The 54883-nt window shown below is 65.7% G+C and carries 58 protein-coding genes, 2 tRNA genes and 2 pseudogenes (2 of these 62 running past the window's edge); 19 read left to right on the top strand and 43 right to left on the bottom strand.

Going from position 1 to position 54883, the window contains the following annotated elements; all coding sequences use genetic code 11:
* Positions 1–299 carry the 3' portion of a Grx4 family monothiol glutaredoxin gene (gene grxD, locus HND92_RS05245; protein ID WP_011804293.1) on the top strand. 31 nt of this gene lie to the left of the window's left edge, so only the last 299 of its 330 coding nucleotides appear in the window; its start codon lies off the left edge, out of view; it ends in the stop codon at positions 297–299.
* Between the two features lie 178 nt (positions 300–477).
* Positions 478–1794 (top strand): hemolysin family protein, encoded by a 1317-nt coding sequence (locus HND92_RS05240; RefSeq protein ID WP_047349970.1) that lies wholly within the window; start codon positions 478–480, stop codon positions 1792–1794.
* Positions 1795–1878: 84 nt separating this feature from the next.
* Here the strand turns inward: HND92_RS05240 and HND92_RS05235 are convergent, their stop codons facing one another.
* Positions 1879–2559 (bottom strand): lytic transglycosylase domain-containing protein, encoded by a 681-nt coding sequence (locus HND92_RS05235; protein WP_172206351.1) that lies wholly within the window; start codon positions 2557–2559, stop codon positions 1879–1881.
* Complete coding sequence (locus tag HND92_RS05230; protein WP_172206349.1) at positions 2556–4301, bottom strand: proline--tRNA ligase; 1746 nt, start codon at positions 4299–4301, stop codon at positions 2556–2558. Before HND92_RS05230 ends, HND92_RS05235 begins: the two co-directional genes overlap by 4 nt.
* A gap of 90 nt (positions 4302–4391) precedes the next feature.
* On the opposite strand from HND92_RS05230, the gene HND92_RS05225 reads away from it, so the two are divergent.
* Complete coding sequence (locus HND92_RS05225) at positions 4392–5081, top strand: RNA pyrophosphohydrolase (RefSeq protein WP_011804289.1); 690 nt, start codon at positions 4392–4394, stop codon at positions 5079–5081.
* A gap of 46 nt (positions 5082–5127) precedes the next feature.
* On the opposite strand, the gene proB is transcribed toward HND92_RS05225, so the two are convergent.
* The 4 genes from proB to rplU form a co-directional block, all read right to left on the bottom strand.
* Positions 5128–6270, bottom strand: coding sequence for a glutamate 5-kinase (gene proB / locus HND92_RS05220; RefSeq protein WP_047349967.1), 1143 nt, complete (start codon positions 6268–6270; stop codon positions 5128–5130).
* A 73-nt stretch (positions 6271–6343) separates the two neighbouring features.
* Entirely contained in the window at positions 6344–7417 is a 1074-nt protein-coding gene (cgtA, locus tag HND92_RS05215; protein WP_172206347.1) for an Obg family GTPase CgtA, read from the bottom strand.
* A gap of 146 nt (positions 7418–7563) precedes the next feature.
* On the bottom strand, positions 7564–7821 hold the full coding sequence (gene rpmA / locus HND92_RS05210; protein WP_011804286.1) for a 50S ribosomal protein L27: 258 nt from the start codon (positions 7819–7821) through the stop codon (positions 7564–7566).
* A gap of 17 nt (positions 7822–7838) precedes the next feature.
* Positions 7839–8150 carry a 50S ribosomal protein L21 gene (gene rplU, locus HND92_RS05205; RefSeq protein ID WP_011804285.1) on the bottom strand — a complete coding sequence of 104 codons (312 nt, stop codon included), beginning with the start codon at positions 8148–8150 and terminating at the stop codon, positions 7839–7841.
* A 224-nt stretch (positions 8151–8374) separates the two neighbouring features.
* Between rplU and HND92_RS05200 the strand changes: the two genes are divergently transcribed.
* From HND92_RS05200 to HND92_RS05165, 8 genes are all read left to right on the top strand, one after another.
* Positions 8375–9304, top strand: a complete 930-nt coding sequence (locus HND92_RS05200; protein ID WP_047350041.1) for a polyprenyl synthetase family protein — start codon at positions 8375–8377, stop codon at positions 9302–9304.
* A gap of 25 nt (positions 9305–9329) precedes the next feature.
* Positions 9330–9406, top strand: a tRNA-Pro gene (locus tag HND92_RS05195).
* Positions 9407–9644: 238 nt separating this feature from the next.
* Positions 9645–11378, top strand: a complete 1734-nt coding sequence (gene pilB, locus HND92_RS05190; protein WP_012655751.1) for a type IV-A pilus assembly ATPase PilB — start codon at positions 9645–9647, stop codon at positions 11376–11378.
* Between the two features lie 20 nt (positions 11379–11398).
* On the top strand, positions 11399–12616 hold the full coding sequence (locus HND92_RS05185; RefSeq protein WP_012655750.1) for a type II secretion system F family protein: 1218 nt from the start codon (positions 11399–11401) through the stop codon (positions 12614–12616).
* Positions 12616–13497 carry an A24 family peptidase gene (locus HND92_RS05180; protein ID WP_172206345.1) on the top strand — a complete coding sequence of 294 codons (882 nt, stop codon included), beginning with the start codon at positions 12616–12618 and terminating at the stop codon, positions 13495–13497. The genes HND92_RS05185 and HND92_RS05180 overlap by 1 nt, the downstream gene beginning before the upstream one ends.
* Before the next feature lie 31 nt (positions 13498–13528).
* The gene (coaE, locus tag HND92_RS05175; protein ID WP_253940107.1) at positions 13529–14122 is read left to right on the top strand and encodes a dephospho-CoA kinase; all 594 of its coding nucleotides are present in this window, start codon (positions 13529–13531) and stop codon (positions 14120–14122) included.
* A 90-nt stretch (positions 14123–14212) separates the two neighbouring features.
* Entirely contained in the window at positions 14213–14968 is a 756-nt protein-coding gene (gene zapD, locus HND92_RS05170) for a cell division protein ZapD (RefSeq protein ID WP_172206340.1), read from the top strand.
* 6 nt (positions 14969–14974) lie between these two features.
* The gene (locus tag HND92_RS05165) at positions 14975–15205 is read left to right on the top strand and encodes a DNA gyrase inhibitor YacG (RefSeq protein ID WP_011804249.1); all 231 of its coding nucleotides are present in this window, start codon (positions 14975–14977) and stop codon (positions 15203–15205) included.
* Between the two features lie 68 nt (positions 15206–15273).
* Here HND92_RS05165 and HND92_RS05160 read toward each other — a convergent pair whose 3' ends face one another.
* From HND92_RS05160 to HND92_RS05140, 5 genes are all read right to left on the bottom strand, one after another.
* Positions 15274–15720 (bottom strand): NUDIX domain-containing protein, encoded by a 447-nt coding sequence (locus HND92_RS05160; RefSeq protein WP_011804248.1) that lies wholly within the window; start codon positions 15718–15720, stop codon positions 15274–15276.
* Entirely contained in the window at positions 15717–16595 is an 879-nt protein-coding gene (locus HND92_RS05155; protein WP_011804247.1) for an ATP-binding protein, read from the bottom strand. Before HND92_RS05155 ends, HND92_RS05160 begins: the two co-directional genes overlap by 4 nt.
* Positions 16596–16649: 54 nt before the next feature.
* Positions 16650–17879, bottom strand: a complete 1230-nt coding sequence (gene argJ / locus HND92_RS05150) for a bifunctional glutamate N-acetyltransferase/amino-acid acetyltransferase ArgJ (RefSeq protein WP_012655744.1) — start codon at positions 17877–17879, stop codon at positions 16650–16652.
* A 100-nt stretch (positions 17880–17979) separates the two neighbouring features.
* Positions 17980–20733 (bottom strand): preprotein translocase subunit SecA, encoded by a 2754-nt coding sequence (secA, locus tag HND92_RS05145; RefSeq protein WP_172206338.1) that lies wholly within the window; start codon positions 20731–20733, stop codon positions 17980–17982.
* A gap of 135 nt (positions 20734–20868) precedes the next feature.
* Positions 20869–21696, bottom strand: coding sequence for a M23 family metallopeptidase (locus HND92_RS05140; RefSeq protein WP_253940106.1), 828 nt, complete (start codon positions 21694–21696; stop codon positions 20869–20871).
* A 173-nt stretch (positions 21697–21869) separates the two neighbouring features.
* Between HND92_RS05140 and HND92_RS05135 the strand changes: the two genes are divergently transcribed.
* The gene (locus HND92_RS05135) at positions 21870–22169 is read left to right on the top strand and encodes a hypothetical protein (RefSeq protein WP_135148434.1); all 300 of its coding nucleotides are present in this window, start codon (positions 21870–21872) and stop codon (positions 22167–22169) included.
* Between the two features lie 106 nt (positions 22170–22275).
* Here the strand turns inward: HND92_RS05135 and HND92_RS05130 are convergent.
* The 6 genes from HND92_RS05130 to petA all read right to left on the bottom strand — a co-directional run bounded on the left by HND92_RS05130 (position 22276) and on the right by petA (position 26487).
* Positions 22276–22351, bottom strand: a tRNA-Thr gene (locus tag HND92_RS05130).
* Between the two features lie 60 nt (positions 22352–22411).
* Positions 22412–22939: a ClpXP protease specificity-enhancing factor gene (locus HND92_RS05125; protein ID WP_172206327.1), complete on the bottom strand. Its 528-nt coding sequence runs from the start codon at positions 22937–22939 to the stop codon at positions 22412–22414.
* A 32-nt stretch (positions 22940–22971) separates the two neighbouring features.
* The gene (locus HND92_RS05120) at positions 22972–23583 is read right to left on the bottom strand and encodes a glutathione S-transferase N-terminal domain-containing protein (protein ID WP_011804241.1); all 612 of its coding nucleotides are present in this window, start codon (positions 23581–23583) and stop codon (positions 22972–22974) included.
* Positions 23584–23678: 95 nt separating this feature from the next.
* A complete protein-coding gene (locus tag HND92_RS05115) occupies positions 23679–24434 on the bottom strand; it encodes a cytochrome c1 (protein WP_135148436.1) in 756 nt (251 codons plus the stop codon).
* 16 nt (positions 24435–24450) lie between these two features.
* A complete protein-coding gene (locus HND92_RS05110) occupies positions 24451–25872 on the bottom strand; it encodes a cytochrome bc complex cytochrome b subunit (RefSeq protein WP_172206325.1) in 1422 nt (473 codons plus the stop codon).
* Positions 25873–25887: 15 nt separating this feature from the next.
* Entirely contained in the window at positions 25888–26487 is a 600-nt protein-coding gene (gene petA, locus HND92_RS05105) for a ubiquinol-cytochrome c reductase iron-sulfur subunit (RefSeq protein ID WP_172206323.1), read from the bottom strand.
* 134 nt (positions 26488–26621) lie between these two features.
* Between petA and mscL the strand changes: the two genes are divergently transcribed.
* Positions 26622–27050 (top strand): large conductance mechanosensitive channel protein MscL, encoded by a 429-nt coding sequence (gene mscL / locus HND92_RS05100; protein ID WP_011804237.1) that lies wholly within the window; start codon positions 26622–26624, stop codon positions 27048–27050.
* Positions 27051–27112: 62 nt separating this feature from the next.
* On the opposite strand, the gene pdxA is transcribed toward mscL, so the two are convergent.
* Together pdxA and HND92_RS05090 are read right to left on the bottom strand one after the other, a co-directional pair.
* On the bottom strand, positions 27113–28180 hold the full coding sequence (gene pdxA / locus HND92_RS05095; RefSeq protein ID WP_172206321.1) for a 4-hydroxythreonine-4-phosphate dehydrogenase PdxA: 1068 nt from the start codon (positions 28178–28180) through the stop codon (positions 27113–27115).
* 77 nt (positions 28181–28257) lie between these two features.
* A complete protein-coding gene (locus tag HND92_RS05090) occupies positions 28258–29022 on the bottom strand; it encodes a Nif3-like dinuclear metal center hexameric protein (protein WP_012655735.1) in 765 nt (254 codons plus the stop codon).
* Positions 29023–29162: 140 nt separating this feature from the next.
* On the opposite strand from HND92_RS05090, the gene HND92_RS05085 reads away from it, so the two are divergent.
* Both HND92_RS05085 and HND92_RS05080 read left to right on the top strand, forming a co-directional pair.
* On the top strand, positions 29163–30506 hold the full coding sequence (locus HND92_RS05085) for a ferric reductase-like transmembrane domain-containing protein (protein WP_172206319.1): 1344 nt from the start codon (positions 29163–29165) through the stop codon (positions 30504–30506).
* A 135-nt stretch (positions 30507–30641) separates the two neighbouring features.
* Positions 30642–31781, top strand: coding sequence for a S1C family serine protease (locus HND92_RS05080; RefSeq protein ID WP_172206309.1), 1140 nt, complete (start codon positions 30642–30644; stop codon positions 31779–31781).
* Between the two features lie 134 nt (positions 31782–31915).
* On the opposite strand, the gene tatC is transcribed toward HND92_RS05080, so the two are convergent.
* From tatC to galE, 10 genes are all read right to left on the bottom strand, one after another.
* Positions 31916–32704, bottom strand: a complete 789-nt coding sequence (gene tatC / locus HND92_RS05075) for a twin-arginine translocase subunit TatC (protein ID WP_047349954.1) — start codon at positions 32702–32704, stop codon at positions 31916–31918.
* Between the two features lie 62 nt (positions 32705–32766).
* A complete protein-coding gene (gene tatB, locus HND92_RS05070; protein WP_012655731.1) occupies positions 32767–33246 on the bottom strand; it encodes a Sec-independent protein translocase protein TatB in 480 nt (159 codons plus the stop codon).
* Positions 33247–33278: 32 nt separating this feature from the next.
* The gene (gene tatA, locus HND92_RS05065; protein WP_012655730.1) at positions 33279–33527 is read right to left on the bottom strand and encodes a Sec-independent protein translocase subunit TatA; all 249 of its coding nucleotides are present in this window, start codon (positions 33525–33527) and stop codon (positions 33279–33281) included.
* Between the two features lie 95 nt (positions 33528–33622).
* A complete protein-coding gene (locus tag HND92_RS05060; protein ID WP_012655729.1) occupies positions 33623–33982 on the bottom strand; it encodes a histidine triad nucleotide-binding protein in 360 nt (119 codons plus the stop codon).
* A 39-nt stretch (positions 33983–34021) separates the two neighbouring features.
* The gene (locus HND92_RS05055; protein WP_172206307.1) at positions 34022–35062 is read right to left on the bottom strand and encodes a patatin-like phospholipase family protein; all 1041 of its coding nucleotides are present in this window, start codon (positions 35060–35062) and stop codon (positions 34022–34024) included.
* Entirely contained in the window at positions 35055–35441 is a 387-nt protein-coding gene (locus HND92_RS05050) for a membrane protein (RefSeq protein ID WP_011804227.1), read from the bottom strand. The genes HND92_RS05055 and HND92_RS05050 overlap by 8 nt, the downstream gene beginning before the upstream one ends.
* Positions 35441–35839: a phosphoribosyl-ATP diphosphatase gene (locus HND92_RS05045; protein WP_011804226.1), complete on the bottom strand. Its 399-nt coding sequence runs from the start codon at positions 35837–35839 to the stop codon at positions 35441–35443. The genes HND92_RS05050 and HND92_RS05045 overlap by 1 nt, the downstream gene beginning before the upstream one ends.
* Positions 35840–35845: 6 nt before the next feature.
* On the bottom strand, positions 35846–36244 hold the full coding sequence (hisI, locus tag HND92_RS05040) for a phosphoribosyl-AMP cyclohydrolase (RefSeq protein ID WP_172206305.1): 399 nt from the start codon (positions 36242–36244) through the stop codon (positions 35846–35848).
* Between the two features lie 104 nt (positions 36245–36348).
* Positions 36349–37128, bottom strand: coding sequence for an imidazole glycerol phosphate synthase subunit HisF (hisF, locus tag HND92_RS05035; protein ID WP_011804224.1), 780 nt, complete (start codon positions 37126–37128; stop codon positions 36349–36351).
* 158 nt (positions 37129–37286) lie between these two features.
* Positions 37287–38306 carry a UDP-glucose 4-epimerase GalE gene (gene galE / locus HND92_RS05030; protein WP_019374059.1) on the bottom strand — a complete coding sequence of 340 codons (1020 nt, stop codon included), beginning with the start codon at positions 38304–38306 and terminating at the stop codon, positions 37287–37289.
* Between the two features lie 234 nt (positions 38307–38540).
* On the opposite strand from galE, the gene HND92_RS05025 reads away from it, so the two are divergent.
* From HND92_RS05025 to HND92_RS05010, 4 genes are read left to right on the top strand one after another with little or no spacing between them, the layout of a single operon-like run.
* Positions 38541–39935: a diguanylate cyclase domain-containing protein gene (locus tag HND92_RS05025; protein ID WP_172206303.1), complete on the top strand. Its 1395-nt coding sequence runs from the start codon at positions 38541–38543 to the stop codon at positions 39933–39935.
* Between the two features lie 6 nt (positions 39936–39941).
* On the top strand, positions 39942–41267 hold the full coding sequence (locus tag HND92_RS05020; protein WP_012655723.1) for a glycosyltransferase: 1326 nt from the start codon (positions 39942–39944) through the stop codon (positions 41265–41267).
* 1 nt (position 41268) lies between these two features.
* The gene (locus HND92_RS05015) at positions 41269–43383 is read left to right on the top strand and encodes a TolC family protein (protein ID WP_172206292.1); all 2115 of its coding nucleotides are present in this window, start codon (positions 41269–41271) and stop codon (positions 43381–43383) included.
* Positions 43380–44450, top strand: coding sequence for an HlyD family efflux transporter periplasmic adaptor subunit (locus HND92_RS05010; RefSeq protein WP_172206290.1), 1071 nt, complete (start codon positions 43380–43382; stop codon positions 44448–44450). The genes HND92_RS05015 and HND92_RS05010 overlap by 4 nt, the downstream gene beginning before the upstream one ends.
* 46 nt (positions 44451–44496) lie before the next feature.
* Here HND92_RS05010 and hisA read toward each other — a convergent pair whose 3' ends face one another.
* The 14 genes and pseudogenes from hisA to HND92_RS04945 all read right to left on the bottom strand — a co-directional run.
* Positions 44497–45240 carry a 1-(5-phosphoribosyl)-5-[(5-phosphoribosylamino)methylideneamino]imidazole-4-carboxamide isomerase gene (hisA, locus tag HND92_RS05005; protein ID WP_172206288.1) on the bottom strand — a complete coding sequence of 248 codons (744 nt, stop codon included), beginning with the start codon at positions 45238–45240 and terminating at the stop codon, positions 44497–44499.
* A 58-nt stretch (positions 45241–45298) separates the two neighbouring features.
* The gene (gene hisH / locus HND92_RS05000; protein ID WP_011804213.1) at positions 45299–45967 is read right to left on the bottom strand and encodes an imidazole glycerol phosphate synthase subunit HisH; all 669 of its coding nucleotides are present in this window, start codon (positions 45965–45967) and stop codon (positions 45299–45301) included.
* A gap of 50 nt (positions 45968–46017) precedes the next feature.
* Positions 46018–46650 carry an imidazoleglycerol-phosphate dehydratase HisB gene (gene hisB, locus HND92_RS04995; RefSeq protein ID WP_011804212.1) on the bottom strand — a complete coding sequence of 211 codons (633 nt, stop codon included), beginning with the start codon at positions 46648–46650 and terminating at the stop codon, positions 46018–46020.
* A complete protein-coding gene (gene hisC / locus HND92_RS04990; protein ID WP_172206286.1) occupies positions 46647–47753 on the bottom strand; it encodes a histidinol-phosphate transaminase in 1107 nt (368 codons plus the stop codon). Before hisC ends, hisB begins: the two co-directional genes overlap by 4 nt.
* 38 nt (positions 47754–47791) lie before the next feature.
* Positions 47792–48211 (bottom strand): PIN domain-containing protein, encoded by a 420-nt coding sequence (locus HND92_RS19310; RefSeq protein ID WP_256376608.1) that lies wholly within the window; start codon positions 48209–48211, stop codon positions 47792–47794.
* A gap of 96 nt (positions 48212–48307) precedes the next feature.
* A pseudogene (locus tag HND92_RS19550) lies at positions 48308–48493 on the bottom strand (hypothetical protein); the annotation flags it as partial.
* A 165-nt stretch (positions 48494–48658) separates the two neighbouring features.
* Complete coding sequence (gene hisD, locus HND92_RS04980; RefSeq protein WP_011804209.1) at positions 48659–49978, bottom strand: histidinol dehydrogenase; 1320 nt, start codon at positions 49976–49978, stop codon at positions 48659–48661.
* A gap of 164 nt (positions 49979–50142) precedes the next feature.
* Positions 50143–50793 (bottom strand): ATP phosphoribosyltransferase, encoded by a 651-nt coding sequence (gene hisG, locus HND92_RS04975; RefSeq protein WP_011804208.1) that lies wholly within the window; start codon positions 50791–50793, stop codon positions 50143–50145.
* The gene (gene murA / locus HND92_RS04970) at positions 50790–52112 is read right to left on the bottom strand and encodes a UDP-N-acetylglucosamine 1-carboxyvinyltransferase (RefSeq protein WP_172206274.1); all 1323 of its coding nucleotides are present in this window, start codon (positions 52110–52112) and stop codon (positions 50790–50792) included. Before murA ends, hisG begins: the two co-directional genes overlap by 4 nt.
* 221 nt (positions 52113–52333) lie before the next feature.
* Positions 52334–52582 carry a BolA family protein gene (locus HND92_RS04965; protein WP_011804206.1) on the bottom strand — a complete coding sequence of 83 codons (249 nt, stop codon included), beginning with the start codon at positions 52580–52582 and terminating at the stop codon, positions 52334–52336.
* A gap of 1 nt (position 52583) precedes the next feature.
* Positions 52584–53339, bottom strand: coding sequence for an ABC transporter permease (locus HND92_RS04960; RefSeq protein ID WP_172206272.1), 756 nt, complete (start codon positions 53337–53339; stop codon positions 52584–52586).
* A complete protein-coding gene (locus tag HND92_RS04955) occupies positions 53336–54253 on the bottom strand; it encodes an ABC transporter ATP-binding protein (RefSeq protein ID WP_103737812.1) in 918 nt (305 codons plus the stop codon). Before HND92_RS04955 ends, HND92_RS04960 begins: the two co-directional genes overlap by 4 nt.
* Positions 54254–54350: 97 nt before the next feature.
* Positions 54351–54632: pseudogene (locus tag HND92_RS04950) on the bottom strand (lipid asymmetry maintenance protein MlaB); the annotation flags it as partial.
* 18 nt (positions 54633–54650) lie between these two features.
* Positions 54651–54883 carry the 3' portion of a phospholipid-binding protein MlaC gene (locus HND92_RS04945; protein WP_047349918.1) on the bottom strand. It continues 415 nt past the right edge of the window, so 233 of the gene's 648 nt are visible here — the last part of the coding sequence; its start codon lies beyond the right edge, outside the window; it ends in the stop codon at positions 54651–54653.

The raw sequence follows: 54883 nt of genomic DNA, 5'->3' as shown, positions 1-54883 counted from the left end.
TGGTCAAGACCAACGACATTCTGCTGTTCATGAAAGGCAACGCCAGCTTTCCGATGTGCGGCTTCTCGGGCCGCGCCGTGCAGATCCTCAAGGCCTGCGGCGTGGACCCCAAGAACATCGCCACCGTGAACGTACTGGACGACCAGGAAATCCGCCAGGGCATCAAGGACTACAGCCACTGGCCCACCATCCCCCAGCTCTACGTGAAGGGTGAGTTCATCGGTGGCTCGGACATCATGATGGAGATGTACGAATCCGGTGAACTGCAGCAGGTGCTGGGCACCGGCGACGCCGCCTGAAGCGCCGCGTCCTGCCGCCAATGGACCAACCGCCCACACCGGGCGGTTTTTTTATGTCTGCCGGCGCGCGCGGCGCCCCGCCACGCGGGCCCGCTACACTTGGCGACACCTGGCCCCGTGTCTGCGTGCTTGGCACACCCCGCTGCACGACAGGCGCGCGGCATTGCATCCTCGCTCCATGCCTTTGTCCGAAAGCCTGATCGTCATCACCGCCCTCATCGGGGCCAGTGCCTTCTTCTCGCTGGCCGAGATTTCCCTTGCGGCATCGCGTCGCCTGCGGCTGCGCCAGCTGGCCGACGAGGGCGACCACCGCGCCGACCGCGTGCTGCGGCTGCAGGAAAACCCGGGCGACTATTTCACCGCCGTGCAGATCGGTCAGAACGCCGTGGCCGTGCTGGGCGGCATCGTGGGCGAAGGCACCTTGAGCCCGCACTTCTCCGGCTTCTTCGGTATGTGGCTGGGCGCATCGCATGCGCAGACGGCGGGTTTCCTGCTGTCATTCACCGTCATCACGTCGCTGTTCATCCTGTTTGCCGACCTGTTCCCCAAGCGCATGGGCATGGCGGAGCCCGAGCGCCTGGCGCTGCGCGTGGTGGCGCCCATGCAGGCCACCATGGCGCTGTTGCGGCCCGTGGTGTGGCTGTACAGCCGCTGCGCGGACCTGCTGTTCCGCGTGCTGGGCATGAACGCGCTGCGCGACGACCGCGTCACCTCCGATGACATCCTGGCCATGATGGAAGCTGGCGCACGCGCCGGCGTGCTGGCCGCGCGCGAGCAGCAGGTGATCGAGAATGTGTTCGAGCTGGACACGCGCAGCGTGGCGAGCAGCATGTCGCCGCGCGACCGCGTGGCTTATTTCCTGCGCGACGATCCCGACACGGTGATCCGCGCGCGCATTGCGGCCGAGCCGTTTTCCACCTACCCCGTGTGCGAAGGCGACATCGACCACGTGGTCGGTTACGTGGACGCCAAGGACCTGTTCCAGCGCGTGCTGAACAACCAGCCCATCTCGCTGGCCGACGAAGGCCTGGTACGCAAGGTGCTCATCGTGCCGGACCGGCTGTCGCTGGCCGAAGTGCTGGAGCAGTTCCGCCAGGTGCATGAGGACTTCGCCGTCATCGTCAACGAATACAGCCTGGTCGTGGGCGTGGTCACACTCAACGATGTGATGAGCACGGTGATGGGTGACCTGGTGGGCCCGGCGGATGAGGAGCAGATCGTGCGCCGCGACGAGAATTCCTGGCTCATCGACGGCACCACGCCCGTGTCCGACGTGCTGCACGCCCTGGGCCTGGACGAGCTGCCGCACGCCGATGAGTACGAGACCCTGGCGGGCTTTCTGATGGTGATGCTGCGCCGGGTGCCGCGCCGCACCGACAGCGTGACCTTCGGGGGCTACAAGTTCGAAGTGCTGGACGTGGACAGCTATCGCATCGACCAGGTGATGGTGTCAAGGCTGGAAGGCGCGTCCAAACCAGTGCTGCCCGTTGAATAAGGAGCGGCGCAGCTGACAAGGGCAGCACCTGCCGGCGTGCGTGGCCATCCGCAAGACGGGTATGGCCCGCTGGCCGACGGCAGATCAGGCGTCCGAAGTACGCTCCTGGAAGAACCAGTTGCGCTGCGCTGCGAACACGGCGCTCGGATACGGCGCCTTGCCCCGGCTGCCGTTGTAGCGGCCCAGCGCCATGTACAGGTCGCCCCGCTCGCGGTCGAGGTAGTGGCGCAGGATCACGCAGCCAAAGCGCAGGTTGGTCTGCATGTGGAACAGCTTGCCCGGGTCGCCGTCACCGATCACGCGGGTCCAGAATGGCATCACCTGCATATAGCCGCGCGCGCCCACCGGAGAGACGGCGAACTTGCGGAACGCGCTCTCCACCTGGATCAGGCCCATGACCAGCGACACATCCAGCCCCGAGCGCTTGGACTCGTACCACACCGTCTGCAGGAAGTCGCGGCGCACTTCCCATTCGGGCTTGCGCCGGCGCAGGCGGTCGCTCATGGTGCCAAGCCAGCGCAGATACAGCAGACGTGCCTCGGTGGAGGCAAACAGCGGCTCGGGCGGTGCCAGGTCTGCCACGGCGGAGCTGAGCGCGGTGCGCACGGAATCGATCAACGGCTCCTCCAGCTGGCTCCCCGCATGCGCAGGTGCAGCCACGCCCAGCCATGCAGCCGGCCCCGCCGCCAGCGAAGCCAGGCAGGCGCGGCGCGACAGCCGACCCTGCCGTTCGTCGGTCACTGGACCACCTCCCGCCGCGTTCATGCTGCCAGCCGTTCCTTCACATGCGCCAGGATGTCCGCCACGCCCACTTTGGTGGCAGATGCATCGCGGCGGTGCTGGTATTCGACCTGCCCTTCCTTGAGGCTCTTGTCGCCAATGGTCACGCGATGGGGCACGCCGATCAGTTCCCAATCGGCAAACATGGCGCCGGGGCGCTCGCCGCGGTCATCCAGGATCACGTCAACCCCGGCGGCTAGCAGGTCGGCGTACAGCGACTCGGCCTGTGCCTTGACGGCTTCGCTGCGGTCCATGCCCACGGGGCAGATGACCACGGTGAACGGGGCGATGGCGTCGGGCCAGATGATGCCGCGCTCGTCATGGTTCTGCTCAATGGCCGCTGCCGGCAGGCGCGTGACGCCAATGCCGTAGCAGCCCATCTCGAAGAAGGCGGGCTTGCCGTCTTCGCCGAGGAAGGTGGCATTCATGGCTTTGGAATACTTGGTGCCGAGGTAGAACACGTGGCCGACTTCGATGCCGCGCTCGATGGCAAGTTCCCCCTGGCCGTCCGGCGACAGGTCGCCAGCCACCACATTGCGCAGGTCGGCCACCATGTCGGGCTCCGGCAGGTCGCGGCCCCAGTTCACGCCGGTGAGGTGGTGACCTTCCTGGTTGGCTCCGCAGATCCAGTCGGCCATCACGGCCACGTCGCGGTCCACCACCAGCTTCACCGGCTTCTGCAGGTTCAGCGGGCCCAGGTAGCCCGGCTTGCAGCCAAAGTGGTCCACGATCTCGGCCACGGTGGCAAAGCGGAAACCCGCGTCCAGGCCCGGCACCTTGGCCACCTTGATCTCGTTCATGTCGTGGTCGCCGCGCAGCAGCAGCAGCCAGACCTGGCTGCGGATGATCTCGCCCGCCGCGTCGGTTTCGTCCGTGGCCAGCACCAGCGACTTCACCGTGGTGCTCAGCGGCACGCTCAGCAGTTCGGCCACGTCCGCGCAGGTGCTCTTGCCGGGCGTGGGTGTCACCGTCAGCGGCTGCTTGGCCGCGGGACGCGCGCCCGCGGGGGCCAGCGCTTCGGCCTTTTCCATGTTGGCCGCGTAATCGCTGGCGGGGCAGTAGACGATCGCGTCCTCACCCGTGGCGGCGATCACCTGGAACTCTTCGCTCAAGTCGCCGCCGATGGCGCCCGAATCCGCCGCCACGGCGCGGTAGCGCAGGCCGAAGCGGTCGAAGATGCGGCGATAGGCCTGCGCCATCACCTGGTAGCTCGCCTTGGCGCCGGCCTGGTCCCGGTCGAAGCTGTAGGCGTCCTTCATGATGAATTCGCGCCCGCGCATCAGTCCGAAGCGCGGGCGGCGTTCATCGCGGAACTTGGTCTGGATCTGGTAGAGGTTCTTGGGCAGCTGCTTGTAGCTGCGCAGCTCCTGGCGTGCGATGTCAGTGACCACTTCCTCGCTGGTGGGCTGGATCACGAAGTCACGCCCATGGCGGTCGTGAATACGCAGCAATTCGGGGCCCATCTTGTCGAAGCGCCCGGTCTCCTGCCACAGCTCGGCGGGCTGCACCAGGGGCATGGTGCATTCCACTGCACCTGCGCGGTTCATCTCCTCGCGCACGATGGCTTCCACCTTGCGGATCACGCGCAGGCCCATGGGCATGTAGTTGTAAATCCCGGCACCCAACTTCTTGATGAGGCCTGCGCGCATCATGAGTTGGTGACTGACAACCTCGGCGTCGGCAGGCGCCTCTTTCAAGGTGGAAATGAAAAATTGGGAAGCTTTCATCGAACGGGCTTGACAACTGGGGCGGGTGCGCTTGCCGCACGCGAGGTAGCGTGCATAATGACCGCAGTTTTAAAAATTTGGGGTTAGATTATGCTCGACCGGGACGGATTCCGCCCAAATGTCGGCATCATCCTGCTCAACCAGAGAAACCAGGTATTCTGGGGCAAGCGCATACGCACCCATAGCTGGCAGTTCCCTCAAGGCGGCATCGACCGCGGAGAAACCCCCGAGCAGGCCATGTTCCGGGAACTGCACGAAGAGGTAGGACTGCTGCCGCCCCAGGTGCGTGTGATTGCCCGTACGCGGGACTGGTTGCGCTACGAGGTGCCAGACCGGTTCATCCGCCGCGATGCACGCGGACACTACAAGGGTCAGAAACAGATCTGGTACCTGCTGCAATTGCTGGGGCACGATTGGGACCTGAACCTGCGCGCCACCAACCATCCAGAGTTCGATGCCTGGCGCTGGAACGACTACTGGGTTCCGCTGGACGTGGTGGTCGAGTTCAAGCGAGGCGTATATGAGATGGCGCTGACTGAACTGGCGCGTTTTCTGCCGCGCCATGAACAGCGCAACCGCTATTTGCGCAGCGGCATGCGTACGCGCGAGCACGAGAGCAGCGGCCAAGCCTCGCTGCCCCGTACCAGTTCACTGTTGGTCAAGCCCGGTATGGAACTGCCTCCGGGCGCCAGCTTCGACCCTGACCCGCAAAACAGCGTGCCAGCGCCGTTGGAGGCGCTGCCTACCCTGCCCGTCCCCAAGAAACCACTGGACGCCTAGCGTGTGTAAGAAGGCACGCGTCCGCAAGACGCACCCTTCTTAAGCGTCATCGCGCGCCGAGCACCACCATGTTGTCGCGGTGAACCATCTCCGGTTCGGCCGCGTACCCCAGCAGGCGCTCGAACTCTGCGGAAGGCTTGCGGCACAGCAGGCGCGCCTCGGCGCTCGCATAGTTGGCGAGACCGCGGGCGATCTCTGTGCCGCCGGCGTCGCGCACCGCGATCACATCGCCGCGCACGAAGTCGCCCTCCACCGCCACCATGCCGATCGGCAGCAGGCTCTTGCCGTCTTCGCGCAGCTTGGCCGCCGCGCCGGCATCCACCGTCACGGAGCCGCGCAGTTGAAGGTGGTCCACCATCCACTGCTTGCGCGCCTGGTTCTTCTGCGTCTGCGCCACGAGCAACGTGCCGATCGATTCGCCCCGGGCCAGCCGCAGCAGCACGTCCGGCTCCCGCCCCCATGCGATGACGGTGGAAGCACCCGAGCCCGCCGCACGTTTGGCCGCGAGGATCTTGGTGATCATCCCGCCCTTGCCGATGCTGGAGCCCGCGCCGCCGGCCATCGCCTCCAGCGCCGCATCGCCAGCCTGTGCCTCGTGGACGAACTGCGCCTGCGGGTCGCGCCGCGGATCGGCCGTGTACAGCCCCTTCTGGTCGGTCAGGATCACCAGCGCGTCGGCTTCGACGAGGTTGGCGACGAGGGCCCCCAGAGTGTCGTTGTCACCGAACTTGATCTCGTCGGTGACTACGGTGTCGTTCTCATTGATCACCGGCACCACGCCCAGGCGCAGCAGCGTCAGCAGGGTGGAGCGGGCATTCAGGTAGCGCTCGCGGTCCGCCAAGTCGGCATGGGTCAGCAGCACCTGCGCACTGCCCATGGAGTGCTCGCGCAGCTTGGTCTCGTACATCTGCGCCAGCCCCATCTGTCCCACGGCGGCAGCGGCCTGCAGTTCGTGGATCTCGCCGGGGCGGCTGCTCCAGCCCAGGCGCTTCATGCCTTCGGCGATCGCTCCGCTGGAGACCATGATGACCTCGCGCGGCTCGCCCCCCTGCCCCCGCACCAGCGCTGCCAGTTGGCGGCACCACTCCCCAATGGCCACCTCGTCCAGCCCCCGTCCCTCATTCGTGACGAGACTGGACCCTACCTTGACCACGATGCGACGCGCGTCGCGCAATACACTGGACACCATTTTTATAAGAAATCAGGCCCTAGCGCTTGCCAGGCAAGCGCCAACAGCTATAAATTAAATAGCAATCCTCGCATCACCCACGCGGTGGCTCACCAGCGAAGCGCGGGTCCACCTCAGCCGGCGCATTCTGCGCCAACTGCTGGGCGTGCACGTGCTGGAAGATGGACTGCACCAGGGGCTCGCAGCCTTCGCGCGTCAGCGCGGAGATTTCGAACACGGGGCCCTTCCATTTGAAGCGTTTCACGAAGTCCTTCACCCGCGCAGCGCGCTCTTCGGATGGCACCATGTCCAGCTTGTTGAGCACCAGCCAGCGCGGCTTCTCGTACAGCTGGGTGTCGTATTTCTTGAGCTCGGCCACGATGGCCTTGGCCTGCGCCACGGGATCGACGGATTCGTCGAACGGCGCCATGTCCACCACGTGCAGCAGCAGCCGCGTGCGCTGCAGGTGGCGCAGGAACTGGTGGCCCAGGCCCGCGCCCTCGGATGCGCCCTCGATCAGGCCGGGGATGTCGGCCACCACGAAGCTCTGCTCCGGCCCCACGCGCACCACGCCCAGGTTGGGGTGCAGCGTGGTGAACGGATAGTCGGCGATTTTCGGGCGCGCGTTGGAGACCGCGGCGATGAAGGTGGATTTGCCGGCATTGGGCATGCCCAGCAGCCCCACGTCCGCCAGCACCTTGAGCTCCAGCTTCAGGCTCTTGCGCTCCCCGGGCCAGCCCGGCGTCTTCTGGCGCGGCGCGCGGTTGATGGCGCTCTTGAAGCGCAGGTTGCCGAAGCCGCCGTCCCCGCCCTTGGCGATCGTGACCACCTCGCCCGGCGTGAGCAGCTCGTACAGCAGCTCGCCGGTATCCGCGTCGCTGATGATGGTGCCCACGGGCATCTTGAGCGTGATGTCGGCGCCTGCCGCGCCGAACATGTCGGAGCCCATGCCGTGCTCGCCACGCTTGGCCTCGTGCCGGCGTGAATAGCGGAAGTCGACCAGGGTGTTGAGATTGGGGTCGGCCACGGCGAACACGTGGCCGCCACGCCCGCCGTCGCCGCCGTTGGGCCCCCCGAACTCCTTGTACTTCTCGTGCCTGAACGAGACACAGCCGTTGCCGCCGTCACCTGCGGCAACGTCGATAAAGGCTTCGTCGACGAACTTCATGGGTATCCAGTTTACAAAAAGCGCACCTGGGCGCTGGAGGGTGCGCAAAAGGGTGCCATCACGCATGCGCGCGGCTGCGCCAGGCGCTGAAAACAACAAAGCCCCGACGGGTCGGGGCTTTGTTGTCGCTTCAGCGGCGAAGGGCCTTAAGCAGGCGTCACGCTGACCGTGTGCTTGGACAACGCGCCCTTCGTGCCGAAGGAAACATGGCCATCCACCAGGGCGAACAGCGTGTGGTCCTTGCCCACGCCGACGTTCACGCCGGGGTGGATGCGCGTGCCGCGCTGGCGCACGATGATGGAGCCGGCGCTGATCAGCTCACCACCGTAAGCCTTCACGCCCAGCATCTTGGGCTTGGAATCGCGCCCGTTTCGCGTAGAGCCGCCGCCTTTTTTCTGTGCCATGAGATCAGCTCCCTGATTTAAGCGGCGATCGCCTGGATCTGCAGCTCGGTGAACTGCTGGCGATGGCCTTGACGTTTCTGATAGTGCTTGCGACGGCGCAGCTTGAAGATGCGCACCTTGTCGTGCTTGCCGTGGGCCACGACCGTAGCCTTCACCGTTGCGCCGGACACCAGGGGCGTGCCGACCTTGAGTTCAGCGCCGTTGCCGACTGCCAGAACCTGGTCGATCACGATCTCCTGGCCTACTTCCGCAGCAATCTGTTCTACCTTGATTTTTTCGCCAGCGGCAACGCGATACTGCTTGCCGCCGGTTTTTATGACCGCGTACATGTAAACCTCGAATCTGAAATTGGAGTTCTGCGGACGGATTTCCACAGAACCGAAGATTCTATCACAAGCACCCGAAACCGATCCAGGCAACGCGACACAGCGCCCCAGGGGTCCCCAGGCCCCTGGGGCGCTTCCTATAATTGCCGCTTCACTTCACCACCACCGATCACCTTGGCCGCCAACTCCCCAGCACCGCCGCCACCCTCGCCCTGATTGCCGACGACATGCGGGAGGTGGACAAGGTCATTGCAGCGCGGCTGCAATCGTCCGTCCCGCTTGTGGGCAGCGTGGCCCAGTACATCATCTCGGCGGGCGGCAAGCGCCTGCGCCCGGCGCTGCTGCTGCTGACCTGCGGCGCGCTCGAATACAAGGGGGAGCAGCGATTCAACCTCGCGGCGGTAGTGGAATTCATCCACACGGCCACCCTGCTGCACGACGACGTGGTGGACGAATCCACCCTGCGCCGCGGCCGGCCCACCGCCAACGAGACCTTCGGCAACCCGGCGAGCGTGCTGGTGGGCGACTTCCTGCACACACGCTCCTTCCAGATGATGGTGGAGGCAGGCAGCATGCGCATCCTGCAAGTGCTGGCCGACGCGACCAACGTGATCGCCGAGGGGGAAGTCCAACAGCTCATGAACACCCATGACGCGTCCCTGGACGAGGCCGGATACCTCCACGTCATCCGCTCCAAGACCGCCAAGCTGTTCGAGGCCAGCGCCCGGCTCGCCGCCATCCTGGCCGGCAGCACGCCCGACATCGAACAGGCCTGCGCCGACTACGGCCAGGCGCTGGGCACGGCCTTCCAGGTCATCGACGACGTGCTGGACTACGACGGCGACGCGCAGGAGATGGGCAAGAACCTCGGCGACGATCTGCGCGAGGGCAAGGTCACGCTCCCCCTCATCATCGCCATGCAGCGCGGCAGCCAGGCGCAGCGCGAGTTGCTGCGCAACGTCATCGAAACAGGCAGCGCCGACGAACTCCAGCCCGTCATCGCCATCATCCGCGAGACAGGCGCCCTGACCGCCACCCGCGACGCGGCCGCCGCTCAGGCCCGGCTGGCGATGGATGCCGCCGCCAAGCTTCCCGCCAATCCATACACCAAAGGTTTGCTACAATTAGCGGCTCAGCTACTTGAACGCCGGACTTGAATTCCGGGCGGTTCGGGGACGCGATCGGGGTGTAGCTTAGCCTGGTAGAGCGCTACGTTCGGGACGTAGAGGCCGGAGGTTCGAATCCTCTCACCCCGACCAGTTATTTTCATGCCCAAGCCCTGCATCGCGGGGCTTTTTTGCATCTGGACGCCGCGCGGGTGCCAAGGAACCGCATATCTTTAATGCGGTTGCCCTCGCAGAGCCCATGCTGCCCTTGAGCCGCCGGCTGGGGCAAATGTCACTCACACAACGCTTGCGCCATTAAGCCTGTACACACCTTGGGCGATCGGCGATGATTGAAGAGTTTCCCTTCCTTCCATAAGAATCCGCTAGTTACATGGCTGCTATCGACACACAGAAAGAAGCTCAACCCATTGCCTTACCCGGACTGGCGCGCGCGTTGATGTCTGTGGGCAAATTGGATCAAAAAGCGGCGGAAGAGATTTACAAAAAGTCACAAAATAGCCGCAGTAGCTTTATTGCAGAGCTCACGGAATCGAAAATCATCACGCCAAGTGATCTGGCCCATACGGTATCCACCGTATTTGGTGCCCCCTTGCTAGATGTCGATGCGATCGACCGGCAGCGCATCCCCAAAGATCTGTTGGACGTCAAACTGTGCCAGTCCTACAAAGTCATCGCTCTCAGTAAGCGCAATAACCGGCTCATCGTCGCCACCGCGGATCCGACATTTCAAGAGGCCGCAGAAAAGATCAAGTTCACCACACAAATGGGGGTGGACTGGATCATCGCGGAATATGACAAGCTGCTCCGCTTGATTGAGGCGAGCACGAAGAGCGGTACAGAAACGCTCGACGGCATCAACAGCAGTAATGATTTTGAGTTCGGCGATATTCCCGTTGATGAAGCTCCGGACGAGGATGCCGACAATCCCGCGGAAGTCGAGGATGCTCCCGTTGTCAAATTTCTGCACAAGATGCTGCTGGATGCTTTCAATATGCGTGCATCCGATCTGCATTTTGAGCCCTATGAGCACCATTACCGTGTCCGCTTCCGCATAGATGGCGAATTGCGTGAAATCGCATCGCCGCCTATTGCCATCAAGGAGAAGCTGGCCTCGCGCATCAAGGTGATCTCCCGCCTGGATATTTCGGAAAAACGCGTGCCCCAGGATGGCCGCATGAAGCTCAAGGTTGGGCCGGACCGGGTTATCGATTTCCGCGTCAGCACCCTGCCTACGCTCTTTGGCGAGAAGATCGTGATCCGTATTCTCGATCCGAGCAGCGCCAAGCTGGGTATTGACGCACTGGGATATGAGCCCGAGGAAAAGGAGCGTTTGCTGCAGGCCATCAACCGCCCTTATGGAATGATCCTGGTGACCGGACCCACGGGCTCCGGGAAGACCGTGTCGCTCTACACATGTCTCAATTTGTTGAACAAGCCCGGCGTCAATATTGCGACCGCTGAGGACCCCTCGGAAATCAATCTCCCGGGCGTGAACCAAGTCAACGTCAATGAGAAAGCCGGCCTCACGTTTGCCGTCGCGCTCAAGTCATTCCTTCGCCAAGATCCGGACATCATCATGGTGGGTGAAATCCGGGATCTGGAAACGGCAGACATTTCAATCAAAGCCGCGCAGACGGGTCACTTGGTGCTCTCTACCCTGCACACCAATGACGCTCCCACGACATTGACGCGCATGCGCAATATGGGCATCGCGCCCTTCAATATCGCATCCAGCGTGATTCTTATTACGGCGCAGCGACTGGCGCGTCGCTTGTGCCCCAATTGCAAGGCGCCCGTGGACATTCCGCATGAGACGCTGCTGGAGGCCGGCTACCGGGACGAGGAGATCGACGGCTCATGGGTTACCTACCGACCGGTGGGCTGCTCCGCCTGCAATAACGGATACAAGGGGCGCGTGGGCATTTACCAGGTCATGCCGGTGTCCGAAGAAATCCAGCGCATCATCCTGCGCGATGGAAGCGCGCTGGAAATTGCCGAACAGGCACGCCTGGAGGGCGTCCGTTCTCTGCGTGAATCCGGGCTTCACAAGGCAAAAATGGGATTGACCTCCTTGGAAGAGGTCTTGGCTGTCACCAACGAATAAACAAATCGAGAGAGAAAACAATGGCGACCGTTGCATCGAGGGGCATCAAGGACTTTGTCTTCGAGTGGGAGGGCAAGGATCGTAGCGGCAAGATCGTGCGCGGCGAAGTACGCGCTGCGGGAGAGAATCAGGTCAAGGCGACGCTGCGGCGGCAGGGCGTTCTGCCAACCAAGATCAAGAAGCGCCGGATGAGCGCGGGCAAAAAGATCAAGCCCAAAGACATCGCGCTGTTCACGCGCCAGATGGCCACGATGATGAAGGCCGGTGTTCCACTGCTTCAGGCATTTGATATCGTGGGCCGGGGTAATACCAATCCCAGTGTGACCAAGCTGCTCAACGATATCCGCGGAGATGTGGAGACAGGAACGTCCCTGAATGCCGCATTCCGTAAATATCCGATGTACTTCGACAGCCTTTACTGCAACCTCGTAGAGGCCGGCGAAGCCGCCGGTATTCTGGAGGCGTTGCTCGACCGGCTGGCCCTGTACATGGAGAAGACCGAGGCCATCAAATCCAAGATCCGGTCGGCGCTGATGTACCCGATCTCGGTGATCATCGTTGCGTTTGTCGTGGTGACGATCATCATGATTTTCGTGATTCCCGCGTTCAAAGAGGTTTTCACTTCCTTCGGCGCCGACCTGCCCGCTCCTACCCTTTTCGTGATGGCCATCAGCGAATTCTTCGTGGCTTACTGGTGGCTGATATTCGGCGTCATCGGCGGGGGGTTCTACTTCTTCATGCAGGCCTGGAAGCGCAGCGAGAAAATGCAGCGTTTCATGGACCGTTTCCTGTTGAAAATGCCCATCTTCGGTGCATTGATCGACAAGTCCTGCGTTGCCCGTTGGACCCGCACCCTGTCGACCATGTTCGCTGCCGGTGTGCCATTGGTGGAGGCACTGGACTCGGTGGCCGGTGCCTCGGGCAACTCGGTCTACGCCATCGCGACGGAGAAAATTCAGCAGGAAGTCTCCACAGGTACCAGCCTGACGGCCGCCATGGGGAATGCCAACGTATTCCCCTCCATGGTGCTGCAGATGTGTGCGATCGGCGAGGAATCCGGCTCCATCGATCACATGCTGGGCAAGGCTGCCGATTTTTACGAAGCTGAAGTGGATGAAATGGTGGCCGGCCTGTCCAGCCTGATGGAGCCCATCATCATCGTGTTCCTGGGCACGCTGATCGGTGGCATCGTGGTGTCGATGTACCTTCCGATCTTCAAGCTCGGGCAAGTGGTTTGATGTCAGGCTCGCTAACAGTGGACGCCGTGCTGGTGGGCGTCCTGGGGATGCTGATCGGAAGCTTTCTCAACGTCGTGATCCATCGCCTTCCGCGCATGATGGAGCGGCAATGGGCCGCAGAATGCCGGCAGTACGGGCAGGATGCAGGGCTGCTTTCCACGGCGGCGCTTCCTGAGGCCGACAACGAGCCCCTCAGCCTGTCCAAGCCGCGTTCACGCTGCCCCTCCTGCGGCCACGCGATCCGCTGGTACGAAAACATTCCGGTCCTGAGCTATTTAGCCCTGCGAGGCCGGTGCGCAGGTTGCAGCACGCGCATCAGCCACCGGTATCCGCTGGTAGAGCTGGCGACGGGTGCCTTGTTCTATGCATGCGCGCTCCGCTGGGGCTGGAGCCTCACGACCGCCGCATGGTGCGGTTTCTCGGCCGCGCTGGTCACGCTGGCTTGCATCGACTGGGACACCACGCTTCTACCCGACGACATCACGTTGCCGTTGCTGTGGGCGGGCCTGCTTGCGGCCGTCTTGCGCTGGATTGAAGTGCAGCCCGTGGATGCCGTCATCGGCGCCGCAGCGGGCTACCTGTCCCTCTGGTCCGTGTACTGGGGGTTCAAGCTGGCCACAGGCAAGGAGGGCATGGGCTATGGCGACTTCAAACTGTTCGCTGCCCTGGGCGCCTGGTTTGGCTGGCAGGCGCTCGTGCCGATCATTCTGCTGGCCTCTGTCATCGGCGCCATCGTCGGCATCGCCATGAAGCTGGCCAGCACCCTGCGCGAAGGCAAGTACGTTCCCTTCGGCCCGTTCCTGGTGGGAGGAGGCATGGCCGCCATGCTATGGGGCCCCGGGCGCATCATGCAGGCCGTCTTTTCCGTGCTGGGGCTCTAAGGTGGGCTCTCGGCAGGCCGGTCCCCGCTCGGTGAAACTGGGCGTGACGGGCGGCATCGGCAGCGGCAAAAGCACGGTGGCCGGCATGTTGCGACAGAACGGCGCGGCACTGATCGACGCCGATGCCATCGCCCGCTCGGTGACCGAGGCGGAAGGCGCCGCCATCGCGGCCCTGCGCGACGAGTTCGGGCCCGACTACATCACCGACGGCGCGCTGGACCGGGCACGCATGCGCACCCTCGTTTTCAGCGATCCCACGGCGAAGCAGCGCCTGGAAGCCATCGTTCACCCCTTCGTGGGACGCGAGATCGCACACGCTGCAGCACAGGCGCACCGCGCGGGCCACGCACTCATCGTGTTCGACATTCCGCTGCTGACGGAGTCGCCCCGTTGGGCCCGGCAGCTGGACGCCGTCCTGGTCGTGGACTGCCGGGAGGAGACGCAGATCCAGCGTGTGCAGATGCGCAGCGGTCTGACCGCCGATGCCGTGCGCGCCATCATGGCCACACAGAGCCCACGCGCCACGCGCCGCGCGGCCGCCGACCTGGTGATCTACAACGACGGGTTGGCGCTGTCAGATTTGCAAACAAAGGCACGCGAGATCGCCGTATTCTTCGGGCTATGATGTGTTCGCACCGGCGTGGTGTGCAATGGTCTGTCGCAGTGCAGCGCTCGCACCCCGCCCCACACCGTGCGCACTCAGGAACCCCGTAGCGTGATCCTTTACGAATACCCTTTCAACGAACGCCTGAGAACCTATCTGCGGCTTGAGCAGCTGTTTCGCCGGCTGGGCGAGCTCATCGCGCGCCCGCATCCCCTGGACCATCACTATGCCCTCGTGACCATGTTCGAGGTCATGGACGTGGCGGCCCGCGCAGATCTCAAAGCCGACGTGCTCAAGGATCTGGAAAAGCACAAGCACCAGCTGGATGCCTATCGCGGCAACCCCTCCATCTCCGAGGAAGCCCTGGACGGCGTGATCGCCCAGCTCGACCAGTGCTTTGCCGCACTCAACGCGCAAACCGGCAAGGCCGGCCAGGCGTTGACCGAGAACGATTGGCTCATGAGCATTCGCAGCCGCGTGGGCATCCCCGGGGGCACCTGCGGCTTTGATCTGCCCGCCTACTACGCGTGGCAGCACCGTCTGCCCCAGGACCGCCAGCACGACCTGCACCACTGGGCCGCCACGCTGGGGCCGTTGGCAGAGTCCGTCTACGTGCTGCTGCGCCTGCTGCGTGATTCGGGGCTGCCGCAGAAAGTGGCGGCCGAGCGCGGGCAGTTCCAGCAGAACCTGCCCCAGGGCCGCACCTTCCAGCTGCTGCGCATGGCGATCGACCCCGCACTGCAACTCATCCCGGAGATCAGCGGCAACCGCCTCATCGTTTCGGTGCGGCTGATGCGCCAGGAAGAAGGCGGCCGCCTGGTTCCCAGCACCGAGGACGCGGCATTTGAACTGACCCTGTGCGCCTGACACGACATGACCGGCACACCCTCCCGCTCCGACACACCTGCGCCCCAAGGCAAGCGAGTGCCTTGCCCGACCTGCGGCGGCCCGAGCCTGTACAGCCCGGCCAACCGCTTCCGCCCGTTTTGCAGTGAACGCTGCAAGCAGATCGATCTGGGGGCCTGGGCAGCCGAAGATTTCCGCATGCCGGCCGAGGCGCCGCCGGAGGATGCGGAGTTCGGCGATCCCAAGCGCCAGCCGTGATATTTGAAGAAAAGGCTGCTAGCGCTTATCCAGCAAGCGCAAGCAGCTATGTATTTTGAAGCAATGTCTCACGCCAGCAGCGAAGCGTCGAAGACCTCGCCACGCTCCTCGGCCAGCCACTGCAGCACGGGATAGGCGCCCGGCAACACCGGCTTGACCTGCAGCGGCCAGTGCTGCCAGGCCATGGTTTGGCCCTCGCGCATTTCGAACGCACCGCTCCATTCCCGCACCTTGCACCAGTGCAGGCGCACGAGGGCATGCGGGTAGTCATGCTCGGTCACCTTCCAGGCCTCCACCGGGCCGATGGTCACGCCCAGTTCCTCGATGAGTTCGCGGCGCAGCGCCTGCTCCACGGTTTCCCCGGCTTCGATCTTGCCGCCCGGGAACTCCCAGTAGCCCGCATAGGGCTTGCCCGGGGGGCGAGTGGACAGCAGCATCGCCCCGTCCTCTCGCAGCAGAATGCCCACGGCGACCTCGGTGTGCTTGCGCTGTGGCGTGCTGGTCGATTCGCTCATGCGCCCTCGCCCTCCCGCCCTGCGAAATCCCGGGCAAATTGATAGGCCACGCGGCCGCTGCGCGAGCCGCGCTCGAGCGCCCACACCAGCGCCTGCGGGCGCGCGGCCTCGATGGCCTGGGCGGGTACGCCCAGCGCAGCCAGCCACTGCGCCACGATGGCCAGGTACTCGTCCTGGCTGAACGGGTAGAAGCTCACCCACAGGCCGAAGCGCTCGGACAGGGAGATTTTTTCCTCCACCGCCTCGCCCGGATGGACCTCGCCATCGTCGGTGTGGGTGTAGCCCAGGTTCTCCTTCATGTATTCAGGGAGCAGGTGGCGCCGGTTGCTGGTGGCATACACCAGCACATTGGGCGTGGCCGCGGCGACCGAGCCGTCCAGGATCGACTTGAGGGCCTTGTACCCGGCCTCTCCATCCTCAAAGCTCAGGTCATCGCAGTAAACGATGAACTTCTCGGGCCGGCCGGAGACCACGTCCACAATGTCGGGCAGATCCGTCAGGTCCGCCTTGTCCACCTCAATCAGACGCAGGCCCTGGGGTGCATAGCTGTTCAGGCATGCCTTGATGAGCGAGGACTTGCCCGTGCCGCGCGCACCGGTCAGCAGCACGTTGTTGGCGGGCTTGCCTTCGACGAACTGCTGGGTGTTGCGCTGGATCTTTTCTTTCTGCGCATCGATCTCCTTGAGATCGGACAGCTGCATGGCGGCCACATGGCGCACCGGCTCCAGCACACCATGGCCGCCGCTGCGTTTGCGGTAACGCCAGGCGATGGAGGCCGCCCAGTCCGGCGCCGACAATGGCTGCGGCAAGACCGCCTCGATACGGGAGATGAGCTGCTCCGCACGTGCGATCAGCTGGTCGAATTTATCAGTCATTTTCGTCTCTAGCGCTTATCTAACAAGCGCTGACAGCTATCAAAAGGGAAGCATTCAAGAGCGGTAGTCCGCGTTGATGGTCACGTAGTCGTGGCTCAGGTCGCAGGTCCACACCGTGTCCACCGCCGTACCGCGGCCCAGCACCACGCGCACGGTGATCTCGCTTTGCTTCATCACGCGCTGGCCGTCTTCCTCGCGGTAGGCCGGATTGCGCCCGCCCTGCACGGCCACATGCACGTCGTCCAGGAACAGGTCGATCTTGGTCTGGTCCAAGTCCGCAATGCCTGCGTAGCCCACGGCCGCCAGGATGCGGCCCAGGTTCGGGTCGCTGGCAAAGAAGGCCGTCTTGACCAGCGGCGAATGCGCGATGGCATAGGCCACCTGCCGGCACTCTTCGCCCGTCTGGCCGCCCTCCACGCGCACCGTGATGAACTTGGTCGCACCCTCTCCATCGCGCACGATGGCCTGTGCCAGCTTTTGCGCCACTTCCAGCAACGCGGCCTTGAGCACACGGCCCTCGGCGCTGTCGAGCGAGGTGATGGGTGCGTGCCGCGCCTTGTGCGTGGCCATCAGCACGAACGAGTCGTTGGTGCTGGTGTCGCCGTCGATGGTCACGCGGTTGAAGGACTGGTCCGCCAGCTCGCGCACGAGCGGGCGCAGCAACTCGGGCGCGATGCAGGCATCCGTGGCCAGGAAGCCCAACATGGTCGCCATGTTGGGGCGGATCATGCCCGCGCCCTTGGAGATGCCGGTAATGGTCACTGTTGCACCGCCCAACTGCACCTGCGTGCTGAACGCCTTGGGCAGCGTGTCGGTGGTCATGATGCCTTCGGCCGCGCGCGCCCAGTGGCCGGGCTGTGCATCGGCCAGCGCGGCGGGCAGCGCGGCTGCAATGCGCTCGTGCGGCAGCGGCTCCATGATGACGCCGGTGGAAAACGGCAGCACCTGGCTGGCCGCCAGACCCAGGTGGCCGGCCAGTGCCTCGCAGGTGGCGCGCGCACGCGCGAGGCCGTCCGCGCCCGTACCGGCGTTGGCGTTGCCCGTGTTCACCACCATGGCGCGAATCGCCTGGCCGCCGTCCAGGTGCTCACGGCACACCTGTACCGGCGCGGCGCAGAAACGGTTCTGCGTGAACACGCCCGCGACGGTGGTGCCTTCGTCCAGCAGGAACACGGTCAGGTCTTTGCGCTGCGCCTTGCGCACACCGGCTTCGGTCACGCCGATGCGCACACCGGCCACGGGGTGCAAATCCGATGCAAGAGGAGCGGAGAGATTCACGGGCATGCGTCGTATTCCTTCAGAAAGAGACGTCGGGGAAACAGGAGAAAAGGCACTGCCAAAGTGCGAACACGGGCCGCAGCCCGTGTTCTTCATTGTGCCGGCATCACGCCAGCTTGCCGTGGCACTGCTTGTACTTTTTGCCGCTGCCGCAGGGGCAGGGGTCGTTGCGGCCCACGCGCACGCCGGCGGCGGCAGGCTGCGCGGCGGTGGCGGCATCGGCCACCGTCTCCACTTCGCCGGTCTCGGTGGGCGAGCTGTAGGTAACGTTGCTGATGCCCTCACCCCGGTCTTCCATGGCCTGCGTGGCCTCGTCCAGCTGGGCGCTGGATTGCACCTGCACGGTCATCATGAGGCGCGTGACTTCGTTCTTGACCTGGTCGATCAGCTGGCGGAAGAGCTCGAACGCCTCGCGCTTGTATTCCTGCTTGGGCTGCTTCTGCGCATAGCCGCGCAGGTGGATGCCCTGGCGCAAATAATCCAGCGCGGAGAGGTGATCGCGCCAGTTGGTGTCGAAGCTCTGCAGCAGCACCATGCGCTCGAACTGCGTGAAGTTCTCCGCACCCACCTGCCCCACCTTGGCCTGGAAGGCCTCGCGGGCGGCCTGCTGCACCTTCTCCAGAATCTCTTCGTCGGTGATGGCGTCCGAGCCTTCCACCTCTTTCTGCAGCGCCAACGACACTTGCCAGTCGCTGGCCAGCGCCTTTTCCAGGCCTGCGAGGTCCCACTGTTCTTCCACGGACTCGGCAGGCACGTACTGGCGCACCACGTCGGCCATGCAATCGTCGCGCATGGCGTCGATCAACACGCCCAGGTCGGGGGCGTCCAGGATCTCGTTGCGCTGCTGGTAGATCACCTTGCGCTGGTCGTTGGCGACGTCGTCGTACTCCAGCAGCTGTTTGCGGATGTCGAAGTTGCGCGCCTCAACCTTGCGCTGCGCCGACTCGATGCTGCGCGTGACGATACCCGCCTCGATCGCTTCGCCGTCGGGCATCTTCAACCGGTCCATGATGGCCTTGACGCGGTCGCCCGCGAAGATGCGCATCAATTGGTCATCCAGACTCAGATAGAAGCGCGAAGAGCCCGGATCGCCCTGACGGCCCGAGCGGCCGCGCAGCTGGTTGTCGATACGGCGGGATTCATGGCGCTCGGTCGCGATGATGCGCAGGCCGCCGAGTGCCGTCACCTTCTCGTGGTCGAGCTTCCACTGCGCGCGCAGTTCCTGCACACGCGCGGCTCGCTCGGCTTCTGACAGCGACTCATCGGCCTCCAGCGCGGCGATCGCCTTTTCCACGTTGCCGCCCAGAACGATGTCGGTACCGCGGCCCGCCATATTGGTGGCGATGGTGATCATGCCGGGGCGTCCCGCCTGGGCCACGATATCGGCCTCGCGCGCGTGCTGCTTGGCGTTGAGTACCTGGTGCGGCAGGCCTGCCTTGTTCAGCAACTCGGCGATGATTTCCGAGTTCTCGATGGAAGTGGTACCCACCAGCACCGGCTGGCCACGCTCGTGGCATTCGCGGATGTCGGCAATCGCGGCCTCGTACTTCTCGCGCGTCGTCTTGTACACGCGGTCGAGCTGGTCGTCGCGCTTGCTGGGCCGGTTGGGCGGGATCACCACGGTTTCCAGGCCGTAGATTTCCTGGAACTCATAGGCCTCGGTATCGGCCGTACCGGTCATGCCCGAGAGCTTGTTATAGAGGCGGAAGTAGTTCTGGAAGGTGATGGAGGCCAGCGTCTGGTTCTCGGCCTGGATGTTCACGCCTTCCTTGGCTTCGACGGCCTGGTGCAGGCCTTCGCTCCAGCGGCGGCCGGCCATCAGGCGGCCCGTGAACTCGTCCACGATCACGATCTCGCCGTTCTGCACGACGTAGTGCTGGTCGCGGTGGTAGAGATGGTTGGCGCGCAGCGCCGCGTACAAATGATGCACCAGCGTGATGTTGGCCGGATCGTAGAGCGACGCCCCTTCCGGAATCAGACCCTGGCTGGCCAGGATGCGCTCTGCATTCTCGTGGCCCTGCTCCGTCAGGAACACCTGGTGCGTCTTTTCGTCGAGGGTGAAATCCCCCGGTTTGGTCACGCCCTCGCCCGTACGCGGGTCGGCCTCACCCTCCTGGCGCACCAGCAGGGGCACCACCTTGTTCATGGCCACATACAGCGCCGTGTGGTCCTCTGCCTGGCCGCTGATGATCAGGGGGGTACGCGCCTCATCGATCAGGATGGAGTCCACCTCATCGACGATGGCGTAGTTGAGGCCGCGCTGCACGCGCTCGCGCGCGTCGTACACCATGTTGTCGCGCAGGTAGTCGAACCCGTACTCGTTGTTCGTTCCGTAGGTGATGTCCGCCTGGTAGGCGGCCTGCTTTTCTTCGCGGGGCATTTGAGGCAGGTTGATACCCACCGTGAGGCCCAGGAAGTTGTACAGCCGCCCCATCCATTGCGCGTCACGGCCCGCAAGATAGTCGTTCACTGTCACCACGTGCACGCCCTGGCCCGACAGGGCGTTCAGGTAAACGGGCAGTGTGGCCGTCAGCGTCTTGCCCTCGCCCGTGCGCATCTCAGCGATCTTGCCGTAATGCAGCGCCATGCCACCCACCAGCTGCACGTCGAAGTGGCGCATTTTCATGATGCGCTTGGAACCCTCGCGCACCACGGCAAAGGCTTCGGGTAGCAGAGCGTCCAACGATTCGCCCTGTGCAATGCGATCCTTGAATTCCTGCGTCTTGCCCCGCAGCGCCTCGTCACTCAGCTTCTCATAGTCGGGCTCCATCGCATTGATGCGAGCAACCGTCTTGCGATACTGCTTGAGCAGGCGGTCATTGCGACTGCCGAATATTTTGGTGAGGAAGTTGGTGGCCATGCGAACACGACCGCACTACACGCCAACGAGCGGCAGAGCGACCGGAATCCCTGTGATGATGTGAATCCAGATGGAGACCCCCGTCCACCATTGCAAGTGCCTGCAATCCGAGGTGGCGGGCCTGATCGAAAGATTCTACCTGTGCGCCAGGTGCCCCATGGCAGCGCGCCCCGTGGGGGCGTGTGGCATCGGTGCGGGCTCTCCCGCGAAGAGGAATTTCTGCGGATCCTGCGGCACGCCTTGCACCCACACTTCGAAATGCAAATGCGGCCCCGTGGAGCGGCCCGTACTCCCCACTTCCGCGATTTTCTGTCCCCGGCGCACGATGTCTCCCGCCTTCACCAGGGTTTTGGAGGCGTGGGCGTAGCGGGTGACGAGTTGGCTTCCGTGGTCTATCTCCACCATGTTGCCATAGGCGGGGTGGCACTCCTGGGCGATCACCACGCCGCCGGCCGCGGCCACGATGGGCGTGCCGGTTCCGGCCGAGAAGTCCAGCCCGGTATGCAACGCGGACTGGCCGGTAAAAGGATCAATGCGCCAGCCGAACGGCGAACCAACAGCCGTGTCGCGCACAGGAACCTGGGTCGGGATCAAGTGCTTGCGGATGTGCTGATCAAAGAGGCGTGACTCTGCCACCGTCATCAAATCCGTCCGCCGGCCGGTGATGGCGACCAGGTCGTCCAAGGCCGCATTCAGTTCGTCGAGCCCCAGCGAGCGCCCAGCCACCAGCATGCCTCCACGGCCCGGCAGGCTCTGCACCTCGGACGCAGGCAGCCCGGCCAGGCCTCGGACACGCTCACCCAGCGATTCCAGCTGGAGCACACGGGCTTGCATGTCTCCGAGCTTGCGCGCCATCGCATCGATGTTGGCGCGCATGAACCGCTCGCGCTGGGCTTGCTCATCCTGCACAGCCAGTCGTGCCATGGAGCCCACTACGGGCCAGCCCTCGCGCACGCCATGCATCAGCACCCAGTGTTATGCCATCACGGCCATGAACAGCAGTGCCATGAAAATCCCAGCTAGAGCGCAGATCAGTTGCACACCGCTGAGGTGTATGGCGCGGCTTCGCGCGAGCCACGCATCCGTAATAATCACCTGCACGTTTTTCCCTCGTCGCTGGTTGGACCAGTCTCTGTATGAATCGTCGTCACCACGCCATCTCACTCCAGCAAGCCACGCAGGAGTCGCCGACGTTGGCGAAGCTGACCGCGCTCACCCAGGAGTCCAGTGCCCGGCTGAAAGCCATCGAGGGCTTGATACCCCCGATGCTGCGCCCCGCCATTCAGGCAGGGCCGATTGAAGGCGCTTGTTGGTGCCTGCTGGTCCGCAGCAATGCCGCCGCCGCAAAAGTCCGGCAATTGCTGCCCGCATTCGAGGCACATCTGCGCAGTCGGGGATGGGAGGTTAACTCCATACGCCTGAAAGTTCAAACCTGAGCACTCAGGCGAAAGACGCCAGCTATGCCGCAGGCATGGCGTCGTAAAGAAAAGGCCGCACGCAAAAGAAAAGCCGCATGTCCCTGCGAACATGCGGCCTGTGCAATGGTGCCGATTGTCGGATTCGAACTGACGACCTACCGCTTACAAGGCGGGTGCTCTACCAACTGAGCTAAATCGGCGAACTCCAGATTCTAGCGTTCAAAACGCACGGCTCAAATTGATGCACCTTGAAAGATGCCTCATTTGATGCGCTTGAGCGAAGGACGCCCTGCGCCTCCTGTGGGCGGAGGCGGTCGCGGCGCCTCCTCGTGCGCATCGCTCAAAGAGCCGTCAACCGATTGCAACTGAACAGGTCCACGCTCGGAAACCGCGGAGCCAGGGACACCCGGTCCAGCGCCCGAGTCCTCGGATGACACTACAGCAGCGGCCGGCGGCACGGACACTTCTTCTTCCAACGGGAAGGCCATACCCTGTCCGTTTTCACGGGCGTAGATGGCGACGACCCGGCGCACCGGGACCATGATGTCGTGCGGCCTGCCGCCGAAGCGTGCCTTGAACTCGATGAAATCGTTGCCCAGTTGCAGCCCGCTCGTCGCGTCGTAGCTTGCGTTCAGGACAATCTCGCCGTTGTTGACGTACTCACGCGGTACCTGAACGGATTCGTTCACACGCACCACCAGATAGGGCGTGAAGCCGTTGTCCGTGCACCACTCATACAGAGCACGAATGAGATAGGGGCGCGTGGAGGGAAATTCCTGGGGCTTCATCGTACGCAAGCAAAAGAAAAAGGCGCAGCAGCTTACTTGCGCATGACCTTCTCGGAAGGCGTCAGCGCCTCGATATATGCCGGGCGGGAGAAAATGCGCTCGGCATATTTGAGCAATGGTGCAGCGTTCTTGCTCAACTCGATGCCGTAATAGTCCAGGCGCCACAACAAGGGGGCAATGGCCACATCAAGCATGGAAAAACCCTCGCCCAACATGTATTTGTTCTTCAAGAACACCGGAGCGAGCTGCGTCAGCCGGTCGCGGATGTGCGTGCGCGCCTTCTCCAATGCCTTTTCATTCCCCTTCGTGGCGCGCGACTCCAGCGCGTTCACGTGAACGAACAATTCCTTCTCGAAGTTCAGCAGGAACAGGCGCACGCGTGCGCGGTCCACCGGATCACCCGGCATCAGTTGCGGGTGGGGGAAGCGCTCATCAATGTACTCGTTGATGATGTTGGACTCGTACAGGATCAAGTCGCGCTCGACCAGGATGGGAACCTGACCATAGGGATTCATCACGCTGATGTCTTCGGGCTTGTTGTACAGGTCCACATCGCGGATCTCGAAATCCATGCCTTTTTCGAAGAGGACGAAACGACAGCGATGGGAAAAGGGGCAGGTCGTACCCGAATAAAGCACCATCATGGTGAGCAGCTCCTAAAAATCAAAAGAGTGGGTGCCAGGGCACCCACTCTGTACATGCTCGGCAGCGCAGAAATGCGCGGCAAAGAACCTAGCGTTTACTTAACGTCTTTCCAGAAGGCGGCGTTGAGCCTCCATGCGATGAACGTGAACACGCCGAGGAAGATCAACACCCATACGCCAATGCGAACACGTGTATTTTGCGCTGGCTCGCCCATCCACTGCAGATAATTCACGAGATCACCTACAGCTTGGTCGTATTGCAACGGCGTCATGCTGCCTGCAGCAACCTGCTCCCAGCCCTTGAGCACATGCTCGGTCTTGCCGTGGCTTTCACGCTCTTCGAAGATCGGGCGGCGCTCGCCTTGCAGTTGCCACAAGGCATGGGGCATGCCCACATTGGGGAACGCCAGATTATTCCAGCCCGTGGCCTTGGTGTCGTCCCGATAGAAGGTGCGCAGGAAGGTGTAAAGATAGTCGGCACCCGTTCCGCCAGCGCCTGCACGCGAACGTGCAATCACCGTGAGATCAGGCGGGTTGGCGCCGAACCACACCTTGGCCTGCTTGGGATCGATGGCGGACTTCATGGTCTCGCCCACCTTATCGGTCGTGAACAGCAGGTTGTCCTTGATCTGCTGGTCCGTGAGACCGATGTCCTTCAAGCGATTGAAACGCATGAAGGCAGCCGAGTGGCAGTTGAGGCAATAGTTGACGAAGAGCTTCGCACCGTTCTGCAAGGACGCCGTGTCGCTGGTGTTGACAGGCGCCTTGTCCCAGGCCATGCCACCACCGGCGGCATGCGCCCCAGCCACCAGACCCAGAGCTGCAACCAACGTGAGGATGAGTTTTTTCATTGTTGTTGTCTCCAGCTCAGTGCGCAGCAAAAGTCACGCGGTCCGGCACGGGCTTGGGTGTACCCAAGCGGCTCCACCAGGGCATGAGCAGGAAGAAACCAAAGTAGAACAGCGTACCCACTTGCGAAACCCGCTCGCCGATGGGCGATGGCGGTTGCACGCCCAGGTAGGCCAGGATGACGAACACAACCACGAATACTGCGTACAGGTACTTGTGCCAGGTCGGGCGATAGCGGATCGAGCGTGCAGGGCTCTGGTCCAGCCAGGGCAGGAAGAACAGAATGATCACGGCACCACCCATCACCACCACGCCCCAAAACTTGGCATCAATAGCCAGCATGAGGGCGATGGCCACGGCGGCTGCCAGCGCTACGCCACCCTTGATGAGCGCAGGCAAACGGGCCTTGAATACACCGAAGCCCGCACCCAGCACCACACATGCGATCAACACGTACATCATCTCGGTGGTGATGGCGCGCAGCATGGAATAGAAGGGCGTGAAGTACCACACCGGGGCGATGTGGGCAGGCGTCTGCAGCGGATCGGCCGGGATGAAGTTGTTGTACTCCAGGAAGTAGCCACCCAGTTCCGGAGCAAAGAACACCACCGCCGAGAAGATGAACAGGAACACGCCCACGCCCAGGATGTCGTGCACCGTGTAGTAAGGGTGGAAAGGTACGCCGTCCAGCGGGTGGCCATGCTCATCCACCGGCTTGCCGGGGCCCTTGATTTCGATGCCATCAGGGTTGTTGGAGCCCACGTCATGCAGCGCCAGCAAGTGCGCCACCACCAGGCCCAGCAGCACCAGCGGCACAGCGATCACGTGGAAGCTGAAGAAGCGGTTCAGCGTCGCATCGCTCACCACATAGTCGCCACGGATCAGCAGCGCCAGATCGGGGCCGATGAAGGGAATGGCGGAGAACAGGTTCACGATCACCTGTGCGCCCCAGTAGGACATCTGGCCCCAGGGCAGCAGATAGCCCATGAACGCCTCGGCCATCAGCGCCAGGAAGATGGCGCAACCGAAAATCCACACCAGTTCGCGTGGCTTGCGGTAGGAGCCGTACAGCAGGCCGCGGAACATATGCAGGTACACGACCACGAAGAAGGCCGACGCACCGGTCGAGTGCATGTAGCGGATCAGCCAGCCCCACGGCACATCGCGCATGATGTACTCGACAGACTCGAACGCCTTGGCAGCGTCGGGCTTGTAGTGCATCACGAGGAAGATGCCGGTGACGATCTGGATCACCAGTACCAGCAGGGCCAGCGAGCCGAAGATGTACCAGAAGTTGAAGTTCTTCGGAGCGTAGTACTCCGACATGTGCACCTTGTAGGCATCGAAAGCCGTGGGGAAACGGTTTTCCAGCCAGTTGGTGACCTTCACGCCCGCGGACGCGTTGGGCGAGACTTCCTTGAATTCGCGATAAGCAGCCATTTGTCAGTGCCTCCCTCAGGCCTTCTTGTCTTCACCGATCAGGAGCTTGGTCTCCGACAGGTACATGTGCGGCGGCACTTCGAGATTGTCAGGCGCAGGCTTGTTCTTGAACACACGGCCCGCCATGTCGAATGTGGAGCCATGGCAAGGGCACAGGAAACCGCCCTTCCAGTCGTCAGGCAGGGAAGGCTGCGGACCCGGCGCGAACTTCTCCGTGGGAGAGCAGCCAAGGTGGGAGCAGATACCCACGGCCACGAGCACCTCGGGTTTGATGGAGCGCCATTCGTTGCGCGCATATTCCGGCGTGAGCTCCGCAGGGTTGCGCGCCGATTTGGGATCGGCAAGCTGCGCATCCAGCTTGGGCAGCTCGGCAAGCTGCTCGGGCGTGCGCTTGACAATCCAAACAGGCTTTCCACGCCATTCCACGGTGATTTTTTCGCCGGGCTTGAGACCCGAGATATCCACCTCGACGGCAGCACCTGCTGCCTTGGCCTTTTCAGACGGTTGGAAAGTGCTCACAAAAGGAACGGCAGTCGCCACGCCGCCCACCGCACCAGCGCAGCCGGACGCAATCAGCCACGTCCGCTTGCTGGAGTCGATCGGAGTTTCACTCATGGGGATCCTCGGTATGCTTCGCTAAGGGGTCAACCGCAAATTGTAGCGGAGTGAAAATGGTTATTCCAACGCTGCTGCTGGACTTAAGCTAGGCAATAGTTCAGTGTTTTCATCTATATCAAAGGAGAAACGAAATGGGCATTGCCAAAGAGTTTCGGGAGTTTGCCGTTAAGGGCAACGTCATTGACCTCGCGGTCGGCGTGATCATCGGTGGTGCCTTCGGCAAGATCGTCGACTCCGTCGTCAGCGACCTCATCATGCCGGTCGTGGGCTTGGTGTTCGGCAAGCTGGACTTCTCCAACCTGTTCATCGTGCTGGGCAGCGTGCCGGAGGGCACGCCCTATACGCTGGAGGCGATTCGCAAAGCGGGCGTGCCGGTACTGGCTTACGGCAATTTCATCACCGTCGCGGTCAATTTCGTGATCCTCGCGTTCATCATCTTCGTGATGGTCAAACAGATCAACCGGCTCAAGCGTGAGACACCCGTCGAGCCGCCCGCCCCGCCCGCCACTCCCGAGGACATCCAGCTGCTGCGCGAGATCCGCGACAGCCTCAAGCGCTGACAGCACGCCAGAAGGCGCGTAAAAAGGCCTACCGCCCTCTCCGGGCGGCGGGCCTTTGGATTTCAGGGAGACGTTCGGGGCCGCGCCAACTGCCGCGCCATGCGCACGGCTTCGATCAGGCTCTCCGCATCCGCCGTCCCCTGCCCCGCGATGTCGAAGGCCGTGCCGTGGTCGGGGCTGGTGCGCACGAGCGGCAACCCGAGCGTGACGTTCACCCCCTTGTCCACGCCCAAGTACTTCACCGGGATCAGGCCCTGGTCGTGGTACATGGCCAGCACCACGTCAAACTCGCCGGCGCGCTGCGGCGTGGAGCGGGCGCGCATGAAAATGGTGTCGGGTGCAAACGGGCCGTGGGCATCGATCCCCTCACTGCGCGCCTGCGTCACGGCCGGCGCGATGATTTCGAGCTCCTCGCGGCCGAACAAGCCCCCCTCGCCCGCATGCGGATTGAGCCCCGCCACGCCAATGCGCGGAGCGCGCCCCAGGCTGCGCGAGAGCGCGGCATGGGTGATCCGCAGCGTCTGCAGCACGCTGTCCTGCGTCACCGCGGTAATGGCATCGCGCAGCGCGACGTGGATACTGACGAGCACGGTGCGCAGCTCGTCATTCGCGAGCATCATGCGCACGGGCATCTGCTGCAAGGACACGCCCGCATGGAGCGCCGACTCGGCTTGCAGCAGTTCCGTGTGACCGGGATGGTGCACGCCCGCGGCCGCGAGCGCCTCCTTGTGCAAAGGCGCCGTCACCAGCGCCGCAACGTCGCCGCGCAATGCAGCACGCGCAGCCCACACCACGCACGCCGCCGCGGCACGCCCGGCTTCGGCGCTCACCCGCCCCCAGGGCGCAGGGGCCACGCCCTCCAATTCCGGCAGTTGCCATACGGGCAGGCAGCGCGGCGGAATGTCGGCCAGGTCGACCGGCGCACGGTGCGCATCCAGCCGCGCCACGGGCAGACTGGGCTGGCCCGGCCGCATGATGCAGGACGCCGCGCGGCGCATGGTCGGCAGGTCTCCCACCACGAAGCAGCCGCGCATCACCTGTGGCGCATCGCGAAACGCCTTGGCCACGATTTCCGGACCGATGCCTGCGGGATCCCCCTGGGTGATGGCAAGCGCGGGAAGTGCATTCATGAATAAGCCTATAGATCAAATAGGGCCCTAGCGCTCTACCATAAAGCGCAAGCAGCTATATTTTTAATAGCAAAAACTCAAGCAGGATTGTCGATATCGATGAAACGGTGCTCCAACCCCAACCGCTGCGCGACATGGGCCGCGAGCGCCGGCGCACCGTAGCGTTCGGTGGCATGGTGGCCGGCTGCGATGAAGGCCACGCCCGTCTCGCGCGCGAGGTGGGTCTGCTGTTCGGAGATCTCGCCGGTAATGAAGGCATCCGCCCCCGCGGCGATGGCGGACTCGAAGAACCCTTGCGCGCCACCCGTGCACCAGGCCACGCGGCGGATGGGGCGCACCTGCTCCGGCGCCACCACCGTGGCCGCACGGCCCAGCGCCGCTTGCACGTGCGCGGCCAGCGCACCCACATCTGCGAAGTCCGCCGGCGCGGCAAAGCCCAGGTCCTGCTCGCCAAAACGCTGGTCGGGCTGCCAGCCCAGCACGCGCCCCAGTTGTGCGTTGTTGCCCCACTGCGCATGCGCGTCCAGTGGCAAGTGGTAGGCAAACAGATTGATGTCGTGTGCCAGCAGGCGCTGCAGGCGCTGCTTCATCCAGCCGGTCACGCGGCCGTCCATGCCCCGCCAGAACAAGCCGTGGTGCACGAAGATGGCGTCGGCCCGCGCGGCAATGGCGGCATCGATCAGCGCGCGGCTGGCCGTGACTCCGCTGACGATGCGCGCGATCTCGCGCCTGCCTTCTACCTGCAGCCCGTTGGGCCCGTAATCCTTGAAGCGTTCGGGCTGCAGTTCGGCATCAAAGGCCGCCAGCAGCGCGTCCCGGTCGGTATGCGAAGGATGAGACATGCGGCAATTGTCCGCGATGTGCCCCTGCGCTGACCCACATCAAACGTGTTTACCCATGCTTCACACTGCTTAAAAAATCCCGCGCAAACGCGCTCCTAGACTGCCTGGCAAACCACCATGACAACCAACAGGGAACTGGGATGAAACGCATCACGTGGGCCTTCTGGGCCTTCTTGCTCGGCCTCACCGCGCTGTGGCTGATGGCCGACACGCTATGGCCCGCGCAGCCGGGCTACTTCGCGCTGCGCACCGTCTGGGTGCAATACAGCGGTGTGCTGGTGATGGGCGCGATGTCGCTCGCCATGCTGCTGGCCGTGCGCCCCGTGTGGCTGGAGCGGCATTTGGACGGGCTGGACAAGATGTACCGTCTGCACAAGTGGCTGGGCATCGCCGCGCTGGCGATCGGCACGGTGCACTGGCTCTGGGCCAAGGGCACCAAATGGGCCGTGGGATGGGGTTGGCTTACCCGGCCGCCGCGCGGGCCGCGCCCGCCTGCCGAGAGCCTGGGCCTTGCAGAGGCCACGCTGCGCGATTGGCGCGGCCTCGCCGAAGGCGTGGGCGAGTGGGCGTTCTACGCAGCGGTACTGCTCATCGTGCTGGCGCTGGTCAAGCGCTTTCCGTACCGGCTGTTCGCCAAGACGCACCAGTTGCTGGCCGTGGCTTACCTGGCGCTGGTCTTCCACACCGTGGTGCTGGTGCAGTGGAGCTACTGGTCGCAGCCGATCGGCTGGCTGCTGGCCCTGCTGGTGGCCGCCGGCACGGTATCAGCCGTGCTGGTACTGACCCGCCGCGTGGGCGGGCGCCGCACCGTTCAGGGTCGCATCGTTTCATTGCAGCCGTATCCCGCGCTGCGCGTGCTGGAAACGCGCATCCGTCTCGACGGCCTCTGGCCGGGGCACCGCGCGGGGCAATTCGCCTTCGTCACCTCCGACCCCAAGGAAGGCGCGCACCCCTACACCATCGCATCGGCGTGGATGCCACAAGACCCGTGCGTCACTTTCATCACCAAGGCCCTCGGCGACCACACCAGCCGCCTGCCCGACCGCCTGCGCGTGGGCGACCACGTGACGGTGGAGGGGCCGTACGGCTGCTTCACATTCGACGACGCGCGTCCACGCCAGATCTGGATCGGCGCCGGCATCGGCATTACGCCGTTCGTCGCACGCATGAAACAACTCGCGCACGGGGGCTCCCACTCCGCCCGGCCCATCGACCTGTTCCACACCACCGCCGACCACGACCCGGTGGCGCTGGACAAGCTGCGTGTCGATGCGCAGGCCGCCGGCGTGCGCCTGCACCTGTTCGTGGATGCACAGGACGGGCGCCTGGACGGCGAGCGTCTGCGAGCGCTGGTGCCCGAATGGCGAAACGCCAGCGTCTGGTTCTGCGGCCCGATACCGTTCGCCTCTGCCCTGCGGGCAGACCTGGCCGCGCACGGCCTGCCCACGCAGGCCTTCCACCAGGAACTGTTCCAGATGCGCTGATGCGACGCGAGGCAGGCCCCTCGCAACGCCAGGCCCGCCACTGCGTCTGCAGGGACTCGCGCCGCGCCGTCCCACGCCCCGAAACCGGGGCACACGCCTACAATTTGCGCTCGCCTTCCAACCGCATCACACCCCATGAAACGCCTCTGGCTCCTGCTCTCCCAATCCGTCACCGTGCTGCTGGCTGCGTACTTCGTGGTGGCCACCCTGCAGCCCGACTGGCTGCAGCGCGGCGCCACACGCAGCGGCGCTGGCATTTCGCTCATCCAGGCGCCCTCCTCCACGTCCGCCCAGCCCGCGGCGGGCAGCTTCAGTGGGGCGGCGCGCAGGGCGGCGCCAGCGGTGGTCAGCATCAACACCAGCAAGGCCGTGCGTCACCCGCGCAGCAACGACCCGTGGTTCCAGTTCTTCTTTGGCGACCAGGGCACCCAGGCGCAAACCGGCCTGGGCAGCGGCGTGATCATCAGCCCCGACGGCTACATCCTCACCAACAACCACGTGGTGGAGGGCGCCGACGAGATCGAGGTGACGCTCACCGACAGCCGGCGCGCGCGCGCCACCATCATCGGGGCCGACCCTGAAACCGACCTGGCCGTGCTGAAGGTGGATCTCGACAAGCTGCCCGTCATCGTGCTGGGCGACTCCGACCAGCTCGCCGTGGGCGATCAGGTGCTGGCCATCGGCAACCCCTTTGGCGTGGGCCAGACGGTCACCAGCGGCATCGTGTCGGCACTGGGTCGCAGCCAACTGGGCATCAACACTTTCGAGAACTTCATTCAGACCGACGCGGCCATCAACCCCGGCAACTCCGGCGGCGCGCTGGTGGACGTGAATGGCAACCTGATGGGCATCAACACCGCCATCTACTCCCGCTCAGGCGGCAGCATGGGCATCGGCTTCGCCATTCCCGTGTCGACGGCCAAGCTGGTGCTGGACGGTATCGTGCGCGACGGGCAGGTCACGCGCGGCTGGATCGGCGTGGAGCCCAACGAACTGTCCCCGGAACTGGCGCAGACCTTTGGCGTGAAGGCCACGGAGGGCGTGATCATCACCGGCGTGCTGCAAGGCGGTCCCGCGGCAGTGGCGGGGGTGCGGCCGGGCGACGTGATCCTGAGCGTGGAGGACAAAGCCACCAACAACGTGTCACAACTGCTCACGGCGGTGGCGTCCCTCAAGCCCGGCTCCGCGGCCAGCTTTGCGCTGCAGCGCGGCGACGCGCGGCTGGAGGTATCGGTCGTGCCGGGCACGCGGCCCCGCGTGCAGCAGCGCCGCTGAACGGCATTGCTATCAAAAAAATAGCTTCCCGCGCTTGTCTACAAAGCGCGGGAAGCTATTCTTGTTTCCACTCCTGAACGGTGCACCACCGGGCGCCGGCGCCCCCCGCAGCGCGGCGGTGGCTCAGCGCACGCTCACGGCGCGGATTCCTGCGGATCTTCGGGTGCCTTGGTATGGCGGATGAACAGCTGCGCCGCCCAGATGCCCAACTCGTAGAGCAGGCACATGGGAATCGCCAGCGCCAGTTGCGACACCACGTCCGGCGGCGTGACGATGGCGGCGATCACGAACGCGACCACGATGAAGTAGCCGCGGAAGCTCTTGAGCTTTTCCACGCTCACGACGTTCAGGCGCGCCAGCACCACCACGGCGATCGGCACCTCAAAGGCCAGGCCGAAGGCGAGGAACATGGTCATCACGAAGCCCAGGTAGGCCTCGATGTCCGGCGCGGCGGTGATGCTCTTGGGTGCAAAACCCTGGATGAAGCTGAACACCTGTCCAAACACGAAGAAGTAGCAGAACGCCACACCGATGAAGAACAGCACCGTGCTGGAAACCACCAGCGGCAGCACCAGGCGCTTCTCGTGCGAATACAGCCCCGGGGCCACGAAGGCCCACACCTGCCACAGCACGAAGGGCAGCGCCACGAGGAATGCCGACATCAGCAGGATCTTGAGCGGCACCATGAAGGGCGAGATCACCGAGGTGGCGATCATGGTCGCCCCTTGCGGCAAGTGGGCCACCAGGGGCGCGGCCAGGAAGTCGTACAGCTGGCCGGGACCGGGATAGAAGAACAGGGCGGCCGCGACGACCCCCACCGCGATCATGGCCTTCACGAGGCGGTCGCGCAGCTCCATCAGGTGCTGCACGAAAGGCTGCTCGGTACCGGCGAGCTCGTCTTCTTGGTTCGGTGTTTCGGACATGGTGGGAGTGAGGGCGGGATCATGGCCCGCGCGGGCTGCGCGGGGCGCAGCCCATCAGGGGATCAATGGAATTTCTGGGGGCGGAACCGTGCCACGCGCGCCGCGCCTGACTGCACCCGCGTGCGCACGCCCGCGCGCGCCTTGTACCACTGGGGCATGGCACCGCGCTTGAGGCGCCAGTTCTTGGCTGGGTGCTTGTACGCCGGGACCACGGTGGACAGGCCTTGGTCCACCCCGTAGGTGCTGCCGGAAGCAGAGGCGTCGCCCAGGCTGTGCTCCATGTCCTTCTGGAAATCGCTGGCGCTGGTGTGGATGGTCTGCTCCACGTCGCGCGCCGCGTTCTCCACGGTGTCTTTCATCTTGCGCAGCTCGTCCAGCTCCATGGAGCGGTTGACCTCCGCCTTGACGTCGGCCACATAACGCTGCGCCTTGCCCAGCAAGGTGCCCACCGTGCGCGCGACGCGCGGCAGCTTCTCGGGGCCGATGACGATGAGGGCCACGGCGCCAATCAGCGCCATCTTGGACAGGCCAATGTCGATCATGAGGAACGCTCAGGCAGGAAAGGCGTAGGCGTTCAGCTCTTGTGCTTGGCTTCGACGTCGATCGTGGTCTTGTCGGCAGCCGCGCTGTTGTTGGTCACCTGGCCCGCGGGCGCACTGGTGGTGGCCGAGTCATCGGTGCTGGCGCCATCCTTCATGCCGTCCTTGAAACCCTTGACCGCGCCGCCCAGGTCGGAGCCGATGTTCTTGAGCTTCTTGGTGCCGAACACCATCACGACGATCAGCAGCACGATGAGCCAGTGCCAAATGGAAAACGAACCCATGAAAATCTCCTAACGAATACGGCCCATTCTAGACGGCGGATATGTCGGGCCCCTCATATCCCTAGCAACTTCACGGCGGCTGCAGGCGTGCCGACTTACCCCTTGAGCCAGGGACGGGGACCGCCGATCACGTGCATGTGCAGGTGGTGGATCTCCTGGCCGCCCTCGGAACCGGTATTTACCACGATGCGGAATCCTCCGTCCGGATAAGGGTTGCAGCCCTGCTCCTGCGCCAGCTTGGGCGCCAGCGTCATCATGTGCCCCAGCAGGTCCGCGTGCTCGGGCGTGACCGCCGCCATGGAGTGCAGATGGACCTTGGGCACCACGAGAAAATGCACCGGCGCCCAGGGGTGGATGTCGTGGAAGGCAAACACCCGCTCGTCCTCGTACACCTTCTTCGAGGGGATCTGGCCGGCGATGATCTTGCAGAAGAGGCAGTTCGGGTCGTGCTGCATGGCGGAGGGCGAAAAGGCGGTCAACAGGCAGTGGAAAGGTCACGCATTGTCGGCGATGTTGACCGTGGTGCGCACGCCCACGTCCGCCCGGTGGGCCTGCAGCCAATCCTGGCCGGCCGCCCTGCCCAGGTCGAACAAGCGGCGCACGAAGGCCAGGTCCGCCCGCAGCTTGCTGGCGGCTCCGAACGGCTCGAGCACCGCGCCACCATCGATGCGGTGCATGCGCACGCTCTTGTAGCGGCGCGCGTCCAGCTTGCCTTCGGCCAGCAGCCGCCGCACGAACTCGATGGCGCGCAGCTCGGACAGCAGGGCGGCGTTGAACGTCACCTCGTTCATGCGCTCCATGATCTCGCTGGCACTGTCGGGCACGCCCTGGTGCTCGATGGGGTTGATCTGCACCAGCAGCACATCGGCGCAGTCGGTCTTGTAGATCAGCGGATGCAGCGCGGGGTTGCCGGAATAGCCACCGTCCCAGTAATGCTCGCCGTCAATCTCCACCGCCTTGAACAGCAGCGGCAGGCAGGCCGAGGCCATGACGGCATCGGCGCTGAGTCGCTTGCCGGTGAAAATCTCCCCGCGCCCCGTGCGCACATTGGTCGCGCACACGAACACCTGCGGCACTGTGGTGGACTGCGGCGCACGCGCAGAAGCCAGGGCCTCGAAGTCCACCTCGCGCTCCAGCACCCTCCGCAGGGGGTTGATGTCCAGCGGATTGGTCTGGTAGGGCGACAGCCAGTGGGACATCATGCCCAGCAGCGGCCCGGCACCGGGCAAGGGGATGCCCCAGGTCAGGCTGCCGAGTGTGCCCACGCCTTCCCACAGCCGCGCCAGCGTGGCGCGCGCCAGTTCGCAGCCGGCGCGGTGCGCCTCCAGCGGGTCTTTGTGTTCCCGCGCGGCCTGGGCGAATCCGTGGGCCAGCGCAACGGCATTCATGGCACCGGCGCTGGTGCCGCTCACGCCGTCGATGAGGAACTGGCCGTCTTCGAGCAACGCATCCAGCACGCCCCAGGTCAGCGCGCCATGCGAGCCGCCGCCCTGCAGCGCGAGGTTGAGCCGCCGCGGCGCGCCCTGCTCAGGCATCGATGGCCTGCCCCTTGTTCATGGCCACCATGCCGCGCACGATGCGGTAGAGGAACCAGATGGAGATCAGGCCCCAGGCGACCCAACCCGGGAAAAAGAAAACCAGCCACAGCGGCGCAGTGACCGCGTACAGCACGCCGGCCCAGATCACGGTGCGCACGCGCCAGGAGAAATGGCTGGCCTGCCAGGTACCCGCGGCATCGCTTTTCTTCACCAGGTCGATCACCAGCGCGACGATGAGGAGTGCGGCGCTAGGCTGCGCGCCCGGCAGCACCGCCGCCACGGCCACGATCAGGTGCAGGATGTAGCTGACCCATCCGACCGTCTTGAGGGATTCGGCCCGCTCGCTGGGCTCCACGTCGACGATATCGTTGTTCATCACGCACCTCCTTCTTCGCTGCTGCGGGCTGCGGCCTTGCGCAGGGCCTTTTCCTCGATGCCGCTGATGCCCTCGCGGCGCTCCAGCTCGGCAATCACGTCGGCGGGGGCAAGCCCGTAATGCGCCAGCGCGATCATCGAGTGGAACCACAGGTCGGCCACCTCGTACACCAGCTTGGCCTTGTCGGCGCCATGGTCCAAGTCCTTGGCCGCCATGACCACCTCGGTCGCCTCCTCGCCCACCTTCTTGAGGAAGGCGTCAGGCCCCTTGTGCAGCAGCCGCGCGACGTAGCTCTTGTCAGGGTCGCCGCCGTTGGCGGGCTTGCGGCTCTCGATGACGCCGGCCAGCCGCGCAAGCGCGTCCTGCGACAGGGGGGCATGGGTATCGGTGCGGGTCATGGCTTCTTATCTGTAGATGGATTCGGGGTCTTTCAAGACCGGATCGACAGCCTGCCACGCGCCATTCTGGAGGGCGTTGAAGAAGCAGCTGTGACGACCCGTGTGGCAGGCAATGCCGGGCTCGTGGCCCAGCTGCGTCACCTTCAGCAGCACCACGTCGCTGTCGCAGTCCAGGCGAATGTCGTGCACCTGCTGCACATGGCCCGACTCCTCGCCCTTGAACCACAGCTTGCCGCGCGAGCGGCTGTAGTACACGGCGCGGCCCAGCTCGGCGGTCTTGGCCAGCGCCTCGCGGTTCATCCAGGCAAACATCAGCACGTCGCCCGTGGCGGCCTCCTGCGCAATCACGGGCACCAGGCCCTGCGCATCCCATTTCACTTGATCAAGCCAGTTCATGGTGTCCATTGTCGGTCATCGGCAGCCACAACGCCGATGTGCGCTGCATTTTTTATAGCTTACAGCGCTTGCTGGAAGCGCGCTACAGGCCTTTTTGGCATCCATTCGCGGCGTCAGAGCCGCACGGGGATGCCGCGCTCGCGCATGCGCTCCTTGGCCTGGCGCACGGTGAACTCGCCGTAGTGGAAGATGCTGGCCGCCAGCACCGCATCCGCGCCGCCCTGCTGCACGCCATCGGCCAGGTGGTCCAGGTTGCCCACGCCGCCCGAGGCGATCACGGGCACGCCCACGGCGTCGCTCACCGCGCGGGTGAGTTGCAGGTCGAACCCGCTCTTGGTGCCGTCGCGGTCCATGCTGGTCAGCAGGATCTCGCCCGCACCGCGGCGCGCCATCTCCACGGCCCACTGCACGGCGTCCAGGCCGGTGTTCTTGCGCCCGCCATGGCTGTAGACATCCCAGCCCTCGCCGCGCTCGGCCACTTCCGCGCCCTGGCGGCGCTTGGCATCGATGGCCACGACGATGCACTGCGCGCCGTACTTGGCCGAGGCCTGGCTGATGACGTCGGGGTTGGCGATCGCGGCGGAGTTGAAGCTGGTCTTGTCCGCGCCCGCATTGAGCAGGCGGCGCACGTCTTCCACGGTGCGCACGCCGCCGCCTACGGTCAAGGGGATGAAGACCTGGCTGGCCACGGCCTCGATGATGGGCAGGATCAGGTCGCGCTCGTCGCTGGTGGCGGTGATGTCCAGGAAGGTGAGCTCGTCGGCGCCCTGCGCGTTGTAGCGCGCGGCGATCTCCACCGGATCGCCCGCGTCGCGCAGCTCGACAAAGTTGACACCCTTGACGACACGGCCACCGGTCACGTCAAGGCAGGGAATGATGCGTTTGGCAAGCATGCGCCAGCACTCCGGCTTTTGAAGAAGAAGGGCCGCAAGATACCATGGGCGGCGCCGTGCTCAGCTATTGAATCAATAGCTTTTCGCGCCCGTCGGATTTGGTTTCCAAACCATTTCCCCCATCAATTCGTTGACTGACAAGCGCGACCAGCTATCAATCAAGGAGCATCACCCAGTCGGCGCGCCTCACCGTCCTGCCAGCGCCAGGCATCCCGGCACATGGCCTGCAGGTCGCGCCGCGCGCGCCAGCCCAGCAGGCGCTCGGCCAGGGCTGGGTCGGCCCAGCAGGCGGCCACATCGCCGGGGCGGCGCGCCACCACCTGGTAGGGCACGGCACGGCCGCTGGCCTGCTCGAAGCCGCGCACCATCTCCAGCACCGACACCGGACGTCCCGTGCCGAGGTTCACCGTGAGCAGCCCCGGATGCGCGCGCAGGTAGCGCAGCGCGGCCACGTGGCCCTCGGCCAGATCGCACACGTGGATGTAGTCGCGCACGCCCGTGCCGTCGGGCGTGGGGTAGTCGCCGCCGTACACGCTCAGCACCTCGCGCTGGCCCGTGGCCACCTGGGCCACGTAGGGCATGAGGTTGTTGGGAATGTCCTGCGGGTCCTCGCCGATCAGCCCGCTCTCGTGCGCGCCCACGGGGTTGAAGTAGCGCAGCCGCGCAATGCGCCACTGGCCGGGCTCGGCGTGGTCCACGTCGGCCAGCACCTGCTCCATCATCAGCTTGCTCCAGCCGTAAGGGTTGGTGGCCGACAGCGGGAAGTCCTCGCGGATGGGCAGGCTCGCCGGATCGCCATACACCGTGGCCGAGGAGGAAAACACCAGCGTGCGCACGCCGGCCGCCTGCATGGCGCGCAGCAGGCTCACCGTCCCCGCCACGTTGTTTTCGTAGTAGCGCAGCGGCTCGCGCACCGATTCGCCCACGGCCTTGAGCGCGGCGAAGTGGATCACGCCCTCGATGGGGTGGGACGCAAACAGTTGCCGCAGCAACTGCGCGTCGCGCACGTCGCCCTCGACGCACGCCACCGGCTTGCCGGTGATGCGCGCCAGGCGGTCCAGCACGCTGCGGCGGCTGTTGCTGAAGTTGTCGAGCAGCAAGGTGGGAATGCCTGCATCGGCAAGGGCCGCGCAGGTGTGGGTGCCGATGAAACCCGCGCCCCCGGTTACAAGAATCATGTCCTCTCGCCCTCGAAAATACGCAAAGGCATGAATGTACCGCCGGGCTTCATTCAACCGCGCGAGGCCGGGGCGCGTTGTAATCGGGTAACCTTGGCTTGCGCCCCACATGGCCGCCGGCGCTCTTCCCGCAGGGCGGGCGCGCGCGGATGGGCGTGGGTTATTGGCCGCTATCCACCCTCTTTTTGCTGATCAACCGCCTGTGCCGACGGCGCGCGGTGCGTTCCGTTCCGAATGACTGTATCGCCCTCTTCCGCCACGCCCCCCGCCGAATCCATGGTCGTGCTGCGGCCCTCGGGACAACCGGTTCCGGCACAGCCCCAGGCCCAGGTCTTCGATTCCTGGGACGCCTTCACGCGGTCGTCCGTGCAGCCCCTCGGCTTTTACCTGGAGGAGTGGGATGCTCCCGCCGCGGACGATCTGATTCTCCAGTTGCGCCGCAGCCCCTGGTGGGACCGCCTGGCCGTGGTGGCCCCCGGCGAGGGCAAGGCCTCCGTGCTGGCCGACACCGCCGCACCCTATGCCGACGCGGTGGCCCGCGCGGAGCGCAGCCTGGCCGTACGCCGCAGCCTGCGCCTGGCCCTGACGGACATGCGCCTGGAAGAGCGCGTGCTGTACTTCCTGTACGTGCGCGACGCGATGGAGCTGGCGCCGCAGTGCACGCTCACGCACCCCATGCTCTACCACTATCCCGTGGTGGACGCCCTGGCGCAGCGGGGCGAGGATCCCGGTGCCTGCCTCGCGACCCTGGTGCGCCGCAAGCTCTTGGAGCCCGCCCAGCTGGTGGACCGCACGCGCCACTGCCGCACCTGCGGCAGCGCTCACATCCACTACATCGATGTCTGCCCGCACTGCTCCAGCCTGCAGATCCGCAAGGAAGCCTCGCTGCACTGCTTCTCCTGCGGGCATGTGGCGCCCGAGAGCGACTTCCACCACGACGGCGGGCTCTCCTGCCCCCAGTGCAGCGCGGCGCTGCGCCACATTGGTGTGGACTATGACCGCCCGCTGACGCAGTACGCCTGCGGCAGCTGCCATCACGTGTTCGTGGAGACCACGACGCAGGCACGCTGCCTGGCCTGCCGCACCAGCTGCGCGCCCAGCGCCCTGGATGTACGCGAAGTCGCCAGCCTGCGCCTGAGCGCACACGGCCGCACCGCGCTGCGCGCAGGGCAGATCCAGGAGTCGTTTGCGGCGCTCGACACCGCCAACTACGTTGAGGCGCCCCATTTCCGGCGCATGCTCGACTGGGCACTGGCCGTGACCACGCGCCATCCGGAGATGCGGTTCGGGCTCATGCTGATCGAGTTCACCAACGCCACGGAACTCATCGAGGAGCTGGGGGCCGCACGCGTCTTCCTGCTGCTGGACGAGTTCGCGCGCCGCCTGCACGAATTGCTGCGCACGTCAGACATCACCACTCGCACGCAGGAGGACAAGCTCTGGCTGTTCCTGCCGTTCTCCGACCCCGCAGGCCTGTCCGCGCGACTGCAGCGCGCGCTGTCCGACCAGACGGTGGCGGCTGCCCCATCGGCGCTGCAGGCGCGCATCCGCCATCTTCAGATGCCGCAGGACCTGCGCGCTGGAGACAGCGCAGCGGCGCTGATGGAACGGCTGCTCGACCAGGCCTGACGCCGCATGTGGGACACCGCCGTCTTTGCCTTCGCGACGCTGTTCGCCAGCTCCAGCCAGCAGAACTGGGTGGAGCTGGCGCTCAAGTTCTTTCCGTTCGTCGTGTTCCTGGAGGCGCCCTTCTTCCTGCTGGTCACCGCAGGCATGGTGAAGTACGGATTGCGTGAGCACCGCCCGCTGCGCCAGCGCGAAGCCTATCCGCGCGTGTCGTGCGTCATCACCTGCTATTCCGAGGGGGAGGACGTGGGCAAGACCATCGGGTCGCTGGCGCAACAGCTGTACCCCGGCTTCATCGAGATCATCGCCGTGATCGACGGCGCGCTGCAAAACGGCCCCACGCTGCGCGCCGCGCGGCGCGCGCAGTCGCTGCTGGCAGGTACCCAGCGCCGCAGCCTGGTGGTGCTGCCCAAGTGGCAGCGCGGGGGACGCGTGTCGTCGCTGAACGCGGGCCTGTCCATTGCCACGGGCGAGGTGGTGATGGCACTGGACGGCGACACCTCTTTCGATAACGACATGGTGCGCAACGCCACGCGCCACTTCGATGACCCGGGCGTCGTGGGCGTGGCGGGTAACCTGCGCGTGCGCAACGCCAAGCGCTCGCTGGTCACGCGGCTGCAGGCACTGGAATACATGCTCTCCATCGGCGCGGGCAAGACCGGACTGTCGGAATTCAACATCGTCAACAACATCTCCGGCGCGTTCGGCGTCTTCCGCACCCGGTTCCTGCGCAACCTGGGCGGGTGGGACGCCGGCACCGCCGAAGACCTGGACATGACGATGCGCATCAAGCAGTACTTCGGCCGGCACCCGGACCTGCGCATCGTGTTCGACCCGCACGCCGTCGGGCACACGGACGCCCCGGACACCTGGCGCGTCTTCTTTCGCCAGCGCCTGCGCTGGGATGGAGACATGTTCTACATCTTCATCCGCAAGTTCCGCTTCAACCTGCGCCCGCGCCTGCTGGGCTGGCGCAACTTCCTGTTCGTCATCGTGAACGGCCTGCTGATGCAGCTCGTGCTGCCGTTCCTGATCGTGGCGTACACCGGCACCATGCTCTTCACCATGCCCTTGGGGGTGGTGATGGGCGTGCTGGCCTTCATCTACCTCGCCTACCTGGCCGCGCTGCTGTTTTACTTCCTGCTGTACGTCGTGGCCGTGTCCGAACGACCGCGGGACGACGTGTGGTACCTGGGCTTCCTGCCGCTGTTTCCCCTCTTTGCCTTCGTCAACCGCATCCACTGCTCGTTCTCCATCATGGCCGAGATGTTCATGAAGTCCCACCTGGACTCGTCCATGGCGCCCTGGTGGGTGCTGCGCAAGACCAAGTTCTGACATGTTCCAGCGCAGCCCCCGTCACACCCTGATCGCTCTGCTGGCCTGCATCTGCGCGGGCCCGCAGGGCGCCGCGGCCCACGCCAGCCCGCCGGTCTCCCTCACGCAGCTGGAGGACCGCGCCCGCGCCTTCGCCCCATCGGCCCGGCTGGCGCAGGCGGACGTTACCGTGGCCGAGCAGCGCAGCGCCGCCCTGCAGGCGGGCAGTGGTGCCCAGCTGTTTGGCGGCGCGGGCGTGGACAACGCGCGCGAGGCGGTGACCGATACCCTCAGCCGCGACTACCAGCGCACCCAGATGCACCTGGGGGTGCGCTGGCCCCTGCTGGGCACGCGCGCGGCGCAGCAACGCACGGTGGACGATGCCCAGCATGCCGTGGAGCAAAGCCGACTGCGCCGCCTGCAGATGGAAAACGAGGCCGTGCTTGCCGTGCGCCGCGCCTATGTGCGCCACCTGCGCAGTGTGGAGCGCATCCGCCTGGCGGACGCCTTCCTGCGGGTGCGCGCCGAGGCGCAGGAGCAATTGGCGAGCCGCCACGCCGCTGGCGTGCTGCTGGAGGCCGACCGGCTGGACCTCGGCGGCCTGTTCAACATCGTGCAGGCGACGCATGACAGCCAGAGTGCCGCGCGGGATCTGGCCCGCGCCGAGATCGAGCGCCTGACGGGACAGCCCGCCGCAGCGGTGCAGACGCAGGAACCCGCCTGGCCCCAGACCTGCCTGGCCCCCAGCGCAGCGGCACAGGACCGATCCCCTGCCGTCACGCTGGCACAACAGGAAGTGGACGCAGCCCTGCAGCGCCAGCAGCATGCGCGCCTGGAAGGGGTGCAAGCCAGTGTCTCGCTGGCGCAGTCGTTCAGCCGTGACATCGGCGGCCCCACGGGCCACAGCACGCGCGTGGGCGTGGACTTCTCTCTGCCGCTGCAGTGGCGCAGCCAGCGCGACGCGGCCCTGGCCCAGGCGCAGGGCGAGATCGACCGCGCTCAGGCGCTGCTGGCCTTGCGCCGCAGCGAACTGGAGGCCGCGGCCCAGCAGGCCCTGGCCGCCTATCGGCTGCGCGACAAGGAAATGGCAGGCCACCGGCACCGCCAGCAGGCCGCGGCCGAGGCGCTTCGGATCGCGCAGTTGCGCCTGAACGCCTTCGACGGCGACGGCTATTCCAAGCTGCTTACCACGCGCTATGCGCTGTACCAGGCCGCCGTGCAGGTGGTGGACGGCGCCGAGCGGCGCGACCTGGCCGCCCTGGACGTGCTGGCCCTGGGCGATGGATGCACGCTGGCCTGGCACGACGCCCCCGCGGCACCCGATCCCTGGGCCGCGACGGTCGCCGCGCTGGCCGCGGGCACGGCACCGGCCTCCGCCAAGGCGGTGCCCGGCGAGACCGGCCTGGGCTGGTACGTGTGGCAGGGGCAAGCCCTGCTGGACCAGCCCGCGCAACTGGACGAACTGCCCCCTCGCAGCCGCCGCCTGCTGCTGTCGTTCACGGCGGCGCAGTTGCAGGCCCTGGCACGGCCCGACGGCCGGGCGCGGTGGATGGCCCTGCGCGCCCAGGCGCAGGCACGGCAGCTGACGCTCGAACTGCTGCTGGGTGAGCCTACCTGGGTGTTGCCCCACGAGCGCGCGCGACTGCTGGCCCTGGTGGAGTCCTTGCGCGACCTGCCCGCCGACGCCCTGCACCTGGACCTGGAGCGCAGCCAGCTGCCCGCTGCCCAGCAGCGCGACTGGAGCCGCCACCTCATCGACACGCTGCAGGCGGTGCGCGCCGCGGCTCCCTGGCCCCTGGCCCTGACGACACACTACCGTGAACTGCAGCAACCCGGTTTTGCCGCACGCGTACACGCAGCCGGGGTCGGCGAAGTGGTGGCGATGCTCTACGTGAACAACCCCGAGCGCACCGCCACCCTCGCCCGGCCGTTGTTGTCAGCGGCGCCGGCAGGGTTGCGCATCGCGGTCGCGCAAAGCATCGAATCCGCGCTGCCGGCGCAAGAGAGCAGCTTCGCGTTGGGCAAGGCCCGGTCCCTGCAGCGCTGGGATGCGCTGGCACACCAATTGGCCGGCCTGCCCGGCTTTGGGGGCGTCGTGGTGCAGTCGTGGGAAGACTATAGGGAGGCTCGGCCTTGAAGATCAATTTTGACGCGCCGCCCACCTCGGCGCAGGAAACCAACGGCCTGGAAGTGCGCTATGCGGCCGCCAAGCGCCGCGTGCCGCGCTGGCGCTGGTATTTGCTGCTCGCCATGGTGCTGGTGGCCCCCGCCTACCTGCTGGTCCGCTTCGGCATCGCCTACTGGTGGGAGAGTACGCCGGCCCAGGTCGTGCTGGAGCAGGCCACCCTGCGCGCACCGGCCGCTGGCCGCGTGGCATTCGTGGCGGCGCCCGGCGCACCGCTGGAACCCGGCCAGCCCGTGATGGCGCTGGAGCGCACGCCGACGGACACCCCCGCACCGCCTGCCGCCACGCCAAGCCCCACGCCGCATGCGCAGGAACCCGCCCAGGCGCAGGCCCACACCGCCAGGCTGGCGCTGCTGACCGAGGCCGAGCGCCTGGCCAGCCGCCGGCTGGCGATCCAGCAGGAAAGACTGCACACCATGCAGGGCTTGCGCGAGCAAGGGGCCGCCACGCGCCAGGAAGTGGACAACCTGCGCTTTCAGGTCCTGCAGGCCGAGGCGGACCTCAGCCGCGCCCGCGCCGATGTACGCGAGCAGCGCATGTTGATGGCGCGTGTGCCGGCTGCCATGCCGGCCCCGGCAGCGTCTGCAACGCCACAGCCCCCCGCAGAAGAAGCTGCGCCCGCGCAGCCCGGCACCGCCCTTGCGCCCTTTGCCGCCACCGCGGTGCAGGCCCTGGTGCGCCCGGGGGACTGGGTAGCCCAGGGCACGGAGGTCGCCGTACTGCAGCGGCGCGGGGAACCGCTGGTGCATGCCTACCTGCCGCCCGACAAGGCGCGCTACGCGCAAGTCGGCCGCATGGCCACGCTGCATTTCATGGACGGGGGCAAGGTGCGCGCGAAAGTGGTGGGGCTCATGATGGAGGCGCAAAGCCCGCCGGCCGACCGCGTGTCGCCGCTGACCCCGCGCACGCCGTCCATCGTGGTGAAACTCCAGGCGCTGGAGCCGTTGCCCGCGCCCTACCACATCCACCAATTGCCGCTGGATGTGCGTTTCGACTGGGTGGCCAGCCGCTGGTTCTGACCCGGCCGCATACGCCGCCGGGTGAAAGCACCGGGGCCGCCCGGGCTCAGGCCAGGCTCAGCTCGTCGGCGCGACGCTGCGCGGCTGCGAAATCCAGGTCGCCGGAATAGATCGCGCGCCCGCAGATGACGCCTTCCACGCCTTCGTTTTCGACTTCGCAGAGCTTCTCGATGTCCGCGATGCCGGCCAGGCCGCCCGAGGCGATCACGGGGATGGTGAGGGCCTGGGCCAGCTTCACCGTAGCCTCGATATTGATGCCCGAGAGCATGCCGTCGCGGCCGATGTCGGTGTAGATGATGGATTCCACGCCCCAGTCCTGGAACTTGCGCGCCAGATCAACCACCTCGTGGCCGGTGAGCTTGCTCCAGCCGTCGGTGGCCACCTTGCCGTCCTTGGCGTCCAGGCCCACGATGATGTGGCCGCCAAACGCGCTGCACGCATCCTTGAGGAAGCCGGGGTTCTTCACCGCGGCCGTGCCGATGATGACGTACCGCAGCCCGGCGTCGATGTAGCGCTCGATGGTGTCCAGGTCGCGGATGCCGCCGCCCAGCTGCACCGGAATATCGGCGCCCACCTCGGCCAGGATGGCCTTGATGGCCGCCTTGTTCTTGGGCTGGCCGGCAAACGCGCCGTTCAGGTCCACCAGGTGCAGGCGGCGCGCGCCCGCATCCGCCCACTTGCGGGCCATGGCGGCGGGATCTTCGCCAAAGGTGGTCGATTGGTCCATGTCACCTTGCTTGAGGCGTACGCAGTGGCCGTCCTTGAGGTCGATGGCGGGGATGAGCAGCATGATGGTGAGCGGGGAATGGGGCGAGCCGCACAAGGCCCGGCCCTGCCGGGTTGAAGAATCAGGGCTTCCAGTGCAAGAAGTTGCGGTACAGCGCCAGGCCGTGCTCGGCGCTTTTCTCCGGGTGGAACTGGGTAGCAAAAATATTATCGCGTGCGATGGCCGCAGCAAAGGGGCCGCCGTAGTCAGCCTCGCCGGCGCAGTGCAGCGGGTTGGCCGGGCGCGCGTAGAAGCTGTGCACGAAGTAGAAGTAGCTGTCGTCGGGCACGCCCGCCCATACCGGGTGCGCCACGCCGCCGTGGCGCGCCTGGCGCACGCGGTTCCAGCCCATCTGGGGGACCTTGTAGCGGCTGCCGTCGGGCTGGGTGCGCCCGGCCAGGTCGAACTTGAGCACCTCGCCCGGGATCAGGCCCAGCCCGGGGGTGTCGCCCTCGGCGCTGTGGTCCAGCAGCATCTGCATGCCCACACATACGCCAAACAGCGGCTTGGACGCGGCAGCCTCCAGCACGGATTCGAGCAGACCCGACTCCCGCAACTCGCGCATGCAGTCCGGCATGGCGCCCTGGCCGGGCAACACCACACGGTCGGCCGCGCGTACCTCATCGGGGTGCGCGGTGACCATTACCCGGAAACCGCTGCCCTGCGCCGCGACCTGCACGGCCTGCGAGACGGAGCGCAGGTTGCCCATGCCGTAGTCCACGACCGCGACGGTTTTTGCTTCACTATTCATAGCTGCTTGCGCTTGATGGATAAGCGTTACAGGCCAATTTGGCTTGAATTTTACAGGGAACCCTTGGTGGAGGGGATCACGCCTGCGGCGCGCGGGTCGCGCTCCAGCGCGGCGCGCAGCGCGCGCGCGAAGGCCTTGAACACCGTCTCGCACTGGTGGTGGGCGTTGATGCCCTTCAGGTTGTCGATGTGCAGCGTCACGCCCGCATGGTTCACGAAGCCCTGGAAGAATTCGTAGGTGAGCTGCGTGTCGAAACCGCCAATGCTCCCGGCGGTGAACGGAATGTGCAGGTGCAGCCCCGGGCGGCCCGAGAAATCCACCACCACCCGTGACAGGGCTTCATCGAGCGGCACGTAGGCATGGCCGTAGCGGCGGATGCCCTTCTTGTCGCCCACGGCCCGCGCGAAAGCCTGGCCCAGCGTGATGCCCACATCTTCCACCGTGTGGTGGCCGTCGATGTGCAGGTCGCCGTCGCAGTCGATCTGCAGGTCGATCAGCCCATGGCGCGCGATCTGGTCGAGCATGTGGTCGAAGAAGCCGATGCCGGTGTGCAGGCTGGCCGCGCCGGTGCCGTCGAGATTCACGCGCACGGTGATGCGCGTCTCGGCCGTCGTGCGGCTGACCTCGGCCGTGCGGTCGGGGCAGAGTTCTGCGGAAGAAGGAACGAGTGCGGAGGAAGTCATAGGGATGCCTGGAGCGCTGTGAGCATCTGGGCGTTGTCGGCACTGCTGCCCACCGTCAGACGCAGGCAGCCTGCCAGCAATGGATGCATTGTAGAAACGTTCTTGACGAGCACCTTGCGGGCCTTCATGCCCTCATAGGCGCGGGCGGCATCGGGCACACGCACCAGCACCATGTTGGCCTGGCTGTCCCACACGCGCTCAATGCCGGGCATGGCGCGCAGCGCGGCCAGCAGCTCGGTGCGCGCGGCACGCAGCTCGTCGGCCTGGGCGGCGAACACGTCGGCATGTTCCAGCGCGAACAGGGCGGCCTCGGTGTTCAGCACACTCACGTTGTAGGGCGGGCGCACCTTGTCGACCTCGGCCACCAGCGCGGCGGGGCCGATCATGTAGCCCAGGCGCACGCCGGCCAGGCCGAACTTGGAGAGCGTGCGCATCAGCAGCACATGGCCGTTGCGCTCGGGCTGCGCGCGCATGCGCTCGATCCAGCTGCGGCTGGCAAAGGGCTGGTAGGCCTCGTCCATGACCACGATGCCGCCCTGCGCACCGGCGGCGTCGATGATGTGCTGCACCACGGCCTCGTCCCACAGCGTGGCCGTGGGGTTGTTGGGATAGGCCAGGAAGGTGATGGCCGGGCGGTGCTGGGCGATCGCGGCCAGCATCGCGGCCTCGTCCAGCTCGAAGTCCGCCGTCAACGGCACGCCCACGAAGCCCAAGCCCTGCAGCTGCGCGCTCATCGCATACATCACGAAGCCCGGCACGGGCGCCAGCACGGTCGCCTGCGCACGCGCGCAGGCCAGCGCCACGAGGGAAATGAGCTCGTCGGAACCATTGCCCAGCAGCACGGCCGAGCCTGCCGGCGCCCCGGCGTAGGCTGCCAGCGCAGCCTTCAGGTCGTTCTGGCGCGTACCGGGGTAGCGGTTGAGCGCGAGTTGCCCCAGGCGCTGCCCCAACGCGGCCTGCAGCGCGGGCGGCAGGCCGAAGGGGTTCTCCATCGCGTCCATCTTCAGGTAGCCGGTGGCATTGGCCACGACGTAGGCCTGCATGGCGCGCACGTCGTCGCGGATGCGCGCCAGCGCGGGCAGTTCGGCAGAGGGGGTTGTCATGCGTTCATCACTCCATTCGATCGGGCGGCGCCCCCACATCAGGGGACAGCCAACGCGCAATGCAGCGGATGCAGCACCTCTACGCCGCCGTACTGCGCGCCCTGCGGCAGGCTCAGCGACAGCAGGCTCGCGCAGCCGCTGTGCTGCGCGGCGGCCAGCGCCAGGCAGTCGCCCCAGGCCAGTTGGTGCCGCGCCTCCAGCGCCCAGGCGGTCTCCAGCGTGGCAGCATCGATCTGCCAGGGCGTCCAGCTGTGGTAGCGGCGGATGGCCGCGCGTGCATCGCCGTGCGGCATGGGCGCGCTGGCGGCGCGCGTCACGGTGTCGTAGAACTCGGCCAGCACCTGGCTGCTGACACGCCCCAGGCGCTCGCGCCACAGCAAGTCCAGACAGGCCAGCACCGGGGCTTGCAGGGCGGCATCGGCGCCGTCCTCGGCGGCGACCAGCACGGCCGTGTCCACAAACACGGGTAGCTCCAGGCTGCGCTGCAGCGGCTGCGGCGCCTCACCCACATGGGCAGGACTGCGCTCGAAGCCGTGGATACGCCGCGCTGCGGCGCCCGCGCGCCAGGTGCGCTCGTCCGTGCGCCAGGCGAGGTAGGCACGCTCGTAGGCGTCCTCGCGGCGCTGCATCTCGCCTAGAAAGTCCCCCACCATGCGCGACACGCTGGTGCCGCGCCGCGCCGCCTCGATCCGGGCCCATTCGAGCACCGGGTCGTCCACGGTGATGGTGACGTTCTTCATGCGCTCATCGTACAAGAATTTCGTGTCACACGAAATTCGTGTACATCCAGTTTGATGTGTTTTTCGCTTCTAAGGCTTGTTCATTCAGCGCCAGGCGCTCTCATTTTTGAAAAGACAAAGCCACCTCGCAAGGTGGCTTGGTAGGCGTACAGGCTGTCGGAGCGGTCAGGACTTGAGCCGCATCTCAGCCGCCCGTGCATGCCCCTGCAGCCCCTCGCCATGCGCCAGCACGCTGGCGATGCGGCCCAGGCTCTGCGCGCCCTGCTCGCTCACCTCGATGATGCTGCTGCGCTTTTGGAAGTCGTACACGCCCAGCGGCGACGAAAAGCGTGCCGTGCCGCTGGTGGGCAGCACATGGTTGGGCCCGGCGCAATAGTCGCCCAGCGATTCGCTGGTGTAGGCGCCCAGGAAGATCGCGCCCGCGTGGCGCAGCAGCGGCTCCCAGCGGTGCGGCTCGCGGCTACTCACCTCCAGGTGCTCGGGAGCGATACGGTTGCTGATCTCACACGCCTCTTCCATGCTGCGCGTGTGGATGAGCGCGCCGCGCCCTGTGAGGCTCTTGGCGATGATCTCGGCGCGCGGCATCTGGGGCAGCAGACGGTCGATGGCGGACTGGACCTGGTCGATGTAGGCCGCATCGGGGCACAGCAGGATGGACTGCGCCAGCTCGTCGTGCTCGGCCTGCGAGAAGAGATCCATCGCCACCCATTCCGCCGGCGTGCTGCCGTCGGCCAGCACCAGAATCTCGCTGGGGCCGGCGATCATGTCGATGCCCACGGTGCCGAACACATGCTTCTTGGCGCTGGCCACGTAGGCGTTGCCGGGGCCGGTGATCTTGTCCACCTTGGGAATGGTCTGCGTGCCATAGGCCAGCGCCGCCACGGCCTGCGCGCCGCCGATGGTGAAGGCGCGCGTGACGCCCGCCACATGCGCCGCGGCCAGCACCAGCGGGTTTTTGGTGCCCTGGGGCGTGGGCACGACCATGATGATGTCCTGCACGCCCGCCACGTGCGCGGGAATGGCGTTCATGAGCACGCTGCTCGGGTACGCGGCCTTGCCGCCCGGCACGTAGATGCCCACGCGGTCCAGCGGCGTGACTTTCTGGCCCAGCAGGGTGCCGTCGTCGTCGCGGTAGCTCCAGCTTTCGCCATTGGCCTTTTTCTGCGCCTCGTGGTAGCGGCGCACGCGGGCAGCGGCGGCCGTCAGCGCGTCGCGCTGCGCCGCGGGCAGGCCGTCGAAGGCGGCTTGCAGTTCGCTGGCCTTGAGCTCCAGCGACGGCAAGCCCTGCGCATGCAGGCCATCGAAGCGCTGCGTGTACTCCAGCACTGCGGCGTCGCCGCGCTCGCGCACGTCGGCCAGGATGCCCGCCACGCGCTGCTCGATGGCCGCATCCGTGTCCGCCGACCAGTGCAGGCGCGCGGAAAAATCCACCTCGAAAGTGTCGTCAGCGGTGGACAGGCGGACGGGAGCAGCTACGAATTGCATAGTGGACCTACTCAGAATGTACGAAAGAAATCGGCGCGCCGTTGCGGAAGCCGAGGGGTGCCCGGCCACGATGTTCTCACCATAACGCGGGCCACGACGCAGGTCTGCAACGCCGGGCGATGGACGCGGAACCAAAGCGGCGCAGACGCAGCCCTGCGCACCCCTCAGCCCTGCGGCACGGCGGAGGCGAATGCGTCGATGATGCGGCGCAGCGGCGCCTGCTTCAGCTTCAGCGCGGCCTGGTTCACCACCAGGTGCGAACTGATGTCCATGATCTGCTCCACCTCCACCAGGTTGTTGGCCTTGAGCGTGTTGCCAGTGGAGACCAGGTCCACGATGGCATCGGCCAGGCCGGTGAGCGGCGCCAGTTCCATGCTGCCGTAGAGCTTGATGAGGTCCACGTGCACGCCCTTGCTGGCGAAGAAATCGCGCGCGATGCTGGTGTATTTGGTGGCCACCTTCAGGCGTGAGCCCTGGGTGACGGCCTCGCGGTAGTCGAAATCGGCGCGCACGGCCACGCTCACGCGGCACTTGGCAATCTTCAGATCCAGCGGGCGGAACAGCCCCTGGCCGCCGTGCTCGATGAGCGAGTCCTTGCCGGCCACACCCAGATCGGCGCCGCCGTATTGCACGTAGGTCGGCACGTCGGTGGCACGCACCAGCACCACGCGCACCTCGGGGCGGCTGGTGGGCAGGATGAGCTTGCGCGACTTCTCCGGGTCTTCCAGCACCTCGATGCCGGCAGCGGCCAGCAGAGGCAGGGTTTCTTCAAAGATGCGGCCCTTGGACAGGGCGAGTGTGATCTGCTGCGTCATTGAATTCTCTCGATGTCGGCCCCCAGGCCGCGCAGTTTGGCTTCCATGCAGTCGTAGCCGCGGTCCAGATGGTAGATGCGGTCCACCAGCGTTTCCCCGTCGGCCACCAGCCCGGCGATCACCAGGCTGGCCGAGGCGCGCAGGTCGGTGGCCATGACGGTGGCGCCCGATAGCCGCGCCCCCGCAGGCGCCGCGCCGCCCAGCCCCTCGATCACCGCTACGCGGCCATCCGTGGTCTGGATTTTCGCGCCAAGGCGCAGCAACTCGTTGACGTGCATGAAACGGTTCTCGAAGATCGTCTCGGCCACCGTGGCGGTGCCCTGGGCCACCACGTTCAGCGCCATGAACTGCGCCTGCATGTCGGTGGGAAAGCCCGGGTACTCAGTGGTGCGAAAGCCCTGCGCCTTGAGCTGCGCCGCGCCAGGGCTGCGCACGCGGATGCCACCCTCTTCCGGTGCCACCTGCACGCCCGCGTCGCGCAGTTTGTCGATCACGGCGTCCAGGTGGTCGGCACGCCCGTGGCGCAGCAGCGCATCGCCGCCCGTGGCGGCCACGGCGCACAGGAAGGTGCCGGCCTCGATGCGGTCGGCCACGACGGCGTGCTCGCAGCCGTGCAGCCGCTCGACACCCTGGATGCGGATGCGGCTGGTGCCATGGCCCTCGATACGCGCGCCCATCTTGATGAGCATCTCGGCCAGGTCCGCCACCTCGGGTTCCTGCGCGGCGTTCTCCAGCACGGTCTCCCCCTCAGCCAGCGTGGCGGCCATGAGCAGATTCTCGGTGCCGGTCACCGTGACCATGTCGGTGGTGATGCGCGCCCCCTTGAGTCGCGTGCACCCCTGCGGCAGCCTGGCGATCATGTAGCCGTGCTCGACCACGATCTGCGCGCCCATGGCCTGCAGCCCCTTGATGTGCTGGTCCACCGGGCGCGATCCGATGGCGCAGCCGCCCGGCAGCGACACCGTGGCCTCGCCGAAGCGGGCCAGCAGCGGCCCCAGCGCCAGTACCGAGGCGCGCATGGTCTTGACCAGATCGTAGGGCGCCTCGGGCGTGGACAGGCCGCCCGCGTCCAGGCGCACTATGCCGGCCGCATCGGCCACGGAACAGTCGGGGTTGGCGATGCGGTCCACCTGCACGCCCATGTTGCGGATGAGCCGCAGCATGGTGGCTACGTCCTGCAGGCGCGGCACGTTGTGCAGGGTGACCGGGTCGGTCGTGAGCAGCGCGGCGCACAGCTCGGGCAGCGCGGCGTTCTTGGCGCCGGAAATCGGCACCTCGCCCACCAGGGGGCGGCCACCGCGAATCAGGAGTTTGTCCATGGGTTTGCCGGTTGCTGCATTCAGTGCCAAAAATGGCTCTAGCGCTTATCTATCAAGCGGTAGCAGCTATTAAAATAATAGTGCGCGAATTCTCTGGGGGAACGCCGCGCGACGGTGTATGCGCCCATCCACCGCCAAGGACCGGGGCATGCCGCCCGTGCCGCCCCCGCGCCGGGGCACGGTCCCGGCCGCACGGCCATCTTGCGAAGGACGGGGCCGTATCAGTCGCCCGCCTGGGCCTGCGCCCACTCGGCGGGGGTGAAGGTCTTCATGGACAACGCATGCACCTCGTCCGACTGCATGCGTGCGCCCAGTGTGGCGTAGACACGCTGGTGGCGCTGGATGGAGCGCTTGCCCTCGAACTCGGACGACACGATGGTGGCGTACCAGTGGCGGCCGTCGCCCTCCAGCGTGATGTGGTCGCAGGCCATGCCCGCGCTGATGATGTCCTTGAGTTGGTCTGCAGTCATGTCAGTTCCTGATTTTGTAGCCCGTGCGCAGCAGGTGCAGCGCCAACAAGCTGACCAGCGCCCATGCCAGGCCGACGACGCCCAGGCTGAGCCAGGGGGAGACGTCGCTCACGCCGAAGAAGCCGTAGCGGAAGCCGTCGATCATGTAGAAGAACGGGTTCAGGTGGCTTGCGCCCTGCCAGAACGGCGGCAGCGATTGCACCGAATAGAACACGCCCGACAGGAAGGTCATGGGCACGATGATGAAGTTCTGGAATGCCGCCATCTGGTCGAACTTGTCGGCCCACAGTCCCGCGATGACCCCCAGCGTGGCCAGCAGCGCCGCGCCCAGCAGTGCGAACGCAAGAATCCACAGCGGCGCGGCGAACTGCGGCGTGGCGAACGCCAGCGTGACGATGAACACACCCAGGCCCACCACCAGGCCGCGCACCATGGACGAGCCCACGTAGGCCGCGAACAAGGCACGGTGCGATAGCGGCGTGAGCAGCACGAACACCAGACTGCCCATGATCTTGCTCTGGATCAGGCTGGACGAGCTGTTGGCAAAGGCGTTCTGCAGCACGCTCATCATCACCAGGCCGGGCACCAGGAAGGCGGTGTAGCTCAGCCGGTCATAGACCCTGACATGGTCTTCGAGCACATGGCCGAAGATCAGCAGGTACAGCACCGCCGTGAGCACCGGCGCCGCCACGGTCTGGAAGCCCACCTTCCAAAAGCGCAGCACTTCCTTGTAGAACAGGGTCTGCCAGCCGATCATGCGTGCTCCTCCTGCTCGGCCGCCATGACGTTGAGGAACACATCCTCCAGGTCGGCCTTGCGGATCTCCACGTCCTCCACGCGCACGCCTGCGGCGCGCAGCCGGGCCAGCAACTGCTCGATCTCCTGCGCGTCCTGCGCGGGCAACTGGGCCACGCGGCCGGTCACGCGCGCCAGCGCTGCCAGGTCGGCCGGCAGCGTATCGTCGGTCTTGAACCGCAGGACGTTGGTGGAGGCCGCCTGCAGCAGCTCGGACGTGCGCGCCAAGGCCACGACGCGCCCGCGCTTGAGCATGGCCAGCCGCGTGCACAGCGCCTCGGCCTCTTCAAGGTAATGGGTGGTCAGCAGCACCGTGTGGCCCTGCTTGTTGAGGCGCGCCACAAACTGCCACAGCGTCTGGCGCAGTTCCACGTCCACACCGGCCGTAGGCTCGTCCAGCACGATGATGGGCGGTTTGTGCACCAGCGCCTGGGCCACGAGCACGCGGCGCTTCATGCCGCCCGAGAGCTGGCGCATGTTGGCCGTGGCCTTGTCGGCCAGCCCCAGGTTTTCCAGCAGCTCATCGATCCAGGCGTCGTTGTTCTTCACACCGAAGTAGCCGGACTGGATGCGCAGCGTCTCGCGCACGTTGAAGAACGGGTCGAACACCAGTTCCTGCGGCACCACGCCCAGCAGCCTGCGCGCGTCGGCAAACTGGGTTTGCACGTCATGGCCCAGCACGCTGACGCGCCCGCTGGTGGCGCGCGCCAGCCCGGCGAGGATGCTGATCAGCGTGGTCTTGCCGGCGCCGTTGGGGCCCAGCAGGCCGAAGAACTCGCCCTCCTCGATGTCCAGACTGACATCCTGCAGCGCCTGGAAAGGCCCTCGGGGAGTGGAAAAGCTCTTGGAGATGGATTGGAAGGAGACGGCGGGCATGGAAGAGCGGCATTCTAAAGGGGGGCTCTTGCGCGCGTGTCCGCAGGGGTTTGGCCGGCAGGCAACCCGCAGGTGCGGGCAGCCCCGCAGGCCGCCGCTACAGGGCGGGCAGCAGTTCCTGCACCCCGTACAGCCCCGCCAGGCTGGACAGCGCCGGCGGCAGGGCCTTGACCACGAAACCGCGGTTCTCGAACACCGCTGCGCGGCGGCACTCCAGCAGCACCGCGAGTGCGGAGGAGTCGAAGGCCGTCAGCGCACCGGCATCCACCACCACCAGCGATTCGTCCTGGGCCTTGAGCCCTTGCAGCAGCATGCGCAGGGTGGCGCCAGCGTGGCGGTGGGTGAGTTCAGCGGGCAGCACCAGCATGCACAGGCCTTTCGGTTCTTTCTGTTCTGGTTACTTGGCGCTGGAGGCGGCGTTGGCCTTGTTGCGCGCCACCAGCGCCTCGATCAGGCCATCCACGCCCTTGGCGTTGATCTCCTGCGCGAACTGGCTGCGGTAGGTTTCCACCAGCCACACACCCATAACGTTGAGGTTGTAGATTTTCCAGCCCGCACCCTCGCCCGGCGTCTTCTCCAGGCGGTAGTCCAGTTGTATCGGGTCGCCCCGGCCGCGGATTTCGGTGCGCA

Origin of the sequence: Diaphorobacter sp. JS3050, from assembly GCF_013154915.1 — a bacterium.
GTDB classification, from domain to species: domain Bacteria; phylum Pseudomonadota; class Gammaproteobacteria; order Burkholderiales; family Burkholderiaceae_C; genus Diaphorobacter; species Diaphorobacter nitroreducens.
Note: the sequence above shows the minus strand (reverse complement) of the source record. Positions and strands in the feature narration are given on the sequence as shown.

What these genes read in the sequence shown, in the direction of transcription:
- HND92_RS05240 (WP_047349970.1), top strand. Translation starts at nt 478, where the DNA reads ATGCCTTTGTCCGAAAGCCTGATCGTCATCACCGCCCTCATCGGGGCC.
- HND92_RS05235 (WP_172206351.1), bottom strand. Translation starts at nt 2,559, where the DNA reads ATGAACGCGGCGGGAGGTGGTCCAGTGACCGACGAACGGCAGGGTCGG.
- HND92_RS05230 (WP_172206349.1), bottom strand. Translation starts at nt 4,301, where the DNA reads ATGAAAGCTTCCCAATTTTTCATTTCCACCTTGAAAGAGGCGCCTGCC.
- HND92_RS05225 (WP_011804289.1), top strand. Translation starts at nt 4,392, where the DNA reads ATGCTCGACCGGGACGGATTCCGCCCAAATGTCGGCATCATCCTGCTC.
- proB (WP_047349967.1), bottom strand. Translation starts at nt 6,270, where the DNA reads ATGGTGTCCAGTGTATTGCGCGACGCGCGTCGCATCGTGGTCAAGGTA.
- cgtA (WP_172206347.1), bottom strand. Translation starts at nt 7,417, where the DNA reads ATGAAGTTCGTCGACGAAGCCTTTATCGACGTTGCCGCAGGTGACGGC.
- rpmA (WP_011804286.1), bottom strand. Translation starts at nt 7,821, where the DNA reads ATGGCACAGAAAAAAGGCGGCGGCTCTACGCGAAACGGGCGCGATTCC.
- rplU (WP_011804285.1), bottom strand. Translation starts at nt 8,150, where the DNA reads ATGTACGCGGTCATAAAAACCGGCGGCAAGCAGTATCGCGTTGCCGCT.
- HND92_RS05200 (WP_047350041.1), top strand. Translation starts at nt 8,375, where the DNA reads ATGCGGGAGGTGGACAAGGTCATTGCAGCGCGGCTGCAATCGTCCGTC.
- pilB (WP_012655751.1), top strand. Translation starts at nt 9,645, where the DNA reads ATGGCTGCTATCGACACACAGAAAGAAGCTCAACCCATTGCCTTACCC.
- HND92_RS05185 (WP_012655750.1), top strand. Translation starts at nt 11,399, where the DNA reads ATGGCGACCGTTGCATCGAGGGGCATCAAGGACTTTGTCTTCGAGTGG.
- HND92_RS05180 (WP_172206345.1), top strand. Translation starts at nt 12,616, where the DNA reads ATGTCAGGCTCGCTAACAGTGGACGCCGTGCTGGTGGGCGTCCTGGGG.
- HND92_RS05165 (WP_011804249.1), top strand. Translation starts at nt 14,975, where the DNA reads ATGACCGGCACACCCTCCCGCTCCGACACACCTGCGCCCCAAGGCAAG.
- HND92_RS05160 (WP_011804248.1), bottom strand. Translation starts at nt 15,720, where the DNA reads ATGAGCGAATCGACCAGCACGCCACAGCGCAAGCACACCGAGGTCGCC.
- HND92_RS05155 (WP_011804247.1), bottom strand. Translation starts at nt 16,595, where the DNA reads ATGACTGATAAATTCGACCAGCTGATCGCACGTGCGGAGCAGCTCATC.
- argJ (WP_012655744.1), bottom strand. Translation starts at nt 17,879, where the DNA reads ATGCCCGTGAATCTCTCCGCTCCTCTTGCATCGGATTTGCACCCCGTG.
- secA (WP_172206338.1), bottom strand. Translation starts at nt 20,733, where the DNA reads ATGGCCACCAACTTCCTCACCAAAATATTCGGCAGTCGCAATGACCGC.
- HND92_RS05140 (WP_253940106.1), bottom strand. Translation starts at nt 21,696, where the DNA reads ATGCATGGCGTGCGCGAGGGCTGGCCCGTAGTGGGCTCCATGGCACGA.
- HND92_RS05135 (WP_135148434.1), top strand. Translation starts at nt 21,870, where the DNA reads ATGAATCGTCGTCACCACGCCATCTCACTCCAGCAAGCCACGCAGGAG.
- HND92_RS05125 (WP_172206327.1), bottom strand. Translation starts at nt 22,939, where the DNA reads ATGAAGCCCCAGGAATTTCCCTCCACGCGCCCCTATCTCATTCGTGCT.
- HND92_RS05120 (WP_011804241.1), bottom strand. Translation starts at nt 23,583, where the DNA reads ATGATGGTGCTTTATTCGGGTACGACCTGCCCCTTTTCCCATCGCTGT.
- HND92_RS05115 (WP_135148436.1), bottom strand. Translation starts at nt 24,434, where the DNA reads ATGAAAAAACTCATCCTCACGTTGGTTGCAGCTCTGGGTCTGGTGGCT.
- HND92_RS05110 (WP_172206325.1), bottom strand. Translation starts at nt 25,872, where the DNA reads ATGGCTGCTTATCGCGAATTCAAGGAAGTCTCGCCCAACGCGTCCGCG.
- petA (WP_172206323.1), bottom strand. Translation starts at nt 26,487, where the DNA reads ATGAGTGAAACTCCGATCGACTCCAGCAAGCGGACGTGGCTGATTGCG.
- mscL (WP_011804237.1), top strand. Translation starts at nt 26,622, where the DNA reads ATGGGCATTGCCAAAGAGTTTCGGGAGTTTGCCGTTAAGGGCAACGTC.
- pdxA (WP_172206321.1), bottom strand. Translation starts at nt 28,180, where the DNA reads ATGAATGCACTTCCCGCGCTTGCCATCACCCAGGGGGATCCCGCAGGC.
- HND92_RS05090 (WP_012655735.1), bottom strand. Translation starts at nt 29,022, where the DNA reads ATGTCTCATCCTTCGCATACCGACCGGGACGCGCTGCTGGCGGCCTTT.
- HND92_RS05085 (WP_172206319.1), top strand. Translation starts at nt 29,163, where the DNA reads ATGAAACGCATCACGTGGGCCTTCTGGGCCTTCTTGCTCGGCCTCACC.
- HND92_RS05080 (WP_172206309.1), top strand. Translation starts at nt 30,642, where the DNA reads ATGAAACGCCTCTGGCTCCTGCTCTCCCAATCCGTCACCGTGCTGCTG.
- tatC (WP_047349954.1), bottom strand. Translation starts at nt 32,704, where the DNA reads ATGTCCGAAACACCGAACCAAGAAGACGAGCTCGCCGGTACCGAGCAG.
- tatB (WP_012655731.1), bottom strand. Translation starts at nt 33,246, where the DNA reads ATGATCGACATTGGCCTGTCCAAGATGGCGCTGATTGGCGCCGTGGCC.
- tatA (WP_012655730.1), bottom strand. Translation starts at nt 33,527, where the DNA reads ATGGGTTCGTTTTCCATTTGGCACTGGCTCATCGTGCTGCTGATCGTC.
- HND92_RS05060 (WP_012655729.1), bottom strand. Translation starts at nt 33,982, where the DNA reads ATGCAGCACGACCCGAACTGCCTCTTCTGCAAGATCATCGCCGGCCAG.
- HND92_RS05055 (WP_172206307.1), bottom strand. Translation starts at nt 35,062, where the DNA reads ATGCCTGAGCAGGGCGCGCCGCGGCGGCTCAACCTCGCGCTGCAGGGC.
- HND92_RS05050 (WP_011804227.1), bottom strand. Translation starts at nt 35,441, where the DNA reads ATGAACAACGATATCGTCGACGTGGAGCCCAGCGAGCGGGCCGAATCC.
- HND92_RS05045 (WP_011804226.1), bottom strand. Translation starts at nt 35,839, where the DNA reads ATGACCCGCACCGATACCCATGCCCCCCTGTCGCAGGACGCGCTTGCG.
- hisI (WP_172206305.1), bottom strand. Translation starts at nt 36,244, where the DNA reads ATGGACACCATGAACTGGCTTGATCAAGTGAAATGGGATGCGCAGGGC.
- hisF (WP_011804224.1), bottom strand. Translation starts at nt 37,128, where the DNA reads ATGCTTGCCAAACGCATCATTCCCTGCCTTGACGTGACCGGTGGCCGT.
- galE (WP_019374059.1), bottom strand. Translation starts at nt 38,306, where the DNA reads ATGATTCTTGTAACCGGGGGCGCGGGTTTCATCGGCACCCACACCTGC.
- HND92_RS05025 (WP_172206303.1), top strand. Translation starts at nt 38,541, where the DNA reads ATGACTGTATCGCCCTCTTCCGCCACGCCCCCCGCCGAATCCATGGTC.
- HND92_RS05020 (WP_012655723.1), top strand. Translation starts at nt 39,942, where the DNA reads ATGTGGGACACCGCCGTCTTTGCCTTCGCGACGCTGTTCGCCAGCTCC.
- HND92_RS05015 (WP_172206292.1), top strand. Translation starts at nt 41,269, where the DNA reads ATGTTCCAGCGCAGCCCCCGTCACACCCTGATCGCTCTGCTGGCCTGC.
- hisA (WP_172206288.1), bottom strand. Translation starts at nt 45,240, where the DNA reads ATGCTGCTCATCCCCGCCATCGACCTCAAGGACGGCCACTGCGTACGC.
- hisH (WP_011804213.1), bottom strand. Translation starts at nt 45,967, where the DNA reads ATGAATAGTGAAGCAAAAACCGTCGCGGTCGTGGACTACGGCATGGGC.
- hisB (WP_011804212.1), bottom strand. Translation starts at nt 46,650, where the DNA reads ATGACTTCCTCCGCACTCGTTCCTTCTTCCGCAGAACTCTGCCCCGAC.
- hisC (WP_172206286.1), bottom strand. Translation starts at nt 47,753, where the DNA reads ATGACAACCCCCTCTGCCGAACTGCCCGCGCTGGCGCGCATCCGCGAC.
- hisD (WP_011804209.1), bottom strand. Translation starts at nt 49,978, where the DNA reads ATGCAATTCGTAGCTGCTCCCGTCCGCCTGTCCACCGCTGACGACACT.
- hisG (WP_011804208.1), bottom strand. Translation starts at nt 50,793, where the DNA reads ATGACGCAGCAGATCACACTCGCCCTGTCCAAGGGCCGCATCTTTGAA.
- murA (WP_172206274.1), bottom strand. Translation starts at nt 52,112, where the DNA reads ATGGACAAACTCCTGATTCGCGGTGGCCGCCCCCTGGTGGGCGAGGTG.
- HND92_RS04965 (WP_011804206.1), bottom strand. Translation starts at nt 52,582, where the DNA reads ATGACTGCAGACCAACTCAAGGACATCATCAGCGCGGGCATGGCCTGC.
- HND92_RS04960 (WP_172206272.1), bottom strand. Translation starts at nt 53,339, where the DNA reads ATGATCGGCTGGCAGACCCTGTTCTACAAGGAAGTGCTGCGCTTTTGG.
- HND92_RS04955 (WP_103737812.1), bottom strand. Translation starts at nt 54,253, where the DNA reads ATGCCCGCCGTCTCCTTCCAATCCATCTCCAAGAGCTTTTCCACTCCC.